The organism is Bradyrhizobium sp. 26S5 (assembly GCF_036923295.1).
Lineage (GTDB): Bacteria > Pseudomonadota > Alphaproteobacteria > Rhizobiales > Xanthobacteraceae > Bradyrhizobium > Bradyrhizobium septentrionale.
Window position 1 is genome coordinate 7,012,199 of record NZ_CP145948.1, and the last position, 56,513, is coordinate 7,068,711.

Sequence of the window (56,513 nt, forward strand, 5' to 3'; positions counted from 1 at the left end):
GACCAATAGTCCAAGCCCGACGAGAATGCCGAGAAGGCCCATCGCCTCAGCACTCCGTCAGCAGAATATCGAGATCGGCGGTCGAACGCTCACCGAGATCGGCGCCATGCGCGTCGAGGAATTCGCCGGCGGCTCGCCGCCCTTCCTCGTGCAGCTTGGCCACGAACGCCCATTCGGCATTAAGCTTGGATGACGAACCGAACGTCGCAAGCATGTCGCTCTTGATCCGGTGCGTCTTCATCTGCGCCCAGCGGGCACCTTCTCCGGTGCCGGGGTCGGCAACTTGACGAAGCAACGCGATCATCCGCAGCTCCTTTGCCAGCGGCGAATTGAACGAGATCTCGTTGAGTCGGTTGAGAATGTCGGCGGCCGTGCGCGGCTGCTCCAGCCGCTCGGTCGGGTTGATCTGGACGAGGACGGTGTCGCGCGCGTCGGTCTCGCGAACGAGCGGCGTAATCGTGGGATTACCCGCATAGCCCCCGTCCCAATAGGGCTCGCCATCGATCTCGATCGCAGGAAACATCGTTGGCAGGCAGGCCGACGCGAGCAGGACATCCGCGGTAATCTCCGCGTTGCGAAAAATCCGTCCGCGCCCCGTACGCACGCGTGTGGCGGTTATGAAGAGCTTGATCGGCGCGCGCGCAAGACGCTCGAAATCGATGCTGTCGTTCAATATGTCGCGCAGCGGATTGAAGCCGAGCGGATTGAGATCGTAGGGTGAAAGCATCCGCGACATCAAATCGGTGAAGAGATAGGCCGGAGAGCTATCGAGCGACCAGCGTCCCATCAGGCGGTCGAGCGGCGACCGTTGCAACGGACTGAATGCGGCGGCGCGCGAGACGCTTTGCCAGTATTTTTCAAGCGCTTCGCGTGCGCCCGCAGCGCCGCCCGCGGTCCACCCGTCCGCCAGTACGGCGGCGTTCATCGCTCCGGCCGATGTCCCGGATATGCCCGCAATCTGAAACCATGGCTCTTCGAGAAGCCGATCCAGGACGCCCCATGTGAACGCACCATGCGATCCTCCACCCTGGAGCGCCAAGTCTACGAGCACGGGGCTACGGTTCATGAGACCACGTTCACCAGCACGCGAGACGCTCATTATGTCGCGGTTTGGCCGAACATGCGAGCCAAAGTTGCGGTCACCGCCTGGTTCCGATGGCGAACTTCGAACGACGTCGCCTCATCCCGCAGCGAAGCGACCCAATCGCTTCAGCGTCGCCATAGGCCCACGTTTCTTAAAAGGCGACATACATGGGGCGGCGGGCGTAGAGTGCGCCCTTCGCGGAGGATCGCAGATGGACCTTCAGAAGATCATTCAGGCGGCACGCAAGATCAGTCGCCGCTCAGGCTTCATCACTTTTGATCAACTGAATGAATTGTGCCCGAAAGAGCTTAGCGCCGACGACGTCGAAGCGCTCCTCGGCGCGCTCAAGAGTGAAGGAATCCGCCTCGCGGACCATGAGGAGGAGGCATCGACGGGGCCATCATGCTCGTTCTGCGGAAAGGCCGCGCCGCAGGTCCTGCAACTGGTGGCAGGACCCAGGGCATTCATCTGCAACGAATGCGTCCAATTGTGCGTGCAGGTCTTTGCCGCCGACCATCCGGAGTGGCTGGCGGAGCATCGAAAGTTTGTCGAGGGGTTGCCGAGCAAGCCCTGATCGGGTCCGGAATCTCACGTAAACAATCTCCTGCGGACTCTGAACGCCGAGTTGCAGGCCCGAGCGCGATCGCATGCGCTGCTCGTGAAGCTCGGAAACAACGCCATCAGCCAGTTAGGACGATAGCGGCAGCGTCAACAGAATGCCCGGCAAATAGAGCTTCGAATGCGGTGGCAAATTAGCCATCCAGCGGCGTTAGAGTTATGATCAGCTGGAGCTGGACGTCTCCTTCTGCCCGGGATTCAGAAAATCAAACGGAGGAATGGTAATGTCGGTCGCCTGCAAGTTCGAGCGCAGCATTCTCAGCCACGAAGAATATGAGGCAATCCGCCTGACGCATCATCCCGCCATCTACAACGTCGAGGTGGCTGAGCTTGAGGCTATGCGACCCCGCTTGCGCAAGATGCGCGACAAGGAGCGAACGGTCAGCCGACAAAAGCAGCGAGAGAGCCGCGGAAAAGCCGAGGCTCGCGGGACAAGCTTTCCAGGAACCGACAAGCATGCTTCAGAACGAAAGCAAGTCTTCGCGGCGGCGGTGAAGCGGGTGAACACGGAGCTCAGGCGTCTGCATAACCTCGCAGCTCGGACCGCGCATGTCGAAGCAGCCCGAAAGGCCCTCGCACTGCACCGAGCCGCGAACTTCATGACTCGTCCCTCGGCCGGCGCTACCGCGGGCGACGGCATGGTGCCGAAGCCAAGCGAACGCCGAAGAAAGATCATTGCAGGCGCGAAAATCGGACGAGTATCGCAGGCGACGAAAGTCGCTCAGGCCGTGCGCGACGCGCGTGGTGCATGACCCTGGCCAAACAAACGCACCTGATCGATTCCGGCGCGAAGCTTCGCATCGCCCCGGAACGACGGCTCGTCAGGAAACGATCTCCTGCAACAGCGCCATCAGCGCCTCCGGCGCTGTGACGTTCGGCGAGTGGCTGGCGTCGATCTCGAAATAGCGCCAGCCGGCTTCGTTCCTGGTGCGCCGGGCGAACTGGCCGAACGTGTCGACCTGGGTGGTGCGGGTGGCGTAGATGTAGCTGCGCGGCAAATTCGTCTCGCCGTGCTGCAGCTTCAATTTCTGCTCGAAGCATTTGATCGGCATGTCGACCCGGCGCGCGGTCAGCCATTCGACGTCTGCGGGAGATGTGTCCGGCGGCGTCGGCATCGGCGGGATACGCCAGCCGTCGCCATCGTGCGCAAGCTCACGCATGGTCTCGATGACCGGCTCATTGAGGTCGAACAGCGACTGGCCGTCGCGCGGCACGAAGGCATCGAGATAGATCAGCTGCGCGATGCGCTCGCGCACCCGGTCGGCGACGCCGGTCGCGACCATGCCGCCATAGGAATGGCCGATCAGCACGACGTCACGCAGGTCTTCGTATGAGATGACGTTGAGCATGTCGCCGATATGCGCTTCCAGATCGAGCCCCCGATGGGCGAGGTGCGCGCGCTCGCCGAGCCCGGTGTAGGTCGGCGTGATCAGCCGGTGCCCGGCAGCCTGCATCAACGGATGCATCTTCTTCCAGACCCATCCTGCCGACCAGGCGCCGTGACAGACCAGAAAGGTTTTCGACGAACTCGAAGTCATTGGGATGCTTCCATTCCGATTATGGTTGATGAGCCGCGATTTCGAAGTGTACCCGCCACGCGCGTCGTGTAAACGTCGCTGCAAATGATCAGAAGAACGAGACGAGGATGACCCCGGCTGGTTACGCGATCCTGTTCTTCGGCGCGCTGGCCGGCGGTTTCGTCTCCGGCCTTGCCGGCTTCGGCACCGCGCTGATGGCGCTCGGCATCTGGCTCTATGTGCTGCCGCCGACACTTGCGGTGCCGCTGGTGCTGGTCTGCTCTGTGATCGCGCAGGTTTCGACGCTGCCGTCGATCTGGAAGAGCATCGATTTCCGCCTGGTCTGGCCGTTCGTCATTTGCGGCCTCGCCGGCGTGCCGATCGGCATTCTGCTGATCGCGCGGGCCGACCCCGGCGTGTTCAAGCTGACGATCGGCATCTTCCTGCTGGTGTTCCCGACCCTGCTGTTCCTGCAGCGCAAGCCGATGTCGATCTCGTTCGGCGGCAAATGGGCCGATGGCGCGATCGGATTTGCCGGCGGCATCCTCGGCGGCCTCGCCGGACTGTCCGGTCCGCTGCCGATCCTGTGGGCGAGCCTGCGCGGCTGGGGCAAGCAGCAGCGGCGCGGCGTGTTCCAGATCTTCAACTTCACAATTTTGGCGGCCGCGCTTCTCATCCAGATCGCCAGCGGCCTGGTGAAACCGGAGTTGATCTGGCTGGTGGCCTGCGCGTTTCCCGGCACGCTGCTCGGCGCCTGGCTCGGCGCGCGGCTCTATCACGCGCTCAGCGACCGCAATTTCTCCGACGTGGTGCTGGTGCTGCTGTTCCTGTCCGGCGTCGCGCTGGTCTGGAACGGGCTGGCGCCGCGATGATCAACCGCCATCGCAAATTGGCTGAGCCGGTCATCCCACCGGCTCAAGACCAACGCGTTCCGGAGCAACGTCGCGCGGCGGCGGCACGAGACGTTTGCTGAATTCGCGACGGAGCAACGACAAGCTCAAACCGGCCTGTAGCGTCGTCGTCACGATCGACAGGTACCACACATGCTCGATCCGGAAGCCGGGCCGCGTCGAGAGCCAGATCACCGGCACCGCATAGGTGACGAGGCGCACGACCGAACTCAGCAACACCGGTCTGGTGTTGCCGAGACCCTGGAACACGCTGTTGCAGGTAAAGATCAGTCCCTGCGCGACGAGATTCATGGAGACGAAGTGCAGAAACTGGGCGGCGACCGCCATAGTCTCCCGATCGTTCGAGAAGCCCTCGAGCAACAGCCCTGGCTTCCACTGCGCGAGAACAGTGAAGACTATCATAACGACCGTGCCGATCAGCACCGCCTTGACGAAGGTCTCCTGCACGCGCTTGCCATTGCCGGCGCCGAAATTCTGTCCGGCGATCGGGCCGGCGGCAAGCGCCACCGCCAATGCCGGCATCTGGATCAGGCCGAGCACGCGCGTCCCGATGCCGAACCCGGCTTGGGCCGCCGGGCCGAAATCGCGCAGCACATAATAGATCACACCCATCCAGGCGAAGATGAGCGCGAACTCGCCGCCGGCAGGCAGGCCGACATTGAGGATCCGCTTCCACTGCCGGAGTTGTGGACGCCATTGCGCGGGATCGAATCCGACATAGCGTTCCAGTTTGCGGAAATACACGAACAGCATCAGCACGCCGATGAGCACGGCGATCGAACTTGCCAGACCTGCCCCGGCGACGCCGAACGCGTGACCGGTGCCCCAGCCTGCGATCAGGACCGGCGCCAGCGCGATGTTGATGATGACCGCGACCGCCTGCACCAGCATGCTGGGCCGCACGATGCCGGTAGCCCGCAGCGCTGACGCCATCACCTGGGTGATGAATTGCAGCGCCAATGCCGGCATGAACCACAGGAGATAGGTGGTGCCGGCTTCGATGGTGGCCTGGTCGGCAGCGACCGAGCGCATATAGAGGCGCGACAGCAATGCCCCCGCGCACAGCGTCAACAGCCCTGATAGCACCGACAACACGATCGACTGATTGAACACGAGGTTGGCATCGCTGCGGTCCTTGCGTCCCACGGCATGCGCGATCAGCGAGACGGTGCCGACGCCCAGCACCTGCATCAGCGCGTTGACGAGGAAACCGGCATTGCCGGCTGCAGATACCCCCGCCACGGCGGCCTCGCCGAGACCGGCGACAAAATACAAATCGACCAGTTGGCAGATCATGATCGTGATCATGCCGACCACGATCGGGGGAGCCATGACCAAGATGTGGCTCACGATGGAGCCGCGCGTAAGGTCTTTCATTTCAATTCCATTCTCAAATCGATTCTGAGGTCAATTTGGGCCGCGTGGCTGCCGGAGATGAATCCGTCAGCCACGCGCCATCGCTCACTCCGCCGCCGCGGCCTGGCCGAACTCGGTCGCCTGCCGCTCGAACAGGCCGCGGTAGATGCCGCCGGGACGTGCGGCGAGCGCCTCATGGGTGCCCTGCTCGACGATCTCGCCGCGATCGAATACCAGGATGCGATCCATGCCGCGCACGGTCGACAGCCGGTGCGCGATCACGATCGAGGTCCGGCCCTTCATCAGCCGCTCCATCGCTTGCTGGATCAGCGCCTCGGACTCTGAGTCGAGGCTCGAGGTCGCTTCGTCCAGGATCAGGACCGGCGCATCCGCCAGGAAGGCGCGCGCCAGCGCCACGCGCTGCCGCTCGCCGCCCGACAGCTTGACGCCGCGCTCACCCACCAGCGTGCCGTAGCCCTTCGGCAGCCGCATGATGAAGTCGTGCGCATTGGCAAGCCGCGCCGCCTGCTCGATCGCCTCCATGCCGGCGCCCGGCCGGCCATAGGCGATGTTCTCCGCCAGCGTACGGTGGAACAGGATCGGCTCCTGCTGCACGATCGCGATCTGGCTGCGCAGCGATTGCTGCGTCGCCTGCGCGATATCCTGACCGTCGATCAGGATTTTTCCACTGGTGACGTCGTAGAGCCGCTGCACCAGCTTGACGAAGGTCGTCTTGCCGGAGCCGGAGCGCCCGACGAGACCGACGCGCTCGCCCGCATCGATGTCGACCGACAATCCGTCATAGAGCGGCCGGCGATGGCCGCCATAGTGGAACGTGACGTCGTCGAACACGATGCGGCCGCCCTGGATGTCGATCGTTCCAGCGTCGACCGCGTCGACAATGCCGAGCGGCTCACCGTGGATCTGCACCAGCTCCTCCATGTCGTTCACCGAACGCTGCAGGTTGTTGATGTGCATGCCGACATCGCGCAAGTACGCGTGGATGATGTAGTAGCTGGTCAGGACATAGGTGACGTCGCCCGGCGTGGCGCGGCCGGCCGCCCACAGCAGGATCGCACCGCCGATCACCGAGGCACGGAAGCACAGCAGCACGAGCAGCTGCGCCGTCGAAGTGTGGTTGTAGCGGAGCCAGGTCCGCCGCACCCGGCGGCGCCAGCGGCTGATGACGCCGTCGAGCCTGATATCCTCGCGGGTCTCGGCGCCGAACGACTTCACCACCGCGTTGCAGGTCAAGGCGTCGGCCAGCGTGCCGCCGACCTTGGTGTCCCATGCATTGGAGACGCGCGCGGCAGGCGCGACGTAGCTCACCTGGAACGCCATGGTCATCGTGACATAGATCACCGAACCTATGGCGATCACCGCGCCGAGCTGCGGCCAGTGCAGCCCGAGCAGGATCATCGAGCCGAGCAGCACCACGAGCGACGGCAGCAGCGCCATCAGGATGGTGTCGTTCAACAGGTCGAGCGCCCACATGCCGCGCGTGACCTTGCGCACGGTGGAGCCGGCGAACGAATTGGCGTGCCAGTCGGTCGAGAAGCGTTGCACCCGCATGAAGGCCCGCTGCCCGACATCGGACATCGTCTTCAGCGTGAACGGCACGATGGTCGTAATGCCGACCAGCCGCAGCATCAGCGACAGTGCACCGAGGCCTACGATGGCGCCGAATGCCAGCATCGCGGCATGGCGCGCGGCGGCATCCGTCGAACCCGCGGTCAATGCGTCGACCAGATGACCGGAGAATACCGGCATGAACAGGTCGGCGGCGGTCGCACCGAGGAAGCCCGCGGTCACGGCGGAGGCGCGGAGCGGCTGCTCCAGCCAATGGCGGAACACGAATGGCAAGACGATCCGGATCGCGGCCGGTCGCTTGGATGTCAGAGAGGTCATGGCACATTCCGGCCACGCCTTTGCAGCGCAAGCCGGCTCCACTTAAGGCGACTGGCGGACGGAATCCGGCCGCAGGAGTCGCTGAAAACAATCGGTAATTTGTTGGGAAGCTTTGATGATCGGGGATCAGGCCCGATCAGCGCCGGGAGCTAACGCGTAAGTGCGTCCAGCACCATCGAACGCGGGCGCACGATCTGCGAAATAAACGACTTCATGCGCATCTCCCGGGTTCGAGTAAGGAATGCGCTGCTTATAAATGCATCAGGCGCGATTGGCAAGATGACAAGCGCGTGAGTGCGTCCAAGTGCGCCACTGTGTCGGCGATGCAACGCTCCGCACGCCAACGGGTGCACACGACGCGCGATGCCGATGCTCTCAATGCGCGTCGCCGCCGGCGTCGGTCATCGGCGGCGGCTTGTTGACGAACAGCACCAGCAGGCTGAGGCCGACATAGAACAGCGACAGCATGAAGAAGGCGTCGCCGTAGCTCATCACCTGGGCCTGGCGGTGCACGATCTGCGAGAGCTGCTTCATCGCCATCAAGGTGGAATCGCCCATGCCCTGCAAACGCTGGGTGAAATTGTTGAGGGTCTCGACCGCGGTCGTGTTGCCCCAGGTCACGCGGTCCTGCAGCCGCGAGATGTGCAGATCGGTGCGGTGGTTGAGCGCTTCGTTGATCAAGGCGAGCCCGACCGCGCCGCCGAGATTGCGCATCAGGTTGAACAGGCCGGAGGCATTCTTGACGCGGTCCTGTGGCAGTGTGGCGAGCGCAATATTGTTGGTCGGCACCATCGCGCACATCATGCCGATGCCGCGCAGAATCTGCGGCACCAGCAGCTCGTAGAAATCGTACTCGCGCGTGATCCAGGTCATCTGCCAGGAGCCGAGCGCGAAGGTGACGAGGCCGAAGGCGATGATGTAGCGCAAATCGACCTTCTGCATCAGACGGCCGACCACCGGCGCCATGAAGAACATGGTGATGCCGGAGACGAACATGGTCTCGCCGATCATCAGCGCGCTGTAGCCGCGGACCTCCGCGAGATAGCGCGGATAGACGTAGGTCAGACCGTAGAGCCCGATGCCGATGCAGAACTGCAGCACGCAGCCGACCGCGAAGTTGCGGTTGGAGAAGGCATAGAGATCGACGATCGGCTCCTCCACGGTCAACACCCGCCAAAAGAAGGCGATCGCCGAGACGAAGCAGATCGCGGCGCAGATCGCCACTGAGGTGTCCTGCAGCCATTCATATTGCGGGCCTTCCTCCAGCACATATTCCAGCGAGCCGAGGAAGCCGCCCATGAAGATCAGGCCCCACCAGTCGAAGCGCTCGAGCAGCGCGAAGTTCGGCTGGTCGAAATCGACCAGCGCCAGCACGCCGATCGTGATGATGATGCCGGGCACGATGTTGATGAAGAACAGCCAGTGCCACGACATCAGATCGGTGATGAAGCCCCCGACCGTCGGCCCGACCGTCGGCGCGAGCGTCGCGACCAGCCCGATGATCGGCGCCACGATGTAGAACTTGGAGCGCGGGAAGATGGTGTAGGCCGAGGCGAACACCGTCGGGATCATGCCGGCGCCGAGAAAGCCCTGCAGCGCGCGCCACAGGATCATCTGCTCGATCGTGGAGGCGAAGCCGCACAGCAGGCTGGACACCGTGAAGCCGAACGCCGAGATCGCGAACAGCAGCCGGGTGCCGAGCGCGCGCGACAGGAAGCCGGACAGCGGGATCGCGATCACCTCGGCGATCAGATAGGCGGTCTGCACCCACGACACTTCGGTCGAGGACGCCGACAGGCCGGCCTGGATCTCGGTGAGCGACGCCGAAACGATCTGGATGTCCAGGATCGACATGAACATGCCGAACACCATGATGATGAACGCAACCACCCGTTTCGGCTGGAGGCGCTCGGACTCCGAGGCGCCGGCCATCATCGAAGGGGAAGCAGTGGTCGCGTCGGCCATGGGCTTATCAGGCTCCGCGCTTCGAACCCTCAGGTTCGAAGCTTCAAGGCATCACTGCGGATGGATCATCATCGGCGCGTCGAGATCGGTATCGGCGTCGGCGTCGGCCGCGCCCTCCCTGGTGTCGACGGTGGTGTAGACCGACATGCCGGCGCGCAGCATGCCCTGCTTGGCGACGCTGTTCGGCACGCGGATGCGGACCGGCAGGCGCTGCACGATCTTGGTGAAATTGCCGGTGGCGTTGTCGGGCGGCAGCAGCGTGAACACCGAGCCCGCGGCCGGCGAGATGCTGTCGACGATGCCGGTGAACTTGCGGAAGCCGTATGCGTCGACCTTGATCGTCACCCGCTGGCCGGGACGGATGCGCTTGAGCTGGGTCTCTTTGTAGTTGGCGTCGATGAAGACGCCGTCGAGCGGCACCACATTGCCGAGCCGCTGGCCGACATTGATGTAGTCGCCGGTATTGACCAGGCGGTTGGAAAAGGTGCCGTCGACCGGGGCGCGGACCTGGGTGAAATCGAGGTCGCGCTCGGCCTTGGCGAGCTGGGTCTGCAATTCGGCAAGCTGGGCACGGGACTCGGCCTGCTGCGCCTTGGTTACCTCGACATTGCTCTTCGCGGTGTCGTAGGCGGCCTGCGCCGAGCGGACGGCGGCGGCGCCCTGATCGCGGCCGGCTTCGGAGACTTCGAACGTGGCGCGCGAGGCAAAGCCCTTGGTGCTGAGCTCCTGCTGGCGATCGAAATCCAGACCGGCGCGCTTCAGGCCGGCTTCGGCGGACACCAGCTGGGCCTGCGCCTGCTCGACCGTGCTCTCGGCTGCCGCAACCTGGCGGCCGAAGCGCTCGATCGTCGCCTGCTGGGTCGCGATCCGGGTGCGCGCGGCATCGGCTGCGATGCGATAGTCGCCGTCGTCGATCCGGAAGATCACATCGCCGGCGCGCACCAGCGCATTGTCGCCGGGCAGGATCGCAGCGATATGGCCCGCGACGCGCGCGCCGAGCATGGTGTTGTTGGCGCGGACATAGGCATCGTCGGTCGAGACATAGAAGCGTCCGACCATCAGGTAATAGGCGGCATAGCTTGCGGCCGCGATCGCGAGCAGGCCGACCACGCCCATCATGACGAATTTGCGCTTGCCGGATTTCGGCGGCGCAGAAGCAGCGGGCGAAGCCGCCGGCTGCTCGGGCGCAGAAGCGGGCGGCGCCTCGGCGGGACGCTTGAATTCGTCGGCCCTTTTAGTTTCGTCAGTTCTGGCCTGCTCGCCGAGATCGGCGGATGCATCGCGCGCCTTCGCGTCCTCGGCCATCTCAGGCCCGGAACGAACAATGCGTGCAGCCTGATCTCGTGCTGCGGCCATAGCCGAGGCTCCCCAAAATAGTCTCGATGCCCGCAATGGCGGAATAAGGGCCGTGCGGCTCATCGTCACTCCCACCAATAGCATTGACCGAACGGTTCGGTCAATCTATATTCCCTCGGCAGGGATTATAACGCTTCGATTCTTAACCTTGCGCATTCCGGGTTGAGTTCTTTGGCGAGAAGCTAAATCAATGGTTGCAGCCCCCCGAGCCTCCCTCCAGCCCGTCGGCGAGGAAGAACCGTCAAAACGACGCCAGATCCTGGACGGCGCCCGCAAGGTGTTCCTGGAGCTCGGTTTCGACGGCGCCAGCATGGGCGAGATCGCCCGCGCCGCTGCCGTCTCCAAGGGCACGCTCTATGTCTATTTCCCCGACAAGGCCGGGCTGTTCGCGGCGATCGTCGAGGAGGAGAAGCTCGAGCAGGGCAAGGTCGCCTTCAATTTCGATCCGACGCGCGACGTCGACACCACCCTCCCCGAATTCGGCCGCGCCTATGTCGCGGTGCTGTGCCGGCCCGGCGGCGGTTCGGCGATCCGCACCGTGATGGCGATCGCCGAGCGGATGCCCGAACTCGGCAGCCGGTTCTACACCCATGTGATCGCCCACACCGTCGACCGCTTCGCCGCCTATCTCGAGGCGCGCGCCGCGCTCGGCGAGCTCGTGATCGATGATTATCAGCTCGCGGCATGGCAGTTCATGCAGATGTGCCAGGCGACGCTGTTCCAGGCGTTCATCTTCCAGGCCAATCCGTCGCCCTCGCCGCAGCGGATCGCTGTTGTCGTCGACAGCGCAACGCGGGTGTTCTTCGCCGCGTACCGGCCGAAGCAGGCGAACTGATCTCGCACCGTCATTGCGAGGAGCGTCAGGGACGAAGCAATCCACTCTTCATCCTCGCGGCGCGATGGATTGCTTCGCTTCGCTCGCAATGACGGGGAGAGATTAGCGCGCTACCATGGCCGTTGCGGCGCCAATTCGAGGATGGCCATCCATGAACGACCTCAGCATTCGGCATATGCGGCCAGACGAGATCGCGCTCGCGGTGGACTGGGCCGCGGCAGAGGGATGGAATCCCGGTCTCGCCGATGCCGCGTGCTTTGCCGCCGAGGACCCGCACGGATTTTTCATCGGCGAGCTCGACGGGCGGCCGGCCGCGGTGGTCTCCTGCGTCAATTACGGCGCGCAGTTTGCGTTCCTCGGCTTCTACATCGTGCGTCCGGATCTGCGCGGCCGCGGCCATGGCCTGAAGATATGGAATGCGGCCATCGCGCATGCGCATCCACGCGTGATCGGGCTCGACGGCGTGGTGGCGCAGCAGGCGAACTATCAAAAATCCGGCTTCGCGCTCGCTTACGCCAATGTGCGCTATGGCGGCACGGTTGCCGCGCCGCCGGCGCCGAACGCTGACATCGTCGCGCTGGCCGATGTGCCGGCGGCGCGGATCGAGGCCGATGACGCCACGGTGTTTCCGGCGCCGCGTCCGGCCTTCCTGCACGCCTGGATCAATACACCAGGACATCTCGGGCGCGCGCTGTTGCGCGACGGCGCTCTCGCCGGCTGGGGCGTGATCCGCCCGTGCCGCACCGGCCGCAAGATCGGTCCTCTTGTGGCCGATGACCGCGCCGGCGCCGAGACCATCCTGTCGGCATTGCTTGCAAGCGCCGGCAGTGGCGAGATCTTCCTCGATGTCCCCGCGGTCAACCGCGACGCCGTCGCATTGGCGGCAGGCCTCGGGCTCTCGCCGGTGTTCGAGACCGCGCGGATGTATACCGGCGCGATCCCGCCCTTGCGGATCGATCGCGTGTTCGGCGTCACGACGTTCGAGCTCGGTTAGCGCTTCGGTCCTGGTTGAGAACCGAAGCGCCGCAAGACTCCCAGTCTAGTTCGCCGCCGCGTTGATCTGCGGCGGTGCACTGCCCTGCTCCAGCCCTTCGGGCAGTCCGGCGAAGCGGCGCAGGGCCTGCGCCATCTTCACGCGACCGCTGACGCCCGTGATGATGACATCGACCATCACGAAGGACGAGTGGAAGTGGCCGTGCCCCTTGAGCTGCTCGACCTTGACGCCGGCCTTGGCGAGCGCGTCGCCATAGGCGATGCCCTCGTCGCGCAGCGGATCAAACTCGGCGGTCGCGATGAACGCCGGCGGCAGGCCGTCGAGCTTGCCGCGCAACGGCGCGACGCGCGGATCGGTGCGGTCGGCGGGCGAGCAGTACAGGTCCCAGAACCAGTACATCAGCCCGCGGGTCAGGAAGTAGCCGGCCGCGTTGTCGACATAGGACTGCCGGTCGAAGGAGGAGTCGGTGACCGGGCAGATCAGGAGCTGGCCCGCGATCTCGGGCCCGCCGCGATCGCGCGCGAGCTGGCAGGTGACAGCCGCGATATTGCCGCCGGCGCTCCAGCCCGCGACCAGCACCGGCCCTGCCCTGCCGCCAAGTTCGGCGGTGTGGGCGGCGATCCAGCGCGTCGCCGCATAGCCGTCCTCGGCCGCCGCCGGGAAGCGATGCTCGGGCGCGTGGCGATAACCGACGCTGACGATGATCATGCCGGTGCGCCGGCACAGATCGCGGCAGAACGGATCGTCCGACAGCTCGTCGCCGAGCACCCAGCCGCCACCGTGGAAATAGACCACGATCGGATGCGGCCCCGGCGTCGCCGGCCGATACAGCTTGTAGGGCAGCGGGCCGTCGGCACCCTGCAACATGCCGGTGCCGACTTCGCCGACGGGACGGCCGGCAGGACGGCCCTTGTTGAACTCGGTCAGGAAGTCGCGCGCGCCCTGCGCACCCATGGTCTCGATCGGCGGCAGGTTCATCTCGGCCAGCATGCCGAGCACCAGCCGCACGTCCGGCTGCAGCCGCACGACCTCGCCGTCATTGCACTGTTCGGCGACGCCGGGACCCGACAGCTTGAAGCCGAGCATGCCGCGGCCGACCACCTCATTGCAGATGCTGCGATACGGGCCGACGCCGCCGGTATAGGGCATCACGCCCTGCGGCTTGCCGGGCACGTTGGCGCCCGTGTACCAGGTGTTGGCGAGCCGATGCAGCGTCAGGGTCGCGCAGTCGGCCATGTGCCGCTCCCAGCCGGCCTGCGCGTTCTCGGTCGCCTCCATCGTGGTGAAGCCGGCGTCGCGCAGCGCGGCGATCCGCTCCACCACCCAGTCGACATGCTGCTCGATCGACACCGCCATGTTCGACAGCACCGACGGGCTGCCGGGGCCGGTGATCATGAACAGATTGGGGAAGCCCGCGACGGTGACGCCGAGATAGGTCTGCGGTCCGTGCGCCCAGACATCCGACAGCGACTTGCCGCCGCGGCCGGAGATCGGATGCACCGCCATGATCGCGCCGGTCATCGCGTCGAAGCCGGTGGCGAACACGATGACGTCGACATCGAAGCTGCGCCTGCCGGTCGCGATGCCGTTCGCCGTGATCGCCTTGATCGGCTCCTGCCGCAGATTGACCAGCGTCACGTTCGGACGGTTGTAGGTCGCGTAGTAGTTGGTATCGAGGCAGGGACGCTTGGCGCCGAACGGATGATCGTGCGGAGCGAGCGCCGCGGCGATCTCGGGATCCTTGACCACGGCGCCGATCTTCTCGCGGATCAGATCGGCGACCAGCCGGTTGCCGTCGACATCGACCGCCTGGTCGGCCCACAGCTGGGTCAGGATATGGACGAGGTCGCCCGCCGCCCACGCCTTCTCGAAGCGCTCGCGGCGTTCGGCATCGCTCAACTGCCAACTCACCACGGTCTGCTGCGGATACGGCACGCCGGCCATCGACCAGCGCGCCTGCTCGCGATAGGCCGCGCGGTCGGTCTCGAAGAAGGTCTTCCGATCCTCCGGCGCCGGGCCGTTGCCGGCAGGCAATGCGAAATTCGGCGTACGCTGGAACACGGTGAGTTGCGCGGCCTGCTCGGCGATCAGCGGAATCGATTGGATGCCCGACGATCCGGTGCCGATCACGGCGACCCGCTTGCCTTTGAGATCGACGCCCTGATGCGGCCAGCGGCCGGTGAAATAGATCTGGCCCTTGAAATCCTTGACGCCGTCGATCTCCGGCGGCTTCGGCGCCGACAGGCAGCCGGTCGCCATGATGTAATAGCGGCACGAGACATTGGCGCCGTTGTTGGTCGAGATCTGCCAGCGCGCGGTCGCATCATTCCAGGTCGCCTGCGTCACCTTGGTGCCGAAGCGGATGTCGCGGCGCAGATCGTAGCGGTCGGCGACGAAGCCGAGATAGCGCAGGATTTCCGGCTGGGTCGCGTATTTCTCCGACCAGGTCCAGGCCTGATCGAGTTCGGGATCGAAGGTGTAGCTGTAGTCGATGGTCTGGATATCGCAGCGCGCGCCGGGATACCGGTTCCAATACCAGGTGCCGCCGACGTCGGCGCCCTCTTCGAGCGCGACCGCCGAGAAGCCCGCCTTGCGCAGCCGATGCAGCAAATAAAGACCGGCGAAACCGGCGCCGACGACCGCGACGTCGACCTGCTGCGTGGTTCCGCTGTGCGTGGAGTCCGAAGCGCGTGCTGCAACTGCTGCGTCTGGCATGCCATTCCTCCCATATGTTTTGATTTGACGGAAGGCTAGCCCTGCGCTTTCAGTTTGTCATCACGACAAACGCAATCAGAGGTCGCCGCAATTGTGGCGCGCGCGCCTTGGAACGAAACGCGCAGCGCGTAGACGCAAGTGGTGTTGTTGCGGGCCCCGAGCACATGAGGAAGGTCGAGCCGCATCCCATCATTGCGAGCGAACCGAAGCAATCCACCGCACCGCATATGCGGACGCATGGATTGCCTCGTCAACGACGCGGGTTGAGCGGCCGGCACACCCGTTCACAACTCTGTTATTGCGACCGATCGCGCCCTCCGCCTCCCCCAACTGGGCACCTCGCGCTTGTTGTTGTAGCCTGGGCGGAGCAACTGCACGATCGCCAGGAGGAATTTACATGACCACCGTCGTGTTCAACCGTCGCAACCTCCTCGCCGCTGGCGGCTCCGTCCTGGCAACCGGAGTTGCCGGGCTCCTGTTGCCCGCCCGCGCGGAAGGCCTCGCACCGACCGATTCGATGTTGGGCGGGGCGAACAACTACCGCAAGGGCGCGCCGATCGTGGACCGGATCGGCAAGGGCGGCTTCTGGATGAGCGGCACCGTACGCCGCGCAGGCGACGGGACTCCACTTGCCGGGCAGCGCATCCAAATATGGGCGCACACGACCGAGGGGCAGGAGCACGAGCCGCAGAGTCATGGAGCCACGCTCACCGACAAGAATGGGGCGTTCCGTCTCGAGATGCCGCAGATCATTCCCGTCTTTGGCCAACCGCATGGTCACCTCGCCTATGACAGCGGTGAATTCAAAACCGTCTTCCTGCGTCCCATCATGCGAAGCGCAAAAGATACCAGCCTGGAGGCGCACTTCGTGCTTCAGCCGGCCTGACCGGGTTGGGATCAAAAAGGATGAGATTGGCCCGGGTAACCCTGATCTGGGCCGCTCTTGTAGCCGCCGTTTGCGTGCCGATCGCCGCTGCAGCGGCGAGCCCGCTGCTCGCATGGCGCGGTCCGGTCTACATCCTGGCCGGATTCGCAGGAATTATCGCACTGGGTCTTGTGCTCGTTCAGCCTTTACTGATTGGCGGCTACTTGCCGGGACTGGCGGCCTATCGCGGACGGCGCGCACATCACTGGATCGGAGGCACGCTGGTCGTGGCGGTGCTGGTCCACGTCGGGGGCCTTTGGATCACCAGTCCGCCGGACATGATTGACGCCCTTCTCTTCTCATCGCCGACGCCGTTTTCGCCGTGGGGTGTGATCGCCATGTGGGCAATCTTCGCCGTTGCGCTTTTGGCGGCACTGCGTCGGCGATTGGGACTCCGACCGCGAACGTGGCGCATTGCTCACATGTCCCTTGCGGTGGTTATCGTCGCGGGGAGTGTGGTCCATGGCATGCTGGTCGAGGGGACGATGGAGATGGTGTCGAAGGCGGCCCTTTGCGCACTGGTCCTCGGCGCGACCATCAAAGTCATGGCTGACTTGCGGGTGTGGCGAAAGCGAGCGACGTCGCGCGCAGAGAGCATTGCGCGACAGTAAACCAGGCGGAATTGATAGCGATACGGATCATCGGAACGTATTCCGAGTTGGGTCACTTGAGCCTCAAATCGACCGCATCAGGCCGCCATCGACGCGGATGTTCTGGCCGGTGATGTAGGCCGCGCCGTCGGAGACGAGGAACGCGATGGTTGCGGCAATTTCCTCCGCCTTGCCGTAGCGCTTCATCGGCACGCTGTCGCGGCGCTCGTCGGTTGCCGGCAAGCTGTCGATCCAGCCCGGCAACACATTGTTCATGCGGACATTGTCGGCTGCGTAGCTGTCGGTGAACAGTTTTGTGAACGCGGCGAGCCCGGCGCGGAACACCGCCGAGGTCGGAAACATCGCGCTCGGCTCGAATGCCCAGGCGGTGGAGATGTTGACGATTGTGCCGGATTTTTGCGCCTGCATGACCGGTGCGACGAGACGCGTCGGGCGGATCACGTTCATCAGATAGACGTCGAGGCCGGTGTGCCACTGCTCATCAGTCAGTTCCAGCACACCCGCGCGCGGGCCGTGGCCGGCACTGTTGACCAGGGCATCGATGCGGCCCCAGCGCGCCATCACGCCGTCGACGGCGCGCTTCAGATCCTCGTTCGAACGGTTGGAGCCGGTGAAGCCGATGCCGCCGAGTTCGCCGGCCAGCGCCTCGCCCTTGCCCGATGACGACAGGATCGCGACGCGAAAGCCATCGGCGGCAAGCCGCCGCGCCGCCGCAGCGCCCATGCCGCTGCCACCTGCGGTAACGAGTGCGACCTTCTCCAAAGCCATGACCTGATATCCCTGTGATGACGAACCTGGCGCAAGGTCTATCATCAGGGATCGCGGGACGCGACACCCGGTCTGCCGCGCAGTGTCGCACTACTTGCGGAATACCTGCTTTGAGCAGGCTTCGAACCGGGCGACGGGCCGGTCCATCTGCCACAGCTCGACATCATGGTGATCGACAAGACGGCTGGCCGATGTGATGGCCTGGTCGTCGTCGCTGCAATCCATATTGACCACGCCGATGGATCGGCTGTGCGGTCCGACGATATAGGCGCGATAGGTCGTCATCTTTGCCTCCAGGGACTGCGCTCTGCTAGTGAGCTCGCCCGAATGTGGACAGGAGGACGTATGAATTCGAGGTGGGATACCCCGCTATGGTGTAAAGACGGAATAAGCGCCGCCAAATCACAGGGGATCACGCGGCGTCTCCGGCCCGCGTTGCGTCACCGGATCAATTGACGCATGGTGACCGTCGGCCCTCCATCCTATCCTGACCGCATGACATCCCTCCTCCGATACCTAGTTATCGCTGCCGTGCTGCTGGTCGCCGGTCCCACGCTGGCGCAGACGCCCTCCATCGTCGTTGCCTCTACGACATCGACCGAGCAGTCCGGCCTGTTCGGCTATCTCTTGCCGCGCTTCACGCAGGCGTCGGGCATTGCCGTGAAGGTGGTCGCTGTCGGCACCGGTCAGGCGCTCGACATCGGACGGCGCGGCGATGCCGATGTCGTGTTCGTGCACGATCGCGTGGCCGAGGACAAATTCCTGGCCGAGGGCTTTGCGACCAAACGGTATGACGTGATGTACAACGATTTCGTCATCGTCGGTCCGAAGGCCGATCCGGCGCACATTGCCGGCGACAAGGACGTCGCGGACGCCTTGCGCAAGATCGCCGCGACGAAATCCGCCTTCATCTCGCGCGGCGACCACTCCGGGACGCATGAGGCCGAGTTGCGGCTCTGGAAGGATGCCGGTGTCGATCTCGGTTCCGCGAAGGGCCAGTGGTATCGCGAGATCGGCCAGGGCATGGGTCCGGCGCTCAACATGGCGTCGGCGTCGAATGCCTATGTGCTATCAGACCGCGGCACGTGGCTGTCATTCAAGAATCGCGGCGAGCTCGCCGTGCTGACCGAAGGCGATAAGCGACTGTTCAATCAGTACGGCGTGATGCTGGTCAATCCGGCAAAGCATCCGACGGTGAAGGCCGCCGACGGACAGGCCTTCATCGACTGGCTGGTCTCGCAGGCCGGGCAGTCGGCCATCGCCGGCTACAAGGTCGGCGGCGAGCAGCTATTTTTCCCCAACGCCGCGCACTAGCAGAAACGCGATCGTGCTGACGCTGACGCTCAGCGCAAGCAGGATCACACCGAGGCCGAGACCGAGCGCCAGTTCGCCCTTGCTGGTTTCCAGCGCGATCGCGGTCGTCATCGTGCGCGTATAGCCGCTGATATTGCCGCCCACGATGATGATGGCGCCGACCTCCGCGATGGCGCGGCCGAAGGCGGCGAGGAATGCGGTGAGAAGCGAGGCGCTGCCGAGCGAGAACAGCAGCACAAGGCTGCGCAGGCGGGACAGGCCGTCGGTGCGTATCAGGTCGGCGTATTCCGCCCACAGCAGCGCGACCGGACGATGCACCAGCGCGACCACGATCGGCGTGGCCAGGATGACCTGCGCCACCACCATCGCCGTCGGCGTGAACAACAGACCGGCGAAGCCCAGCGGTCCCGAACGCGACAGCAGGAGATATAGCCCGAGCCCGACCACCACCGGCGGCAGGCCGAGACAGGCATTGGCGAGCACGATCACCACCTGCCGTCCGCGAAACCTGGATATCGCAAGCCAGCCGCCGATCGGCGCGCCGATCAGAAGCGCGAGCAGGCTCGCCAGCAGGCTGACGCGCAACGACAATGCGACGATCCCGAGCAGCACCGGATCGCGACTGGCGATCAGTGACGCTGCCGCCGTGATGGACTGTGCGAAGTCATTCATGTTGCGGAGCGATCAATCGCTCAGGCCGGCGCGCCGTTCTTGAGCAGCTTGGTCACGGCCGCGACCAGCTCGTCGGGCGAGAACGGCTTGTTCAGCAGCACGCTGTCCGCCACGCCCCGGGTCGGCCACTCGTCGCCGCCGCCGCCGGTGATGTAGAGCACCGGGAATGACGGATCGATCTCGCGGGCGCCGCGCGCCACGCGCCAGCCGTCGAGCCGGCCAAGCAGGCGGATGTCGGTGACCAGGGCACTGTATTTGGTTCGGAACGCCTTCAGCAGCGTCAGAGCTTCCTCGCCCGAGCCTGCGATCGCCGGCTCATAGCCGCCGTCCCTCAGGGCGTCCTCTACCATCATCTGAAGATCACGATCGTCTTCGATGACGAGAATGATCGGCACGTCTTGCAAAACCTATCCCCCAGTAACCAGCCGGGTGCGCCCGGCGCGCGAGCATACGCAGAAAATAGTGGCTACCGTTTGCACGGCATCCCCAGTAAAAATACGGGTATCAGACGCGTCCCTATTCGTCGGCGAATTCGTCTTCTTCGTTGACCCCCGCTTTACCCCGCGGGGCCGGCTTTCTGCCGCCGAGCGATCCTGTGACATAAGGTTCGCGCGTTGCATAGGGGTTACGTCCGCCGGCGCGTGCCGCGACCTCCTCGCCGGAGACGGCGGCCGGCTGGCAGATCAGGCGCCGGCTCGCCCGGCGCATCAGATCCACATGGATGTGGTCGTAGTGATAGACGTTGGAGCCTGGCGCCAGCACGGTGGTGAATTGCTGGCACGCGGCGGCCTGGATGTCGCGCAGGAAGCCCTGCTCTTCCGGCAAGCCCTTCCAGCCATCCTTGACCGAGATGCGGCGGCCGTCGGCGAGCGTGAAGGCTGCGATATCGAGCGCATTGCCGAACGCGTGCTCGGAAATATGCGCGTGCGAATTGCCGTTCATGCCGCGGCAGGAATAGGCCGAGATCTGCTTGATCTCGACGACCCGCGCGCCGAACCAGCGCTGCGCCGCCGGCTGCACGGAATCGGCGAGCCAGCGCTCGAGCACCGAGACGATCGGGCACGCCAGCGTCGCCGCCGGCTTCACTGCGACCGGGCCGACCGTCATCACCGGGTTGCCGCCTGACGGACCGAGCCGTGGCGGCGGCGCGCCTGATGGCTGCTGGGAATAAGGCGCCGGCGAGTAAGGCGCGGCCCCACTGTCGCGCCGTTGATTGGACGGCAGGCCCGGATAATAAGGTCGCTCACCGCTTGAGTCGGGCGAGCCGTCAGGCGGCAGGTCGATCTCGTCCTGTTGCGGTGGAACGCCAGGCGCCGACAGCGAGACCGGCCCGTTCGGCTGGCTGCCATAGTTCGGCTGGCCGACCGCCTGATCGGAGTATGGCGCCTGCGCGGGCGGCGGGGGTTGCCGGTTGATCGGCCAACGCGGCTGGTTGCCGACCGCGGCTGGCGGACGCAGGCTGTCGTCGGCAAATCCGTAGGCCGGGCTGGCTTCGCCGAGAGCGGCGACCTTGAGCGGGAACTCGGCGCCGCAGACACCGGGCCCGGAGATCGGATCGATTCGGACGAGGTCGGCGCTTTCCTTGACCGCGCCGGATTTCAGGCAAGCGGCCTCAGCCTCGGCCCGCCACGGCTCGCGCTCGGCGGTCTGAAACAGACCGCGCCCGCAACCAGCAAGCGACACAAGGACAAGGGAGCCGACGAGATACAAACGAACTCCACGCGTCATGGCGCGGAGGTTCTGCGAATTTGATTAAAGACTCTTCAACGCAATTCGACGCGTTGATTTCAACGCCCCTTAACCATGCGCCGGAACCCGACCGAGCAAGTCGCGCGCTGCCGGGATCTATCTCCATCACTAGGTGTAACGAACGACGCCCTTGCCGCCATAGGACGACGTGACGTCGGAGAACTCGCCTTCGAAGGTCAGCAACCGCCCGGAAGGACCCACAAGCACTGTCAGGTTCACAGGTCCCCGGAATATATTTGGGGACGCTTCAAGGCCTTGATTCGACGCTGTTTTGATCCGGGCGCCGCAATGCGGCATTGCTAGGGAACAGCGGGCCGGACAGCCACGCTGACTTTTTCGACCAGGAACCGATTGCTAGCTTCAGCGTTAATGCGGGCAGCGTTGTGAACCAAGGGAGCACCCCCAATGGATTTCGCGAGTCCTCTGCTGAGCAAGCTGAGCATTGTGGCCGCGTACATCGCGTTCGCCTTCGTCGGCGCCATCATTCTCGGCGTGTTCTAGGACATTCGGCTCCTGGGACATTCGACTTGGCATTGAGTTCAGCGCCCGGCGGTCGCCCCGCCGGGCGCTTTGCTGTTTTTGTGGACGCCAACTGACTCCGTCATCCTGAGGTGCGAGCTCTTGCGAGCCTCGAAGGATGCACGGCCACAGTCGGGCCGTCGATCCTTCGAGACGGCCGCTGCGCGGCCTCCTCAGGATGACGGGACGACGGATCAGGATGACAGGTCAAAGAGCCACGTCGCGCCATCATCTCAAAAATTGGAGCAGCTCGATCCGGTGATGCCGCCGATCGTGAAATCGTGGCAGACGAGGCCAGGATTGTCGGGATCGGGATAGAAGTCGTCGCGACGGCGCGGCTCGCGGATGGTTCGGCTGAAGCGCCAGCCGCGGGCGCGCATGCAGCTCTTGTATTGCCGCGACGTCGGCGTGCCGTTCTGCGGCGCGCCGAACTGAGCATCGCAGAATGCGGTGTCGACATGCAGCGCGTCGTCGCCGCGCCGCTGCTTCAGCATGTTGGTGTAGATGTCGTTGTCGGCATGGGCGGCGACGGCGCTGCCGGCGACGAGCAGCAGCGCGACCAGGCTCAAGCGTTTCATGTTTGCCTCCATCGCTTGCGGAAGAGCGTTGACCTCCGTCGGTCGCGCGCGACGAAGCCTCAGGTTCGAAGGCGTTCAATTACAAACTGGACAGCTGCGTAGTCAGGAGCGCGGCTCGCCCTACGTGACATCGATCACGGAAGCCGGCGCCGACGGCGTGTAGCGTCCGGATCAATCGAACCCCGCCGCCCAACGCCCACGGAGACTGTCATGAAGACGTTCGTTGCGATCGCCGCGCTGCTGATGGCCACCACATCAGCCCATGCCGGCGGCTCCGGCATCACCTTCCAGATCGACGGCCAGCGCATCCATGTCGAGGCGCCGCGCAATTGCAGCGCGCTGTCCTGCATCCGCATCTTGGCGCCGGGCTATAGCGGCACGATTGGCAACATCAACCTCAAGGGCCTTGGCTCGAAGTCCAACGATGATGACGATGTGGCGTCGTCGGACGCCCCGCCTGCAGCGCCACCACCTGCGCCTGCGCCGGTGCAGGCGCAGGTGGTGCCGGCCGCGCCGGTTGCAACGGTGGTCGCGCCTTCAGCGCCTCCTCCGGCCCCGGTCGCGGCACAGCCCTCACCGCAGCCCGCTCCCATTGCCGCCGCCCCGGCACCGACCGGACCGGTCGGCGTCTGGGTCACCGAAGAGAACAAGGGCAATGTCCGCGTCGAAGCCTGCGGCGCCAATCTGTGCGGCTATTCGGTGAAGACCAACGAACGCATCCTGATCAACATGAAGCCCGACGGCAGCAAATGGAGCGGCCGCATCCACGATCCCGACTCCGGCCGCGACTACGACTCGACGGTCGCGATGAAGGGCTCGAATGCGATGCGCGTGCAGGGCTGCGCCTTCGGCGGCATGTTCTGCGGCGGCCAGACCTGGAAGCGGGTCAGCTAGGCCGTCGCAATTCGAGATCCCTCCGGTGTCCGCTGCCGCGCAACCGGCTGGCGGACATCGGATTTTGAACATCCGCCCTGACGCTTTATCGCGGCTCGTACCCATCCCTTCATGCGGATCGCCTGAAGCGCTATAAGAACAGCATTGTCGAGGGTGAATTTGAACCTGCGGGCGGCTTACGATGGCGTTGACGGCTCTTGAGCTCGGTCTCCGGGGAGCAGTGGTCGCACTGTTCCTGGTGGTTTGCGCGGTGCTGCTGCTGCGCTACGCGGCGGTCAATCGCGCCGCAAGCCTCGGCGCCGCGATGGGCGCGGCCGGCGCGGCCTATGCGATTTCGACCGCACCATTCTTTCCCGCAGCGTCATTCGGCTGGAGCTCGCCGTTCATCGCCTTGGCCATGGGCTCTCCGGTGATCTTCTGGCTGTGGGCTCGCGCGATATTCGACGAGCAGTTCGTCTTGCGGCCCTGGCACGCTGCCATATGGACGCTCCTCGCCGGCCTAGGCGTTGTCAGCCACAATTGCTGGACGATCTGGCCCGATGTCGCCAAGACGTGCGGCCGCATGCTCGCGCTGGCGACGATCGCCTTCGCCGTGCTCGGGGTCACGCAAATTCCGAAGGGCTGGCGCACCGCCGTGACGACGGCGCGCGGCCGGCTGTTGATCGCGCTGGTGATCGGCGTCGGCCTGCAGATGGTGCTCGCCGCCGCGGCAGGGCTGGCGGCAATTCCGACGCGGTCGATCAGCCTGAGCGCCGCGCTCGGCCTGGCTACATTCGCGCTGATGTCGATCTGGATGATGCTGTTCGATCCGCCCGTCGGCGAGCCGGCCGCGGCCGGCACCGGCGGCCAGGCTGGCCGGCCGTCCGGATCGTTCGAGCCCGATGGCCCGTCACCCCAGGACCGCGCGTCGCTCAATCGCCTCAACCACCTGATGACCACCGAGCGCGCCTATCGGCAGGAGGGACTGACCATCGGCCTGTTGGCGGCGCGGCTCGGGATGCCGGAATACCGGCTGCGCACGCTGATCAATGAGGGACTCGGCCACCGCAATTTCAACGCCTTCCTCAACCGCTATCGGCTCGACGAGGCCAAGGCGGCGCTCGCCGATACCAGCCAGGCCGAGGTGCCGGTGCTGACGATTGCGCTCGATGCCGGGTTCCAGTCGCTGGCGCCGTTCAACCGCGCCTTCAAGGCGGACACCGGGCTGACGCCATCAGAGTTTCGCCGGCAGGCGGCGGCCGCGCAAACCGCTGATACGGCGGAAATTGCCCGCTCGGAGTGAGAATTCTCTCCTCGATTTCAGAAATCGATAGGCCTGCAGCACCACAATCTGCCTCACTGTTGTCGACGCATGCACCGCTTGTGCGGCGCCGCGACACGGCAAGCGGAGTTTCAACGCCCGATGAAGCACTTCCTCAACGCGGCCAGGCTATTGGCCCTCGACCTGGCGTCGACCCTGGTCTTTCTTGTTCTGTTCCTGCTGACCCACAACACCGCGCTCGCGGTCGGCCTCGGCATCGCGTTCGGCGTTGCACAGATCGGCATCCAGCTCATGCGCGGGAAGCGGATCGACACCATGGAGTGGCTGAGCCTGTTCCTGGTCGTCGCCGCCGGCTCCGCGACCCTGCTCACCCATGACCCGCGCTTCGTGCTGTTCAAGCCGAGCATCATCTACGCGATCGTCGGCGTCGTGATGCTGAAGCCGGGCTGGCTCAATCGCTATCTGCCCAAGATCGCGCAGACCGTCGTGCCCGATGTCGCCGTCATGGTCGGCTATGCCTGGGCGGGCCTGATGTTCGTCTCCGCCGCCGTGAACGCCTTCGTCGCGCTGACCTGCGAGATCACGACATGGGCGATCGTGATGCCAATCTATGGCATCGTGAGCAAGATCGTGGTGTTCCTCGGCGGCTTTGCCGCGATGCGCTTCACCGCCAGGCGCCGCATCCGCGCCATGCCGGAGGCCCAGCGCGAGGCCGTGCTCGCGCTCGAGGGAGCTCCGGCGACGGCGACGCCGTAGCCGCCGACGTACCCCGTCCGGGGCGTGGTGGACGAAACAATCGGGCGCGCGACGAAACGATTTTGCGGTGCTGACGAAGAATTGCTGAAACCGGGCCTCCGTAGTCATGCACCCGGCAACGCGCTGCTTCGGCGCGATCACCACAAGGGGGACATCATGGCTTTCACCGCTTCCGCGCTCCGTCATGGCAAATTGCTGGCGGCGTTCACGCTCGGTCTGTTGACCTCGGCGTCCTATGCCTACACCGACGAGCAGCAGCAGATGTGCACCGGCGACGCGATGCGGCTGTGCAGCTCCGAGATCCCCGACGTCGATCGCGTCACCGCCTGCATGGTCCGCCAGCGTGCGCTGCTCAGCGACGGCTGCAAGGCGGTTTTCCACTATGTGCCGCCGGCAGCGGCCCCGCAGCCCGCGAGCTATACGCCTGCGGCCAAGCCAGCGAAACCACTCAACATCACCCCTCACAAGCGCGGCTAACCAAACCCCGACTGCGACCAAGCACCGTGCTTCCCGCGAGGGAGCGCGGTGCTTGATCGTTGCGGCCTGCCATGACAACAAGGCGGGACCGTTCATTCGGCATTCAGCCGGACGCGGCTCAATTGCGAGCCCCAAGTGCCTCCCGGGAATCGATGGTGATGCGCCGCACCTTCCTCTTCGCGCTTCTGCTTGGCATCGGCGCCACGATTGGTTGGCATACAACAGCCGATGCCGCGCCCGACCTGATGCAGCTTGCGCAAGCGCAGCCGGCGCCTTCGCCTGCCCCGGCGCCGAGCGCGACACCGGCCGCACCTGCAACACCTGCTCCAGCCGCGACGCCGCAGGCCGCAGCGCCCGAGCCGATCGGCAACGTCGCGACGTTGACCGGCACCGCCACGGTCATCCGCAACAACGCGACGACGCCGCTGCAGATCCGCGACGACATCTTTGCCAATGACGAGGTCGCGACATCAGCGACCTCCTCGCTCGGCATCACCTTCAACGACGGCACCACGTTCAACCTGCGCGCCAACGCCAGGATCACGATCGACAATTACGTCTATGAGGACGGCGGCCAGCAGAACAGCGCGCTGTTCAACGTCGGCAAGGGAACGGCGGCCTTCGTCGCCGCCGCGGTCGCCAGGACCGGCGACATGAAGATCTCGACGCCGACCGCGACACTCGGCATCCGCGGCACCACCGGCCTTGTCGAGGTGCCCGAAGGCGCGACCGCGACCAGCAACAATGTCGGCATCAAGCTCTATCCCGACGCCGACGGGCATGTCGGCCGCATCGAGGTCAACGACCACAGCGGCGCCTCGCTCGGCGTGCTGACGCGCGGCGCGAGCGGCTTTGCGATTCGTCCAGGCAGCGGCGGCGCCCGCTTCGCCGCGGTGCCGCTGACGATCTCGCCGCAGCAGATGACGCGCGACCAGGGTTTTGTGCGCCAGGTCCACAGCGCGCAGACGCTGGGCCGCCAGGTGGTGTCCGAGCAGCGCGACTTCCGCCGCGCCAATCCCGACTTCCGCAGAGCCAATCCGGCCGCGCCCTATCCGAACCGCGGCCAGCCGGTGCAGCCGAACCCGCAGCGCCAGAACGGCCTGCCGGGCCAGAACCGCAATGCTCCGCAACAACCGGGTCAGCAGAATCGCCCAGGCCAGCCGCAGCAGCCCGGTCAGCCGAACCGTCCCGGCCAGCCGCAGCCACCGGGCACGCCCGGCCGGCAGGGCTCGCAGCAACAGCCGGGCACGCAGCAGCAAGGCGGCGCGCAGCACGCGCTGCCCGGCCAACCCGGCGGCGCGACGCTGCCGCACGCGCCCGGTGTCCAGACGCCGGCCGGACAACAGCCTGCGGGTCAACAGCCTGCGCGCCAAGGCGGCGCGACGCAGCCCGGCGGACAACAGTCGCCTGCACGTCAGGGCGGCCTGCAGCCCGGCCGCACAGCGGCGCCGGGCGGCGTGCGCCAGCCCGGACAACCGGCGGCTCAGCCGGGTCAGCCAGGCATGCCGCGACAAGGCACGGCGCAGCCGGTGCCGCAGGCACCCGGCCAGATCCGACCCGGAATCCAGCAGGCCGCACCGGGCATCCGCCCCGGCATGCAACGGCCCGCACTGCAGCCACGCCCCGGCTTCGTGCAACGGCGCGCACCGCCGCCGCGCGCGGCAAGGCCGCCGCCCAAGGACAAGCGCCAGTAGCTGAACGAATGTGGCGCCGGCGAAAAACGCCGGCGCCACGCTCCGATCGAAAAAGCAGCAAGCAGCAGATCAGCCCCGCCTGGTGATCACGGCCTCCAGATATTCACTGGGGATGACCAGCGTCCCGTCCTTCGCGACATTGAACTGGTCCATCAGGCGGAACATGTCGGCGGCGAGCAATTGCTGCTTGACGGCATCGATCGCTCCGAATGCTTTCAGTACCGGACCGTAATAGGTGCGGAAGATCTCGAGGAAATGCTCGCGCGACCTGTAACGGAAATTGAAGTGCCTGCGCGTGGCCTCAACCGTCGCCTGGGGACCGAACAAGGCGACGAGATGGGCTTCGGTGCCCCATAGCGCGGGAGATTTCACGCCCGGGGCCGGCGGCACATATTTGCCGATGGTCTTGAACACCTGGCCGATGAAACCTTCCGGCGTCCAGCTCGCAAGGCCGATCTTGCCGCCGATGCGGCAGACACGGCGCAGCTCATTCGCGGCCTGCTGCTGGTCGGCGGTGAACATGACGCCGAATGTCGACAGCACGACGTCGAAGCTCGCATCGGCGAACGGCAGCTTCTCCGCGTCCGCTTCCTGGAACGTGACAGGCAGCCGTTCTGCGGCCGCGCGCTCGCGGCCGCGCTCGAGCAACGCTCCGACGTAATCGGTCGAGACCACGTCGGCAAAGCGCCGCGCCGCTGCCAGCGTCGCATTGCCGTTGCCGGCGGCGACGTCGAGGACAATTTGATTGCTGCGCAGGTCGACTGCCTCGCAGAGCGTTTCACCGACGATCTGAAGCGTGGTGCCGACGATGGCGTAGTCACCCGAGCTCCAGGTGGCTTGCTGGCGTGCCTTGACGGCGGCGAGATCGACGGCGGGCATTTCGGTCTGAACGTTCATGTGAATCTCCTTTGAGTATGCGGTGCGGCTTTCGGCGAGGCCGCAGCCTCGCCGAAAGTCCGTAAGTGGCGTTGAAATGCGTCGTGCAGTGCAATTGGCCCTGCGATGCGGCGGACTACGTGCGACGGTCGAGAAAGACCGGGATGGTCGACGCGGCAACAATGCTCCAATCAGAGCGATGGTTGCAGCCGTGCTTGCTACGCTGAGGCCAGACGACGGCCTGCTGCACTGGAGCTGCACGATGCTCCCGAACGACAGGCTCCTCCGCTCTGGTGAACACGGGTGAAGACAAACCCGCTATCACCAGCCCGAGAAGCCCGCTTCGAATGATCGGCCGAGAGCAGCGGTCGCCGGGCTCACGCGGCATCAGGCCGCTGACTTGCCGCTCGCGGTTTGCAAGCATGCCTGCGACCAATTGATTGACGATCCGGCGGATGCGCAAAAGCAGGATGGAAATATGCCTACGTACCGGACTTGACACGGACTCCATGAATGAAATCGACATAATCGTTTCCTTGATCAAATAGTGATGGCGTCCCGGATAATCGATTGGCCGGGATACGCCATGCGACGCCCCCCAGGCGTCACTCGGCTGCAATGGGCGGTTGGACCGGATCACCACGCACCACCACGGTTGTCGCGACCTTGTAGAATTCTTCGCCCGGCATGCCGACGCAGCGCGCATGCTCCCGGATCGAGTCGCCGTCGCGCGCCTCGTAGATGCAGAATGTGCCAATGCGACCATCTGCCTCATGCACCACGTAGCTACGGATCCAACGAACGCGGTCCGGCATCTGCTGATCGCCGATCCTGGCGGAGGTTGCGCCGGCAAGCTCCAGCTCGCTCATGTTTGCCCAGGCGCTCGGACGGCGAATGACATAGAGTTCCATCGAAATCTCCTCAGTTGCGAGTGTTGAACAGCAGGCCTGGCTCCGATGATCGCGAGCCGTGAGGGATGTATAGGCGCCGTCGACGCTGACTGTCCTTACCGCGGCCTGATCATTGTCTGATCATTGCCTGATCTTTGCCTGAACCTTTTCCGCCGAGCCCGCACACATAGACATGGCCTTCGGATTTGGACTGTTCGAGCTTGATGAAGCTGGCCGCGTCCTGCTGTGCGCGCGGCAAGAGGTCCCATTGCAGCCGCGCGTGTTCGATTTGCTGGTCTACCTTGTTCGGCACCGCGACCGGGTCATCTCCAAGGAAGAACTGCTTGAAGCCATCTGGCCGGATGTGACGGTCACGGACAACTCGCTGCAGCGCGCGGTGAGTTCGTTGCGCGCCGCGCTTCGCAAGGGTGGCATGGACGGAGCGATCCGAAATCTCCCAGGCAAGGGATATCGGTTCTTTCACGATTCCGAGATCAAGCAGCCGGAACCTGCTGCGCACAATCCAAACGGCACAATCGGTGCAATCGGAGCAATCGGTCTCGCCCGACGCGCAGCGGCCGGACAATTATGGCTGCAGGCGGCAACCCTGTTTGAGAGCGCGGATGAAGAAGGCGCGCTCAGCGCCGAAGATCTGCACGATTGGGCGCTCGCCCTGCAATGCCTCGGCAGAGCCGCGGCAGCCATTCCGATTCTGATCCGCGCGGTCGGCGCAAAGAGCAAGGCGGGCGACGCTGCCGGGGCAGCGGTCGACGCGATCGCGCTCGCGGGTTTGCATTTCGAGAGCGGTCAGGCCGCGATCGGAAAAGGCTGGCTCGCGCGCGCGGAAGACTGGACCGCAACGCTCGACGATCCTCCGACGACGGCCCTGCTGTTATGGATGAAGTCGAAACTTGCCGCCTTCGATGGCGAGCCGGAACAGGCACTCGCGTTGGCCGACGCCGCCTACACTGCCGTCAGATACAAGGATGCACTCAACATCGAAGCTCTGAGCCTGGCCTATCGCGGCTTCTATCGGCTATGCCTCGGCGACACCCATGGCGGACTGGCCGATCAGGACCATGCCGCCGCGGTCGCACTGTCCAGCAACAATCTGGACCCGATCATGGGCGGCAACCTCTACTGCAACATTCTCTGGGCGGCCCGGATGTTCGGAGATTGGGCACGGGCCGACCAGTGGACACGGAGCTACCAGAATTTCTGTTCGAGCAGCGGCATGGAACTGACGGGTTCATGCCAGCTGCATCGTTCCGAGGTGCTCGGCGTCAGGGGCTCGCTCGACGAGGCGCTGGCTCGGATTCAGGACGCGCTCGCGCGCCTGACCAGCGATGCGCCATGGTCGATGGGCGATGCCAACCGGGTGCTGGGCGATATTCTGTCTGCGATCGGCAATGAGGACGCAGCGCTTGAGGCCTATGACAGGGCCTACACGCTGGGCTGGTGCCCGGAGCCGGGCCGCGCGATGTTGCTGCTCGCGAGAGGCGAAGCGGAAGCCGCCCATGCGAGCCTGGAACGGAGCCTGATCGGCAAGAGCTGGTGGACCCTGCAGCGGCGGGGAATCCTGCTCGCGCATCTGGCGCTGGTTGCGGCACACACGAATCGGGCCGGTCAGGCCAAGGCATTGATCTGCGAACTTTCGGGAAGTCCGGATCGCTGGCCGATGCCCTCGATCCGCGCGCTCACCAACGAAGCGCAGGCGATCCTCGCGCTGTCGCGGCAGGATCACGAAAAAGCCATGCGGCATCTCCATCTCGCCCGCCAGCTCTGGTCGAGCATCGACGGGCGGGTCCAGATCGTGCGGTTGAGGCTGCAGATCTGCAGGCTCCAGCTGGAGCACGGCGACATTCGCGGCGCCATGGCCGAGGTTCATGCCGCTCAGCTCGTGGCACGTGAATTGGGTTCGCCCAAGCTCAGCGGCGACTGCATGGCCTTGCAGCGTGAGATTAACGGCTGGCAGCCAGCCACGGCTCCGGCTGTACGACGTCAGGGCATCGGCCGCTGATCAGGCCGCTCGGCGCAACCAGTCGCGCACGCGCTCGATCAGGTTTTTGCGCGGCCTGGGCTGAACGATCGTCGCACCCGGCGCGATGTCGCGCAAGGATGACGACGGCGCTTCGGATAGGGCCGCCTCCGCGACATGCTCCGCCTCGACCACGTCGCCAGCCTCCGTGGCGCTGCGGTCCGGCGCCATGGCCGGCGTATCGCCTTCGCTCTGCGCCAACGCCGTCGGTTCGATGGCCGGCGTCTCCGCCAGCACGGGGGCATCAGCGACGTCAGGCGGGTTGACGGCGTCCTGCTCCTCGATGACCGGCGCCCCCATCGCCGCGCGGCTGCGCCGCCGCTCCGCGGCCGCAGCGCGTGCCAGCGCCCGCCGCTCACGCTCGGCGTCCGCTGCGGCCTGCAGCGCGATCGGTCCGACATTTTCCAGGAACGCACGCTCATAGCCGCGCGACAGACGCTCGAGCGCCGCATCGAGCGGCAGCCAGTCGACCTCCCTGATGTCGCTCATCAGCGCGCGCACCGGCTTGCCGCCGGCTTCCATGCGCCAGTAATGCACCACCTTGGAACGGCCGCCGGAATCATAGACCAGCGTGCCGAGGAATTCGTGCACGTCGACGTCGTGGCCGGTTTCCTCCAGCACCTCGCGTTCGGCGGCATCGCGCGGCGTCTCGCCGTCGTCGAGCTTGCCCTTCGGCAGCACCCACTCATTGCGCTTGCGCAGGCGCACGACGGCGAAGCGCGGCGGAGTCTCCCGCCGCAGCACAATGCCTCCCGCCGCCAGCACCGGCGTCCGCGCCATCTCGTGTCCCAAAGTTTGCGATTTGAGATCGTCGCACGACGATCCCGGCTATTCTAAAGCATGATCCGGAAAAGTGGAAACCGGTTTTCATGCTCAAAAAATGACGCGTCGGGCAAAAAAGCGATCACATCGCAGGCTTCCGCAGCAGCGGCTCGCCGCATTTGATCCGCGCTCCCTCCGCGACATTGTCGCAGAATTCGAAATTGCCGGGCGCGAGCACGATGATGGTCGAGCCGTGCTCGAACCAGCCGAGCTCATCGCCCTTCTTGACATGTGCGTCGCAGGGGAAATCGACCGGCCCCCGCGACTGCGCGTTCAGCGTGATGTCGAGGAAATGCAGGCGAAGGCTCGCCACCAGGATGGCGGCGACCGGAACCAGCGTCAGCGCCTCGCCGGTCGCGAGCTTTCCGCGCAGCACCGCGCGTTCGTTCTTGCAGAACAGACGCTCGATCCGCTTCAGCGCGATCGGATTGACGTTCCAGACGTCGCCATGAATGAACGTTACCTTGTCGATCGCAAGGTCATAGGGCGCGTGGAAGCGGTGATACATGCTCGAGGTCAGCCGCAGCGTGACGAAGCGGCCGTTCCGGTGCTGCTCGACCAGCGCGGGATCGCCGAGGAGATCGAGCAGCGAATAGGGCGCGCCCTTGACCTGGAACAATTGGGTGTCCTCGATCCGCCCATGCGCCCCAATGATCGCATCCGACGGGCTCGCGATGATCACGGGATCGGCCACTGCCGGTCGCAGGCCGGGCTTCAGCTCGCGGGTGAAGCAGTCGTGCAGGCTGGTGAACTCGGTCTTCTTCGCCTCCGACAGATCGAGGTCGGAAAACAGCTTCCAGCAGGCGATCGAGGCGTCGCGCACCAAGGGGTTCTCGACCTTGGAGAACCAGCCCATGAAGCGGGTCAGCGCCGCCCGCGGAATCCGGTTGGTGAGCAGGAAATTGAGGTCCTCCTGCTGGGTGAAAGCCGAGATCAGGCCCTTGACTGTCATGAATTTGTTAGGTGCTGACGCTAGCGCTTCTGTCATGGAAACATCCCTTCCGATTCTCTCGCTGTCCGCCGCCGCGCTTGCCGGCGCCGCCGCAGCGTTCCCCAAAGTCAAAGCCCGGCTTGCCCTGTCGCGCGCCAAGCACCGCTCGCTGACTGGGCATTCCAAGATGTCCAAGATGGTGGCGCGACTGGTGCCGCACTACGAATTCGACATCGACGAGTTCTTCCGCTCCGACGGCGCGCCCGCCGAGGTCGCGATGCAGCGCCAGGACGGCTTCTTCCGGCTCGCCGGAGTGTACCAGGACCGCTACCCCAAGGGCCGCGCGCTCACCGCCGAGGTGACGGAGCGCATCTCCGATCTGCAGTTCACCGAAACCTACCGCGTGCCGTTCCAGTACAGCCGCCTGGTGCGCGAGCATCTCGGCACCTCGGCCTTCGTGCAGGCCTCCAGCGGCGTCACCGTGACCGACGTCGACGGCAATCAGTTCTACGACCTGACCGGCTCCTATGGCGTCAACATCTTCGGCAACGACTTCTACAAGGAGTGCATCACCGAGGGTGAGAAGCGCGCGCATGCGCTCGGTCCCGTGCTCGGCCCCTACCACCCTGTCATTGCCGACAACGTCAAGCGGCTCTGCGAGATCTCCGGCCTCGACGAGGTCTCGTTTCACATGTCCGGCACCGAGGCCGTGATGCAGGCGGTGCGGCTCGCGCGCTACCACACCAAGCGGACGGATCTGGTCCGTTTCGCCGGCGCCTATCACGGCTGGTGGGGCGAGGTGCAGCCCGGCGTCGGCAATCCGGTGTCGCCGCACGAGACCTTCACGCTCGCCGACATGTCGGAGAAGACGCTGCACGTGCTGCGCACGCGCAAGGACATCGCCTGCGTGCTGGTCAATCCGCTCCAGGCGCTGCATCCGAATGCCAACGCGCCCGGCGATTCCGCGCTGGTCGACTCTTCGCGCTCCTCCCGATACGACCGCGCCGCCTATACCGAATGGCTGAAACAGCTGCGCGAGGTCTGCACCGAACGCGGCATCGTGCTGATCTTCGACGAGGTGTTCGTCGGCTTCCGGCTCGCCGCCGGCGGCGCCCAGGAATATTTCGGCGTCAAGGCCGACATGGCGACCTACGGCAAGAGCCTCGCCGGCGGCCTCCCCGTCGGCGTGGTGTGCGGCCGCAAGGATCTGATGCGGCGCTTCCGCGACGACCGTCCGGCCGACATCTGCTTCGCCCGCGGCACCTTCAACTCGCATCCCTATGTGATGACGGCGATGGACGAGTTCTTGAGCCGGCTCGCCAGCCCGAACTTCCGCTCGATCTACAACGGGCTGGACGAGACCTGGGACGGCCGCGCGACGGCGCTCAACGACCGCCTTGCCGCTCAGGGCCGGCCGGTTCGCGTCGGCAACATCTCGTCGATCTGGACCGTCTATTACACCGAGCCGTCCCGCTACAACTGGATGCTGCAATACTATCTGCGGGCCGAGGGGCTGGCGCTGAGCTGGGTCGGCACCGGCCGCCTGATCTTCAGCCTGAACTACACCGACGCCGATTTCTCCGAGGTTGCCGACCGCTTCGTCGCGGCAGCCGAGAAGATGAAGCGTGACGGCTGGTGGTGGCACAAGGAAGGCCTCACCAACAAGAACATCAAGCGGCAGATCCTGAAAGAGATGGTCGCCGTGAAGTTCGGCCGCTGAGGCCTTATCGGCCCTGACGTATCCACAGCCTTCCTTCACCTCTCCCGCTTGCGGGGGAGGTCGGATCGCATCGAACGATGCGATCCGGGTGGGGGCTCTCTCCCCACAAAGATTATCGCAAGCGGTGACACCCCCACCCCAACCCTCCCCCGCAAGCGGGAGAGGGAGCGCAGCGCCGTCGCGACGAGCAGTTCGGCCTAGTCTCTTCACAGGTGTCCCAAGACGTAGATGCCCGGGACAAGCCCGGGCATGACGCATTTCGGAAAGATGAGGGATCAACGATCAGGCGTGCTTGACGTGCTTCTCGAGGCCCGGATCGATCAGCTCGCCCTTCATCAGGAACAGCGGCGCCTTGTGATAGAGCTTCAGGTCGTTGAACGGGTCGGTGACGATCTTGGTCATCCAGACGAGGCCGGTCTCGATATCGCGGATGAAGAACAGATGGACAGTGCGGAACAGGAGGCCGCCGATGCCGACGAAGAGCCAGACCTTGGCCACCTGACGGGTGAAGTCGCCCATGGTGACCCAGGGCTTGAACAGCCCGAACAAGGTCGGATCGAAGTACAGCACCATCGGCGACAGCGCCCAGATCGCCATCAGCACGACCTTGCGCTGCAGGTTGTAGCCGACCTTGATGTCTTCCTTGTGCTCGTGGGTGGCCTGGTTGACGTGGTCATAGCCCTTCGGCTCGAAGAAGAAGTGACCGGCCTGGCGCGAGGTCATCGAGACCAGCCAGCCGACCAGCGCCGACACCACCGGATCGAAGAACAGCATCACATAGGCGAACAGGAAGCTCAGCGCGCTGACGAAGTGCAGGCTCTGGTTGATCCGGCTGTGATGGTAGAAGCGGTGGTCATCCCAGCGCTGGGTACGGAGCTCTTGCAGGAAGTTCTTGATCATTGGTTCCCCCAACATCTTTCGGGACTGGATTTACAGGGATTCGATGTAGCGCGTGTGACATCATCATAATGACATATGACAATGCGGAGCGACGCCTTGACGCAACCGGAGAAGGGTCTCGCCTCATCCCGAACAGGCTCACAGGGATGAGGCGAAAGATATTGGTGCCTCCCGGTTCGGGCCGCGCGGTGCGCTCCCTCACCCGGCAGGATCGAGGCTTGGCCCGCCTGGGCTGCCTCAGGCCGCCTTGGCCACATCCGCCTTGCGGAAGCGGACCAGCGAGAAGTGGCCGAGCGGCGGGATCAGGCGGCGTTCCGCGAGCTCCATGCCGCGCGCGCCGGCGAGCCACTTGGTGTAGCGCGACCAGGCGAATTCGGCGGTCCGGAACCCGAGCGGACGCACCACCGGCTGCAGCTTCTGCTCGATGAAGCGGCGGACGCCGGCATCGGCGCTGACCCGGGTCAGGATGATCAGCTCGCCGCCCGGGCGCACCACGCGGGCGAACTCGTCGAGCGCGGCCTCCGGGTTCGGCACCGCCGACAGCACGTACTGCGCCATCACCACGTCGAACGAATTGTCGGGGAATTCGAGCTTCTCGGCGTCCATCACCGCGAGGCCCTCGACATTCTTCAGGCCCTGCTCGGCAACCCGCTTCCTGGCCTTCTCCAGCATCGCTTCCGAGATGTCGGTGCCGAAGATGCGGACGTTCTGGCTATAGAGCGGCAGCGAGATGCCGGTGCCGACGCCGACCTCGAGCACGCGGCCACCGATCTTGTTGGTGGCCTGGATCGCAGCCTGCCGGCCCTTGCTGAACACGCCGCCAAACACGAGGTCGTAGATCGGTGCCCAGCGGTCATAGGCCTGCTCGACCGTCTCGCGGTCGAAGTCCATGGAACGGTCGGCACCCAGCTTGATGATTTCAGCCATAGATCGTTTCTCGTCTCTCGTTCGATTGAACTGTTAATTCGGAACCGCACTGCGGCCGGCAACGCGGCGGGCGGGCCGCGGCGCGCGGCTCGGCTGCAACGTGGCCAGATTGCCGATGAACTGACGCGCACTGTTTTCCCAGGAACGCTCCAACGCAAAATTGCGGCAGTCGGCGCGCGACATCGTCAGCGCGCGCAGGCAGGCAGCGCGCAGGTCGTTGTCGATCGCGCCGATCGGATGGTCGGCGATCACGTCCTTCGGGCCGGTCACCGGGAACGCCGCGACCGGCGTGCCGCAGGCCAGCGCCTCGAGTTGCACGACGCCGAAGGTGTCGGTCAGGCTCGGGAACACGAAGACGTCGGCGGCGGCCAGGTGCGAGGTCAGATCCTGGCCCTTCTTCTCGCCGAGGAAAATCGCGTCGGGATATTTCTGCTGCAATGCTGCGCGTTGCGGGCCGTCGCCGACCACGACCTTGGAGCCCGGCAGGTCGAGCGACAGGAAGGCGTCGAGATTCTTCTCCACCGCGACGCGACCCATGGTCATGAAGATCGGCCGCGGCAGATCGAGGATGGCCGGCTGGTCCGGATTGAATATCCCTGTGTCGACGCCGCGGGTCCAGAAGCCGAGCCTGCGGAAGCCGCGCTCGGCAAGCTCTGACCGCAGCGAGTCGGTCGCGACCATCGTCATCGAACCGGCAGCATGGAAATGCCGCAGCACCGCGTAGCCGACGCTGTCCGGAATGCCGGTGCGCACCGAGACATATTCCGGAAAGCGCGTGGTGTAGGACGTGGTGAAGGCGAGCTTGTTGCGCTGGCAATAGCCACGCACCGCCCAGCCGATCGGCCCTTCGGTCGCGATATGGATCGCCTCGGGTGCCGCCTCCTCGATCCGGCGCGCGATCTCGCGGCGGTTCGGCAGCGCCATCCGCAGGCCCGGATAGGTCGGCACGCCGACCGAGCGGAAACCGTCGGGAGTGAGGAATTCGATGTCGGCGCCGAGCCCGGCTGCGCTGCGCGCAAGCGACGTCAGCGTCCGGACCACGCCGTTAACTTGTGGATGCCAGGCATCGGTCGCAACGAGAATGCGCATCGCGGGAGATCCAAATCGTTAATCTTGATTCTGCTCGCACGACGTTCTGACATGGATGTTTCAAACGTATGACGTCATCGAAATGTTAGGTTGTTTTTCACGGCAAACCGCCGGTTTTTCGTGTATCGTGACAGTGAGATGTCAGAGCAGAGTGAAAATCCAGGCACCACGCGCCGCAGGCTCCGGCGACGAAACTCGTCGCTGCTGATCCTTGCGACCGGCATGCTTGTGTTCGGCCTCGCCGCCGGCGCGCTGTTCTACGGGCTGCGTCCGGTGACGCTCTCGATCGCGGTCGGCCCGACCGGCAGCGAAGACGTCAAGCTGATCCAGGGCTTCGCACAGGCCTTCACGCATGACGGCAGTGCGGTGCGGCTGAAGCCGGTCACGACGCAGGGCTCCGCCGAAAGCATCGCGCTGTTCACCGCCAACAAGGTCGACCTCGCGGTGGTACGCGGCGATCTCGATTTGCCTGCGAGTGCGGAGTCGGTTGCGATCCTGCGCAAGAACGTCGTCGTGCTGTGGGCGCCCTCGGGCGGCAAGGGCAAGCGGCGATCCGCGAAGATCAAGAGCATCGACGATCTCGCCGGACACAAGGTCGGCGTGGTCGGCAGCACCCCGGCCAATGTCACGCTGCTGCGCGTGATCCTGACCGAGTCCGGCGTCAACCCCGACAAGGTCGCGGTCAGCCAGTTCAAAGCCAACCAGATCGCCGACCTCGCGCGCGATCCCTCGCTCGACGCCTACATGACGGTCGGCCCGCTCGACAGCAGGATCACGTCGGATGCGATCACGGCGACGGCGGCCGCGCGCGGCGAGCCGGTATTCCTCCCGATCGATGTCTCGGAAGCCATTGCACAGAAGCATCCGCGCTACGAATCCGAAGAGATCGCCGGCAGCATCTTCTCGTCGTCGCCGGCGCGACCGGAAGACAAGGTCGAGACCGTCAGCGTCAATCACCTCATCATCGCGCAGCATCGGCTGGACGACGCCACGGTCGGCGCGCTCGACCGGCAATTGTTCACGCTGCGGCTTCAGGTCGCGCGCGATCTGCCGGCGGCGTCCAAGATCGAGAAGCCCGACACCGACAAAGATGCTGCGCTGCCGGCTCATCAAGGCGCGGCGGCCTATATCGACGGCACCGAGCGCACCTTCCTCGAAAAATACTCCGACTACATCTGGGGCGGCATCCTGCTGATCTCCGGCCTCGGCTCGGCCGGCGCCTGGCTGCGCCACTACATGAAGCGCGAGGAGCGCGAGCACTACATCACCCATCGCGACAATCTGCTGACGCTGATCTCGCGGGTGCGCGGCGCCGAGACGACGGAGGAACTCGCGGCGATGCAGAGCGATGCGGACGCGCTGTTGCGCGAGGCGCTCGATTGCTATGACGACGGCGCGATCGAGGAAGGCGATCTCTCGGTGATCGGACTGACGCTCGAGCAGTTCCACCACGCCGTCACCGATCGCCGCGCCGCGATCAACGGTGACCGGCCGGGCCTGCCGAGGATGCGCGCCGGCTAGGCGCGCGCACGCCGATTGCACCGAGAGCAATGTGCACCGAGAGCAATGTTTGGATTGCGCGTGCATGCGCGCGTGGCCATGTTGAGTGCGACCACAACGCTCCGCACGACACCATGATGATCGCCTCCGCCATGACAGACATGCCCGCGCCGTTCGTGCTCACCGTTGCCGTCGCCGGCGTGTTCCTGATCGCCTTCATGAAGGGCGCGTTCGGCGGCGGCTTTGCCATCGTCGGCATCCCGCTGCTCTCGCTGGCGATGGATCCGATCGCGGCGGGCGCGCTGCTGGCGCCACTGTTCGTCGTCATGGACATCACGGCGCTGCGGTTCTGGCGCCCCAGCACCTGGTCGCGCACGGACCTCGCGATGCTGCTGCCGGCGCTCGTGATCGGCATCGGCCTCGGCTATTTCGTGTTGCGCGATCTCGACCGGCATGCCGTCGAGATTGTGATGGGACTGGTGACGCTGGTGTTCGCCGCGCTGTGGTTTCTCGGCGGCGGCGAGATCAAGCCGCGCCCGCGCTCGACGATCAAGGCGACCTTCGCCGGCCTGTCCTCCGGCGTCACCACGATGGTGGCGCATTCGGGCGGACCGCCGCTGGCGATCTATCTGCTGCCGCTCGGCATGTCGAAGACGCTTTACGCCGGCACCACCAGTCTGTTCTTCACGGTCGGCAACCTGCTGAAGGCCGGTCCGTGGCTCGTGCTCGCCACGCCCTCGCGCGGCCTGTGGATGCTGATGGTGCTTTGCGTGCCGGCCGTGCCGGTCGGCGTCTGGGCCGGTTGGCGGCTGCACGAACGCCTCGACCAGCGCGCGCTCTACCGCGCCTGCTACGCCATTCTGGTCATCACCGCAGCCAAGCTGCTGTGGGACGGATTGGCCGGCTGCATCCACCCCTGAGGTCTTGCCGTCGCTCCCGGCAACCCGCCCTTAACCGTTCGACGAAACACGGACGAAACAAATCCCTAACGGCACGAAACCATTTTGGCGATTTCGTGCAAACGTCCTGAAACGCCTGATCTGTACTTGTTTGACCCAACGACGCGCCGGAACTGGCGCGCAGGGCGCAAACAACAGGGGTCGACAATGTTCAATTCCATCAAGCTGAACGCACGTCTCGCTGCCGCCGCCTTCGGTGCGCTGGCGATCGGTACCGTCGCTTTCTCGAATTCCGCCGCGGCCGCGCCGCTGCCGATCTTCCCGTTCATCCTGACGCCGCCGACCCAGGCGGTGCAGCCGCCGGTGCAGTCGATGCCGCAGGCGCAGGAGGAAGACCGTTCGGTTGAATTGCCCGCCCGGCTGCGCCGCCAGGTCGTCACCTATCCGACCCGTGAGGCGCCGGGCACCATCATCATCGATACCCCGAACACCTATCTCTACCTCGTGCTCGGCAATGGCCAGGCCATGCGCTACGGCATCGGTATCGGCCGCGACGGTTTCACCTGGTCGGGTACCCAGACCATCACCAAGAAGTCGGAATGGCCGGATTGGACCCCGCCCCCGGAAATGATCGCCCGCCAGCCCTATCTGCCGCGCCACATGGCCGGCGGCCCCGGCAACCCGCTCGGCGCCCGCGCCATGTATCTCGGCGGCACCATCTATCGCATCCACGGCACCAACGCGCCAGAGACGATCGGCACCCGCGTCTCCTCGGGCTGCCTGCGCCTGACCAATGCAGATGTCTCCGACCTCTATTCGCGGGTCAGCGTCGGCACCAAGGTGATCGTGCTGCCGATGACCGACCGCCGCGCCGACCTCGGCTCGGCCACCCGCTAAGCCGGACATATCGAGACATCGACAACGGCCCCGGTGCCACGCCGGGGCCGTTGTCGCGTTCATAATCGTTAACCTCCGTGGCGATCGCTTGGCGATCTCTGGCCGCGACCTGCTTCCGCCCCCGAACCAGCTTGATCCGGCCACACTGGTGCCCTGCTCGGGGGGCCTGTACAACCCCGGTCAAGTTCATTTCTACCGGGGGGATGATGCGTCTACCGATGCATCCAAGGACGATAGCGCTCGGGATCACGGTGGTGCTGATCTCGTTCGTGATCAGCCTCAAGGCGATGGATTGGCTGGCGCCGAGCGCCACCGTGCCGTCGCCGCAGCTCACGCAACTGCCGCCGCTGCCGCAGGCGCCGCGCTCCTCGACGGTCGTGGCGCAAGTCTCGGTCGCGCTGTCGGCGATCCGCGACGCCGCCGAACGCGGCGCGCCAAAGACCTTTGGCGGCAAGGCCGACAATCCGGTGCAGCAGATCCTGCAAAATGCCGATATCGGCTGGACGGCGTCGCGCGGGCCGATCGCGGCCACCGGCGCGCAGGACGTGCTGACGCTGACGACCCCGATCAGCGGGACGCTCAAGGTTACCGGTTCGCTGTCAGCGCAGGCGACCGGCGCGGTCAGCAACGCACTCGGCAGCCTGCTCGGTGGCAATGTCGCCAAGCAGATCGGCGCGGTGAACATCAAGAACGTCAACGCCAACGCCGAGATCAAGGGCAGCGTCACCCTGACCTCGCGGCCGAAGCTCGGTGCGTCCTGGCGGATCGAGCCGAACCTGCAGGCGCAGGTCAATCTCGGCGACACCAGCCTGTCGGCCGCCGGCGTGCGCATCAGCGTGCCGGCCCAGGTCAAGCCGGTGATCGACAAGGCGGTCGCCGACCAGATTTCCGCGGTCGAGGCGCGGCTGCACAACGACCCGGTGTTCCAGAACAGCGCCCGCGCGCAATGGACCAAGGCCTGCCGCTCGATCCCGCTGCAGGGCACCGGCGGCACCTCGTCGATGCCGCCGATGTGGCTCGAGCTGAAGCCGATCCGCGCCATCGCCGCGCAGCCGAAGGTCGATGCGTCCGCGATGATCCTCACCATGGGGATCGAGGCCGAGACGCGGATCACGGAGACGCAGACCACCCCGAACTGCCCGTTCCCGGACAAACTCTCGATCGTGCCGCCGATGCCGAGCCAGGTCGCAGTCGGCCTGCCGGTCGACATGTCCTTCACCACGCTGACCCAGCTCGTGGAGGCGCAGCTCAAGGGCAAGACCTTCCCCGAGGACGGTTCCGGCGCGGTCGACGTGACCGTCAAGAGCGCGAGCATCGCCGCCTCCGGCGACCGGCTGTTGATCTCGCTCCTGGTGCACGCCAAGGAAAAGACCAGCTGGTTCGGCCTTGGCGCCGAGGCGACCGTGTACATCTGGGGCCGGCCGCGGCTCGACCAGCAGGCGCAGACGCTGCGGCTGGCCGACGTCGAACTGGCGGTCGAATCCGAGGCCGCGTTCGGCCTGCTCGGCGCCGCCGCGCGCGCGGCGATCCCGCACCTGCAGCAGGCGCTCGCCGACCGCCTGGTCGTCGACCAGAAGCCATTCGCGAGCAACGCGCAACGCAAGATCGCCGCCGCGATCGCCGATCTGCAGAAGAACGAGGAAGGCATCCGCGTCGACGCCGAGGTCAACAGCATCCGGCTCGCCGGCATCGAGTTCGATTCGAAGACGATCCGGGTCATCGTGGAAACCGACGGCACCATCAAGGCCGCCGTCACCGCGCTCCCGGCGCAGTAAGGGCGCGGATCCGGCTGTTCCATCCGGCCGCGTATGCCCAAAAAGTCGTCTTTGCGACAGGTTGCCGCACCAGATAGAAGGTGCCCCGTGGAAGCAACCCTCCAAGTAACTCGAACGAAAAATCAGGGAGAAAACACGATGAAATCGCTCTTGGCCGCAGCAGCGGCCGGCCTCGCGTTGGCGGCCTCCGGCACCGCGGCCAACGCCCAGATCTCCGACGACGTTGTCAAGATCGGCGTCCTCACCGACATGTCGAGCCTTTATGCGGACGCCACCGGCAAGGGCTCGGTCGCAGCCGTCGAGATGGCGGTCGCCGATTACGGCGCCAAGGTGAAGGGCAAGCCCGTGCAGGTGGTCGTCGCCGATCACCAGAACAAGCCCGACGTCGGCGTCAACATCGCACGCAACTGGTATGACAATGACAAGGTCGATGCGATATTCGACGTGCCGACCTCCTCGGTCGCGCTGCCGATCTCGGCGCTGACGCGCGAGAAGAACAAGATCCACATCAACTCCGGCGGCGGCTCCTCCGACATCACCGGTACTGCCTGCTCGCCCAACACGGTGCACTGGACCTACGACACCTACGCGCTGTCGAACGTCGCCGGCAAGGCAATGGTCAAGCGCGGCGAGGACACCTGGTTCTTCGTCACCGCCGACTACGCCTTCGGCATGGCGTTGGAGCGCGATGCCGCCAACGTCGTCAAGGAAAGCGGCGGCAAGGTGCTGGGCGACGTGCGGCATCCGCTCAACTCGTCGGACTTCTCGTCGTTCCTGCTGCAAGCGCAGGCCTCGAAGGCAAAGGTCGTGGCGCTGGCGAATGCCGGCGGCGACACCACCAACGCGCTGAAGCAGGCCTCCGAGTTCGGCCTGACCCAGGGCGGCCAGAAGATGATCGCGCTGCTGCAGGAGATCACCGACACGCATTCGCTCGGCATCAAGGCCACCCAAGGCCTGATCGTCACCGACGCCTTCTACTGGGACATGAACGACGAGACCCGCGCCTTCTCGAAGCGCTTCAACGAGAAGGTCGGCCACATGCCGACCATGATCCAGGCCGGCCTCTATTCGGCGACCATGCATTACCTGAAGGCGATCGAGGCAATCGGCACCGACGAGGCGCCGAAGGTGATGGCCCAAATGCGCGCCACGCCGGTCAACGACTTCTTCGCCAAGAACGGCCATATCCGGATCGACGGCCGCATGGTGCACGACATGTACCTGTTCGAGGTCAAGAAGCCCGAGGAATCCAAGGGCGAGTGGGACCTCTACAAGCTGATCGCCACCGTGCCCGGCGACGAAGCCTTCCGCCCGCTCGACAAGGGCGGCTGCCCCCTGGTGAAATCGAACTAGAGCGTTTTCGAGCGAAGTGGACGCCGGTTCACGTGAAGAAAACGCGTCAATACAACAAGCTAGAGCTTCGGTTCTGATTCAAATCAGAACCGAAGCTCTAGACGCCATCGCGAATTCGTGGGGAGCGGCTTTGCGTGCGCCTACGAACCTTCGAACTTGAATGAGACTTTCAACTTGGCACGGTAAGCTTCGACCTTGCCTGCGGCGTCCAGTTGCAGATCGAGCTGGACGACCTCGGCGACGCGCAAATCGCGCAGGGACTCTCCGGCCCTGCTGACCGCCGCTGTGGCGGCCTTTTCCCAGGAGTCCTTGCTGGTACCGATCAGCTCGATAACCTTGTAGACGCTCTCAGCCATGTCGTCCTCCCGTTGCTGTCAGACAGGACGCAAACGCTCCTGCCGCGACCAGCCTAACATCGGGATTTCCGGGCTGATAGGATGCGCCGCACCAATCAGCGTGCAGGGCGGCGCGCCGGCACCGTGCAGAGCTTCGACCACGCGATCACCGGGACCGCGCAATCGATCCGCTTCGTTTTGAAAGCGCTAGCTCTATCGGCCTGCACGATGCGAACCGTGGCGCGGCGCGTGAACGATGCCGATGCCGCTCTCCTGGGCCTGAAGCGCCTGCAGCACTGCGGGCGGCTCCAGTACCAGTTTTGCCGCCGGCGTCGGCGCGCCGTTATTGAGCACGTCGCGATAGGGATAGAGCGCCTGGTAGGCGGCCGGCTCGGAGATTGCAGCCTGGGCCGAGGCCGCCGTCGCCGTGACGGCCGACAGCGCCAGGGCCAGCGCGATGGTTTTGAACGTGATTCCGACGTGGGAAATCCTGGTGGTCATGGTAACGCTCCCGCGATTTGCATCGCATACGATTAGTTCGTTCGCGCTTGATAAAGGCAGCGCGCGAGCTGACTTCAAGTATCCCGATTTAATCGGATACGATTTATTCGGGCCCGGGGCGTCAAATATCCGTGTGATCCGGCAGGCTATGCGCGGCAGGCAAGGCTGCTGTGTTTGCGTGGCGTCGCTGGCGCCGAAGTCGCGTCAGCCGGCATGCGGGTGATCGCATCAGCAGATCCGCGCAAAATCGGATTCAACGCACGGCAGGCTTGCCGGTCGCGTGCACGAGCATTCAAGCTTCGCGCTTGGAGACGTCCGGCCGATGCACGACGCCAATTCCCGCTGCTGCCGGAATTGTGCATGCAACCGCCCGCCGATGAGAACCTTGCAACGAGATGCTTTCGGCAGCACCGATGCACTGCTTTCGAAGCCGGTCAAATTCGAGCCGGATCGGACAAGCGGCCGAGGTTGGCAGGGCTTAACATCCGCGCCATAGTGAATGGCTATCGTGATCGTGAGCCAAGTGGAGTGAGCCATGGACGTGCAAGCCTCTGGTAACGAAAACCAAAGCACGCCCGAGCCGGCACCTGCACCAGGCCAAGAGAATCCGCCTGCGAATCCGCACGCCGCGACGCGCACGCCGGCCATCATCGTCGGTGTCATTGCTGCCATCATCATTGCGCTGTCGATCTATTATCTGCTGCGGCCGGAACCGCTGCTGGTGCAGGGTGAGGTCGATGCCACGCGGCTCGATATCGCCGCGCGCGTCGACGGACGGGTCAAGGAGATCCCGGTCGAGCGCGGCCAGAACGTCACCGCCGGCGCCGTGCTGGTGCGCATCGACAATCCGGAAACCCTTGCAAAACAAGACCAGATGCGCGGGGCCAAGGCGGTCGCCGACGCCCAGCTCGCCAATGTGCTGGTCGGCACGCGGGCCGAGACCATCGCTGCGCGCAAGGCCGAGATGGAGCGCGCGGAGGCAGCCCAGGTGCTGGCGCAGAAGACCTTCGATCGCGCCAAGACGCTGACGGAGCAAGGCAACGCGCCGCAGGCGCGTCTCGACCAGACCACCGATGCGCTGCATGAAGCCGAGCGCGGGCTCGATCAGGCCAAGTCGGCCTATGAGCAGGCGGTCAACGGCTACACCAAGGAAGAGCGCGCGATCGCGAAAGCCAATGTCGAGAAGGCCGAAGCGGACATTCAGAGTGTCAAATCGGTCATTGATCAGCTCGCGGTCTACGCGCCGGTCGCCTCGCAGGTCTATCAGCGCAATGTCGAGCCGGGCGAATATGTCTCACCGGGCGTGCCGCTGGTGACGCTGATCGATCTCGGCGATCTCTGGATCCACTTCGATCTGCGCGAGGATCTGGTCAAGGGCCTCAAGGTCGGCGACAGATTCGACGTCCGCATTCCCGCGCTCGACGACCGTCATGTCACCGTCGAGGTCAAGCTGATCGCAACCAAGGGCGAGTATGCGAGCTGGCGGGCGACGCGCGCCACCGGCGATTTCGATTTGCGGACATTCTCGATCCGCGCCTACCCGGTGCAGCCGGTGCCCGAATTGCGTCCGGGCATGAGCGCCTATCTCGACTGGCGGTCGCGCCAATGAGGCTGGCATCGAAGCCGGGATTCTGGCTGGTCGCGCAACGCGAATGCCTGTGGCTGTTCCGCGATCGCGTCGCGCTGCTGTTGATTTTCGGCGTGCCGCTGTTCGCGTTCGTGGTGCTCACCACCGTGTTCAGCCAGCCGGTGATCCGCGGGCTCGGCGTCACCATCGTCGACGCCGACAAGTCGGATACCTCGCGCGCGCTGATGCAGCATGTCGCCGCGTCGCCAAGCTTGCGCATCGTCGACGATTCCGGATCGCTGTCGACCGCGGTGCAGGACATCCGGTCCGGCAAGGCGATTTCGGCGATCTTCATCCCGCCGAATTTCGAGCGCGACCTGAAGGCCGATCGCCGTCCGCAGTTGGTCGGCTTCTACAACCAGCAGTTCCTGACCGCGGCCGGCATCGCCTCCTCGGGGCTGAGCGATGCGCTGACCGCCGCCGCGAACGCGGCAGCTCCCGCCAGGCGCGCGGCACCGGCGCCGTCCTCGATCGGCACGCTGAGCGCGGAGACCATCGCGCTGGTCAATCCGCAGAAGAACTACGCGCAGTTCCTGCTGCGCGCGCTGCTGCCCACCATCATCCATGTCGTGATCACGCTCGCTGCCGGCTATTCGGTCGGCTCCGAGTTCCGCCGCCGCAATGCGCGAGAGTGGCTCGCAAGCGCCGGCGGCGATCCGGTCGCAGCACTTGCCGGCAAGCTGGCGCCGCTGTTCTTGATCTTCGTCGTGATCATGCTGGCCCAGCCGCTGGTGCTGGAGGGCGTGCTGCAGATCCCCTTCAAGGGCGACGCGCTGCTGATGATCGCCGCCGCCTCAATCCTCATCATCGCCTATCTGTCGGTCGGCGCGCTGCTGCAGCTTCTGGTCGGCGATCTCGCGACCGGATTGGGACTTGCCGGCCTGATCGCCTCGCCTGCGTTCGGCTACGCCGGCGTCGGCTTTCCCACCATCGGCATGAATACGTTTGCGCAGGTCTGGAGTGCGATCCTGCCGCTGCGCTGGTACATGGCGGTGCTGATGGGACAGGCGGCGCGCGGGTTGCCGGCAACGGAATCCGCTGTTCCCTTCGCCGCGCTCGCCGGGCTCGCGCTGCTGTTTGCCGGCCTCGCATGGCTGCGGATGGCGAGCCTGACGCGCAGAGGCTGGTTTGCGACAGAGCGGCCGGCCGAACCGCCGGTCAGCGAACAGGCACCGTCAGGCGTCGGCGGCGCCTTCATCGGGGAGTGGCGGCGCGTGCTCGGAACACGCAGCGCTTTCACTTTGCTGTTCATCGCCCCGCTGATCTACGGCATCTATTATCCGCAGCCCTATCTGAACCAGATCCTGCGCAAGCTGCCGATCGCGGTCGTCGACAATGATCTCAGCGATCTCTCCCGCCAGATCGTCGAGACGCTCGATGCCAGCGGCACGTTGAGCGTGACGGTGCGCGCCCGCACGCTGGCGGAGGCGCGCACCGCGATCGACCGCGGCGATGCGTTTGCCGCGGTGCAGATCCCGCCCGGCACCGAACGCGACGTGCTCAAGGGCATCACCGCCCACATTCCGGTCTACGCCGACGCCACCTATCTGTTCGTCTTCAGATCGACCGCAAGCGGCGTCGCCACCGCGATCGGCACGCTGACATCGGAGCTGGTGTCGCGCGGCGGCCGCGCCGACGGCAGCCTGGTCAAGGCGAAGCTCGCGAGCCTCAGCCCATCTGACGTTCTGCTGCAACCGATCTTCAATCCGGTCGGCGGCTATGCGAGCTACATCGTCCCGGCGGCGTTCATCCTGATCCTGCAGCAGACGCTCCTGATCGGAGCGGCGATGCTGACCGGCACCGCGCTGGCCAGCGGCCGCGGCGCGTTCGCCGGCGTATTCGGGCGCGGCATCGCCCATCTGACGATCTATTTGCCGGCGCTCGCGCTCTATCTGATCGTGCTGCCACGCATCTACGGTTTCTCGACGCTTGGCCATCTGCCGCAGATCTTTGCGCTGGCGACCGTCTTCCTGCTGGCGACGAGTTTTATGGGACAGGCGATCGGCGCCTGGTTCACGCGGCCGGAAAACGCCACCATCCTGCTGCTGGCGACCAGCCTGCCGCAATTCTTCACCGCCGGCTTTGCATGGCCGCGCGAGGCCATCCCCGCTGCGGCCACCGCGCTGGGCCGGCTGTTTCCGGCCGACTCCGCGATCGACGGCCTCGTGCGCATTAACCAGCTCGGCGCCAGCATCTGGGAGGTCTCGCATGACTGGCTCGGACTGTGGTGTTTGGCGCTGGGCTATTTCGCACTCGCCGTGATCTCCGCGCTGGTGTTCAAGAGAGGACAGCAACATGCCCAACGCTAGGCGCATCGCCCTGATCGCGGTCCCGCTTGTGCTCGTCGCGGGCGCGCTGATCTATTCCGAGAAGCGCGCGAGGTCGTCCCCCGCAACCGTCGGTGTCGTCCGCTCGACCGAGGTCAGGGTCGAGCCGGAGGTGAACGGCCAGCTGGTATCGATCGCGGTCGAGAAAGGCGCGCGGGTGCATGCAGGCGACGTTCTGGCGAAGCTCTCCGCGGTCGAGTTGACCGCGCAGGCCGACCAGGCGCGGGCCGCGCTCGCCGCTGCCGTCGCAAGCCGCAACAACGTCTATGCCGGCGTTCGCCGCGAGCAAGTCGATTCCCTGCAGGCGGCCATCTCCAAGGCCAAGTCGCGCCTCGAATATGTCGAGGTCCAGCTCAAGCGGATCACCACGTTAGCGAGCCAGAGTTTTGAAACCCAGCAGGCACTCGACCAGGCGGTAAATGACGTTGCCGCGGCACGCGCCGGCGTGGCGGCAGCCCAGGCCAATTACGACGCCGCGGTGGCCGGGCCGACCAAGGAGGAGCGCGCCATCGCCGACGCGCAGGTGCAGGCGGCCGCGGCCGCCGTCGCGGTGCTCGAGCGCCGGCTCGACAAGATGGTGTTGCGCGCGCCGGCCGACGGCGTGGTCAGTGTCATCGCTGCGGAAGTGGGCGAGAACGTTCGCGCGGGCCAGCCGATCCTGATGGTCGCGGCGGCCGGCAAGCAATGGCTGTCGTTCAACGTGCGCGAGGATCATCTCGACGGCCTTGCGATCGGAAAGACCGTGAACGTGATCCGGAATGCCGCCGCCGGCGCCACCAAGGCCGCCATCACCGAATTGCGGCCGCTCGGCACCTTCGCCACCTGGCAGGCCGAGCGCGTGATCGGCGATCATGACCGCAGCACGCTGCGGCTGCGTCTCGATCTCGCCGGCGCCGCGGAAGGCCTCGAGCCCGGCATGACCGTCCGGATCGAGCGATGAAGCGCGCGACGCTCGGCCCCGAACCGCGGTGACGTGCGCGTCGCCGCGATGCATTTCAAAAGCTTTTGTCGGCCCACCCCGCCCGACAGTCATCCAGCTGTCAGGAGATTGAGACAAGAAGACAGCAGCGTCGAACGGCTCGGCCCTTGTGGCACTCGACCCGACGCTACACCAAAGATGGAGGCGTGGCCGTGAAGCACATTCGTTCAGGACGGAAAGTACATCTTGCAGCGATGCTGTTCGGTGCGGCGGCTTTGGCGATGCTCCCGCCATCGATCGCGTCAGCGCAAACCACGTCAGTGCCGGCCGGCAACAAGCCGTTCCTGACCCTCGATGGAAAGCCGCCGCTCGTCATCGGGCATCGCGGCGTGCCGGGCCTGGTGCCCGAGGAGACCGAGGCATCGTATGAGCTCGCCGCCGATCTCGGAACGGACGCGCTCGAAGAGGACCTGCACCTGACCAAGGATTGCGTGCTGGTGGCGCGTCACAACCCGTGGCTCGGCGACAACACCAACGTTGCCGAGGTGGCGAAGACCAATGCCGCGGTTGCGGCCCGCAAGCGCACGGCGCCGGGCGTCCGTCTCAAGCCGAACTGGACCCAGCTTCCCACCGGCGGACCTGCCGAATTCCCCACCGACCTGATCGATCCGGCCGATCCCAAATCGGTGCTGAAAGCGCTGATCGTCGACGGCGATGACCATACCAATGACTGGTCGATCACCGACTTCACAATGGCCGAGCTGAAGGACTGGATCGCCGGCACCACCTATGATGCGGCCAACGAAAGGCCGAAGCTGTTCAACGGCAAATTCCCGATCATCAGTTTCCAGGACGTCATCGACATCGCCAAGGCCAAGAGCAAGGCTGTGGGGCGTCCCATCATGGTCTATCCGGAGACCAAGAATCCGACCTGGAACAATGCCCAGGCCATCGCCAATGGCTGCGGCGCGCCCGGCAGCCGCCCGCTCGAGGATGCCCTGATCAAGATCATCAGGGATAACGGCCTCAACGCGAAGGACGCTCCGATCATCGTTCAGAGCTTTGAGCCCGGCAGCCTGAAATACATGCGCAGTCACGGGCTTCAGACGCGGCAGGTTCAGCTGATGGACGGCAACGGTGTCGACTTCAAGACCGGCAAGGTCCTGCTGAACAACATCGCCACGTCGCGTCCGTACGACTGGACGGTTGCGGGCGACTCGCGCGGCTTCGATGCGATGCTGACCCCTGAGGGCCTCGCGGAGATCAAGACCTATGCCGACGGCATCGGTCCGTGGAAGGCCTATATCGTTCCGTTGAAGATCTCACCCTGGAAGGACAGCAACGCCGACGGCAAGCCCTACAAGGGATCGACGCCGGAGGCCTCGACGCAGGACGCAACCAGCGTCATTGCCGATGCGCACAAGCTCGGCCTGTTCGTGCATGTCTTCACCTTCCGAAACGAGAAGAAATATCTGGCGGCCGACTATCGCGGCGATCCGGGCCTGGAATATCTGAAGTTCTTCCGTCTCGGCGTGGACGGGGTCTTCACGGATTTCACCCACACCGGAGTCGCCGCCCGGGCGGCCTATCTGCGTGAACTCGGCTGGTGATGCCGGCCATGCGAAGGCCGCGGATGCATGTCGTGCAGCACCGCGGTCACACCTTCATCTGAAAGCGACACTGTCCGGCCTGTGGCCGATGGCAAGGCGCGAACGGAAGCGCCTCGCGCTGCGGCTCCTGAGCGCGGCCGGACGGGTATACAACCTCCGCCTCAGTTCCCCTTGAGCGCCAGCGCGCTGGTCAGGTCGCCGAGCGGCTTCTGACCATGCGCGGCGATCGCAGCGTCGCGCACGGTGATGCCGTGCAGCGTCGGCAGTTCGAAGCGGCGCGTGATGAAGCGCAGGATCGATGTCGTGTCCATCGGCGTATGATCGACAAAGCCGCGGCGCGCATAGGGAGAGACGATGATGGCCGGGATGCGTGAGCCAGGGCCCCACCGATCGCCCTTGGGGGGTGCCACGTGATCCCACAGGCCGCCATTCTCGTCATGGGTGATGACGACCAGCATATGCGGCCATTGCGGGCTCTTCTCGAGATGCGCGACGACATCGGCGATATGGCTGTCGCCGGCCTGGATATCGGCATAGCCCGAATGCTCGTTGAGGTCGCCCTGCGGCTTGTAGAAGGAAACCTGCGGCAGCTTACCGTCGTCGATCGCCTTGATGAACTCCTTGCCCGCCAAGCCGCCGTCAAGCAGATGCTCGGCACGGGAAGCGGTGCCCGGGGCGAAGCTCGCATAGTAATTGAGAGGCTGGTGGTGATACTGGAAGTTCGGCACCGGCGACTTGTTGCCATGGTCGAGCACATCCTGCCAGGCCCCGCCATACCAGGCCCACGTCACGTGCTTGAGGCTGAGCAAGTCTCCGATGGTCGGCTCGATCTGCGGCACAAGCGTCGTCGCATTCTTCGGATCCGCATAGGCCTTGTCGCCGTCCTTCGCGGGGTCGTTGCCGCTCGGCTGATAGGGCGGCTGCATGGTGTTCACGGCGTAGAAATCAGGGGTGAGATTGCCGTCGCCGGCATATTTCGGAATGCCGTCCATCGCCGATTTCGGCGAGTTGGCGGCCTGCGTCAACGTCACGCCGTCGCGCTCGACAACGGAGATCGACGGCTTGGCGGGGTTGGTATCGGCACGGGGATAGTAAGGTACGCAGGCGCAGACCAGCCATTGATGGTTGAGGAAGGAGCCGCCGAAGGCCCCCATGAAGAAATTGTCGGCCAGCACATATTTCTCGGCCAGCTTCCACATCGCCAATTTCGATCCGTCCCACAGGCTCATCACCAGGGCGCCCGAGTCGGCATGGGCAACGAATTTGTCGTTACGCCCGCCATTGATCTGCATCTGGTTCTGATAAAAGCGGTGCCAGAGGTCGCGCGTGATGGTGCCGTAGCTCAGCCTGAAGCCCTTCGGATCGTCAGCATAGAAGGGGCGATTGGGCAGATGCTCGGTCTCGGCCTGGGTGATCGGCGGCGTGACACCCTTGGCGGTCAGGCCTTCCCAGATCGGCGGCAACTCACGGAACGGCTTGCCGTCGCGATCGCGCTGGATCCGAGTCGAGGCGGACGCCCTGGCCACGCCATTCGCGCCCGGAAAACTGCCGTAGAGATTGTCGAAGCTGCGGTTCTCCGCATAGATCACGACGACCGTGTCGATCAGCGCCAGATCGACGGCGGCATCCTTCTTGGCGCCCGGACTGTCCCCGGCTGCCAGCGCCGGACCGCACGCACCGATCAAGAAACTCGATGCAAAAACGACAACCGCCGATTTCGTTCGCATTCCAGCCCCCTGCACTCACCGGATTGTTGCTATCGTTCCGTTCGGTCTTCGTCATAGCCCAGACGCTCGGCAAAGGCACCTTCGGATCGCCATGACGATGTCCAGCCAAAGGCGCGGTTTGCAACATGCGGATTAAGTATCGGGCTTTCGCGTCCGCGATCGTGCTGCTGGCTTTGGCCATCGGTCCCGGCCAGGCCAGGCAGGAAATGTCGCGTGCCGAGGCGCGCCGGTTGGCCGAGCGGCTCAGCGCACTCGGTCAGGCCCTGTTCTTCGATCCATCTCTCTCGCCGTCCGGCAAGCTCGCCTGTTCATCCTGCCACGATCCCGCCCACGGTTTCGGCCCGGCCAATGCCATGGCGGTGCAACTGGGAGGTGGCGACCTGCGTCAGCCAGGGGTGCGCGCAGTCCCCTCCCTGAAATATCTGCAGGTGGTGCCGTCCTTCACCGAGCATTTCCATGATTCCGAGGACGAGGCCGACGAAAGCGTCGACAATGGCCCGACGGGTGGCCTCACCTGGGATGGGCGGGTCGACCGTGGTGCCGACCAGGCCAGGATTCCGCTGCTCTCGGATTTCGAAATGGGCAATCGGAACGAGGCCGACGTGGCCCGCCGGGTGCTCGCCGCAGGCCACGGCAAGGCGATCGCGGCCATTGCCGGGCCCAAGAAGGCCGCCAATCCCGCCACCGTGTACAAGACGGCCCTCAAGGCACTCGAAGTGTACCAGCAGGACTATCGGACTTTTTATCCCTATTCGAGCAAATATGACGCGGTGCTGGCGGGCAAGGCCGAACTCACGCCCGCGGAAGCGCGGGGGCTCGACCTGTTCAATGCAGCGAACAAAGGCAATTGCGCCTCCTGCCATATCAGCCGGCGGGGCAATGACGGCACCCCGCCCCAGTTCACCGATTACGGACTGATTGCACTCGGCGTGCCGCGCAATCCCGACATTCCCGCCAACAAGGACCCGGCCTATTTCGACCTCGGCCTCTGTGGACCCCTGCGCACGGATTTCCTGAAGCGCGAGGACTATTGCGGCCTCTTCCGTACCCCGACACTCCGCAATGTCGCGCTACGCCAGACCTTCTTTCACAACGGCGCGGTCCATTCCCTGCGCGACGCCGTGCGGTTCTATGTCGAGCGGGAAACCCGGCCCGAGCGTTGGTACCCGCGCAACGCCGAAGGCAGCATCGACAAATATGACGATCTGCCCGACAGGCCAAAGGCCAACGTCTGCATGGATCCGCCGTTTGACCGCAAGGCTGGAGATGAGCCAGCCTTGACGTCGGCCGAGATCGACGATGTCGTTGCCTTTCTCGGGACGCTGACCGACGGATATCAGCCGGCGAAGTGAAGGCTCACACCGAGCCCGGCGCCCGCCACCCGGTCGTGGCCTCAGCCTCAGCCAGATTTTTTGGGCAACCCGAGAAGGCCTGCTACCGCCTCGGCCCCTTTGCCGGAAGCGGAGACGTCCCCATTGTCCCTGACCTCCACGACAGCGCCATTGGAGAAACTGAGGGACCAGCCATCATCCGTGCCGTTCCGGCGCCGATCGGTCAGCTCAATACCAGCTGCGGAAATCACTGCGGTGGCCTTGTCGACGTCCATGGTCGTCACCTCTTGCAGGCGTCGGAATATTCTTCCTCGGCCAATGGATCGTGAAGTCGAGGCACTCTAGAGCGTTTTCGAGCGAAGTGGATACCGGTTCGCGTGAAGAAAACGCGTCAAAACAAGAATCTAGAGCTCCGTTCCGATTCCATCGGAACGGAAATAGCTCTGGAGGAAGGGATTGGCGGCAGTATGAACCAGGCGGAGGTTTCCGCAACATCAAGTATGAGTCCGCGGCGTCTCGTGCGACAGCAGACGAGCCGACTTTCGTGCAAGGCACAACAAGACGCGCCCGGTAGCACCGGGCGCGTTTGGCTTTCACAGCATGCGATGCGCGTTACTCGGTCGCGTATTTGAACTCCGGCATCGCCTTCAGCTCATCCTTGGTCGCATTGAACACCGCGTGGTCCGGATACCGGGGATTCGGCTTCGCCGTCGCGGCAGCAGGTGCCGCGCCCGTGGTGGTCGTCGACTTGGTCGTGCTGCCGGTGTTCGACGCAGCGGCGCCGGTATAGGCGATCGGCTCGCTTGCGAACTTCACCTTGTCGAGCGGCACGGCGACCAGATGCTCGCCGACGCCAAGGAAACCGCCGACGCCGATCACGACCACCTTGATGGCACCGTCCTTGTCCATCAGCAGATCATTGATCGAGCCGACGCTCTCGTTCTTGTCGTTGTACACGCTGAGCCCGACGACCTTCGAGGCGCGCCAGTTGCCCTGATACGAGGCCGGTGACGTGGTCGATGTCGTCGATGCCGCCGGAGACATCTTGTCGCCCTTGTCGGTCGGCGTCTGCGCAAAGGCTGCGGTTGCGAGCAGCGCGGTGCCGGCAACGCCGGCGATGATGGATTTCATCAACATGTGGCTCTCCTCATTTCGAAAATCGATGCAGGGAAAACCCATCATCTCGGCAACCGTTCCTACCGGGCCTGCGATCAAAAGCCGCCCCACTGCGGAGGAACGCCGTGGAAGCGATGCAGCAAACCGGAGCGTGTGGACGTCAAGCGCATGGAACGCTGCGGTGCTTGACGAGAGCGATCTTGATCTCTCAAGTAAGCTGCGGTTGAGCCTCACGACTGCGCCGGACGCGCAGTCCCTGATGTGACGATGTTTGGCTCACTAAGTCGTCCCGGCGAACCGCGCTGCGCAGGCTGGCGCTCGCCGCAATGTTTGCGCGAAGTGCCGCGCGCTCAGAAGCCGCCCCAGTAAGGCGGCACGCCGTAGAAGCGATGCAGCTCGACTTCCTGCGAGCGGTCGCCCCAGTCGAAGTCCCTGTCGGCGCGGAACGACGGTGCGCGCTTCAGCTCGTCATCCTCGATGTCGAGCTCGTAGGCCTCGAACTTCGGATTGTAGTGCAGCCGGCCCCAGGGCAGCGGAAGCAAATTGGTTCCGATGCCGAGGAAACCGCCGAAGCTCAGCACCGCGTACGACACCTTGCCGGAGATCTTGTCGATCATCAGCCGCTCGATGTGGCCGACCATGTCCCCGTTGGCCCGGCGCACCGCGGTACCTTCGACCCGATCGCTTGCAATGAGCTGATGCGGTCTGATGCTGGTGTCGGTCTCCGTCTCGGTCCTGACCTCGACAGCCATCTCACCCTCCTGGCCTGAAAGTAGAAACAACGCGTCGCCGGGGGTTCGGGTTCCGGCCCCGGATATGACAGCCAACCTTCCCTTTCGGGCCGCGGCGATCACGGACCCCGGGGCTCCGGCCGGCAACAGATCGGCCCGAATTTCAACGCATTGGCTTGATGACAGAACGATAAC

54 protein-coding genes (1 of these 54 cut by a window edge) are annotated in these 56,513 nt (G+C 64.9%); 26 read left to right on the forward strand and 28 right to left on the reverse strand.

Going from position 1 to position 56,513, the window contains the following annotated elements; genetic code table 11:
* Together V5279_RS33100 and V5279_RS33105 are read right to left on the reverse strand one after the other, a co-directional pair.
* Positions 1–42, reverse strand: partial view of a GntP family permease gene (locus V5279_RS33100; RefSeq protein ID WP_338691304.1) — the beginning only. The gene continues 1,410 nt to the left of window position 1, outside the view; 42 of the gene's 1,452 nt are visible here — the first part of the coding sequence; its start codon is at positions 40–42; the stop codon falls past the left edge of the window.
* Positions 43–46: 4 nt separating this feature from the next.
* The gene (locus tag V5279_RS33105) at positions 47–1,066 is read right to left on the reverse strand and encodes a patatin-like phospholipase family protein (RefSeq protein ID WP_166304606.1); all 1,020 of its coding nucleotides are present in this window, start codon (positions 1,064–1,066) and stop codon (positions 47–49) included.
* A 229-nt stretch (positions 1,067–1,295) separates the two neighbouring features.
* Between V5279_RS33105 and V5279_RS33110 the strand changes: the two genes are divergently transcribed.
* Both V5279_RS33110 and V5279_RS33115 read left to right on the forward strand, forming a co-directional pair.
* Complete coding sequence (locus V5279_RS33110; protein ID WP_338691305.1) at positions 1,296–1,658, forward strand: ClpX C4-type zinc finger protein; 363 nt, start codon at positions 1,296–1,298, stop codon at positions 1,656–1,658.
* 268 nt (positions 1,659–1,926) lie between these two features.
* Positions 1,927–2,454, forward strand: coding sequence for a hypothetical protein (locus V5279_RS33115; protein WP_029078924.1), 528 nt, complete (start codon positions 1,927–1,929; stop codon positions 2,452–2,454).
* 69 nt (positions 2,455–2,523) lie between these two features.
* Here V5279_RS33115 and V5279_RS33120 read toward each other — a convergent pair whose 3' ends face one another.
* Positions 2,524–3,240 (reverse strand): alpha/beta hydrolase, encoded by a 717-nt coding sequence (locus V5279_RS33120; protein ID WP_338691306.1) that lies wholly within the window; start codon positions 3,238–3,240, stop codon positions 2,524–2,526.
* Positions 3,241–3,347: 107 nt separating this feature from the next.
* Between V5279_RS33120 and V5279_RS33125 the strand changes: the two genes are divergently transcribed.
* A complete protein-coding gene (locus V5279_RS33125) occupies positions 3,348–4,091 on the forward strand; it encodes a sulfite exporter TauE/SafE family protein (protein WP_338691307.1) in 744 nt (247 codons plus the stop codon).
* 30 nt (positions 4,092–4,121) lie between these two features.
* Here V5279_RS33125 and V5279_RS33130 read toward each other — a convergent pair whose 3' ends face one another.
* From V5279_RS33130 to V5279_RS33145, 4 genes are all read right to left on the reverse strand, one after another.
* Positions 4,122–5,507, reverse strand: a complete 1,386-nt coding sequence (locus V5279_RS33130; protein WP_338691308.1) for an MATE family efflux transporter — start codon at positions 5,505–5,507, stop codon at positions 4,122–4,124.
* An 84-nt stretch (positions 5,508–5,591) separates the two neighbouring features.
* The gene (locus V5279_RS33135; RefSeq protein ID WP_338691309.1) at positions 5,592–7,394 is read right to left on the reverse strand and encodes an ABC transporter ATP-binding protein; all 1,803 of its coding nucleotides are present in this window, start codon (positions 7,392–7,394) and stop codon (positions 5,592–5,594) included.
* Positions 7,395–7,769: 375 nt separating this feature from the next.
* Positions 7,770–9,359 carry a DHA2 family efflux MFS transporter permease subunit gene (locus V5279_RS33140; protein WP_338691310.1) on the reverse strand — a complete coding sequence of 530 codons (1,590 nt, stop codon included), beginning with the start codon at positions 9,357–9,359 and terminating at the stop codon, positions 7,770–7,772.
* 51 nt (positions 9,360–9,410) lie between these two features.
* Positions 9,411–10,715, reverse strand: a complete 1,305-nt coding sequence (locus V5279_RS33145; RefSeq protein ID WP_338691311.1) for an HlyD family secretion protein — start codon at positions 10,713–10,715, stop codon at positions 9,411–9,413.
* 190 nt (positions 10,716–10,905) lie between these two features.
* Between V5279_RS33145 and V5279_RS33150 the strand changes: the two genes are divergently transcribed.
* Together V5279_RS33150 and V5279_RS33155 are read left to right on the forward strand one after the other, a co-directional pair.
* On the forward strand, positions 10,906–11,550 hold the full coding sequence (locus tag V5279_RS33150) for a TetR/AcrR family transcriptional regulator (protein ID WP_338691312.1): 645 nt from the start codon (positions 10,906–10,908) through the stop codon (positions 11,548–11,550).
* 151 nt (positions 11,551–11,701) lie between these two features.
* Positions 11,702–12,544 carry a GNAT family N-acetyltransferase gene (locus V5279_RS33155; RefSeq protein ID WP_338691313.1) on the forward strand — a complete coding sequence of 281 codons (843 nt, stop codon included), beginning with the start codon at positions 11,702–11,704 and terminating at the stop codon, positions 12,542–12,544.
* Between the two features lie 45 nt (positions 12,545–12,589).
* Here the strand turns inward: V5279_RS33155 and V5279_RS33160 are convergent, their stop codons facing one another.
* Positions 12,590–15,259, reverse strand: a complete 2,670-nt coding sequence (locus V5279_RS33160) for a flavin-containing monooxygenase (protein WP_338691314.1) — start codon at positions 15,257–15,259, stop codon at positions 12,590–12,592.
* 397 nt (positions 15,260–15,656) lie between these two features.
* On the opposite strand from V5279_RS33160, the gene V5279_RS33165 reads away from it, so the two are divergent.
* Both V5279_RS33165 and V5279_RS33170 read left to right on the forward strand, forming a co-directional pair.
* Positions 15,657–16,145, forward strand: coding sequence for a Twin-arginine translocation pathway signal (locus V5279_RS33165; protein ID WP_338691315.1), 489 nt, complete (start codon positions 15,657–15,659; stop codon positions 16,143–16,145).
* 20 nt (positions 16,146–16,165) lie between these two features.
* Entirely contained in the window at positions 16,166–16,795 is a 630-nt protein-coding gene (locus tag V5279_RS33170; RefSeq protein ID WP_166304573.1) for a ferric reductase-like transmembrane domain-containing protein, read from the forward strand.
* Between the two features lie 63 nt (positions 16,796–16,858).
* Here the strand turns inward: V5279_RS33170 and V5279_RS33175 are convergent, their stop codons facing one another.
* Together V5279_RS33175 and V5279_RS33180 are read right to left on the reverse strand one after the other, a co-directional pair.
* On the reverse strand, positions 16,859–17,563 hold the full coding sequence (locus tag V5279_RS33175; RefSeq protein ID WP_338691316.1) for an SDR family oxidoreductase: 705 nt from the start codon (positions 17,561–17,563) through the stop codon (positions 16,859–16,861).
* Positions 17,564–17,653: 90 nt separating this feature from the next.
* Complete coding sequence (locus tag V5279_RS33180) at positions 17,654–17,848, reverse strand: hypothetical protein (RefSeq protein WP_166304567.1); 195 nt, start codon at positions 17,846–17,848, stop codon at positions 17,654–17,656.
* A gap of 210 nt (positions 17,849–18,058) precedes the next feature.
* Between V5279_RS33180 and V5279_RS33185 the strand changes: the two genes are divergently transcribed.
* Entirely contained in the window at positions 18,059–18,877 is an 819-nt protein-coding gene (locus V5279_RS33185; RefSeq protein WP_166304564.1) for a substrate-binding domain-containing protein, read from the forward strand.
* On the opposite strand, the gene V5279_RS33190 is transcribed toward V5279_RS33185, so the two are convergent.
* The 4 genes from V5279_RS33190 to V5279_RS33205 form a co-directional block, all read right to left on the reverse strand.
* Complete coding sequence (locus V5279_RS33190) at positions 18,851–19,549, reverse strand: ABC transporter permease (RefSeq protein WP_338691317.1); 699 nt, start codon at positions 19,547–19,549, stop codon at positions 18,851–18,853. The two genes, V5279_RS33185 and V5279_RS33190, sit on opposite strands and share 27 nt — an antisense overlap.
* A gap of 20 nt (positions 19,550–19,569) precedes the next feature.
* Positions 19,570–19,953: a response regulator gene (locus V5279_RS33195; protein WP_029078940.1), complete on the reverse strand. Its 384-nt coding sequence runs from the start codon at positions 19,951–19,953 to the stop codon at positions 19,570–19,572.
* Between the two features lie 112 nt (positions 19,954–20,065).
* Positions 20,066–21,277, reverse strand: coding sequence for an extensin family protein (locus V5279_RS33200; RefSeq protein ID WP_338691318.1), 1,212 nt, complete (start codon positions 21,275–21,277; stop codon positions 20,066–20,068).
* 773 nt (positions 21,278–22,050) lie between these two features.
* A complete protein-coding gene (locus tag V5279_RS33205) occupies positions 22,051–22,395 on the reverse strand; it encodes a hypothetical protein (RefSeq protein ID WP_166304552.1) in 345 nt (114 codons plus the stop codon).
* 210 nt (positions 22,396–22,605) lie between these two features.
* Here V5279_RS33205 and V5279_RS33210 point away from each other — a divergent pair, with 210 nt between their 5' ends.
* The 5 genes from V5279_RS33210 (at position 22,606) to V5279_RS33230 (ending at position 27,477) form a co-directional block, all read left to right on the forward strand.
* Entirely contained in the window at positions 22,606–23,289 is a 684-nt protein-coding gene (locus V5279_RS33210; protein WP_338691319.1) for a DUF2147 domain-containing protein, read from the forward strand.
* A 181-nt stretch (positions 23,290–23,470) separates the two neighbouring features.
* Positions 23,471–24,571 carry a helix-turn-helix domain-containing protein gene (locus V5279_RS33215; protein ID WP_338691320.1) on the forward strand — a complete coding sequence of 367 codons (1,101 nt, stop codon included), beginning with the start codon at positions 23,471–23,473 and terminating at the stop codon, positions 24,569–24,571.
* A gap of 120 nt (positions 24,572–24,691) precedes the next feature.
* Entirely contained in the window at positions 24,692–25,306 is a 615-nt protein-coding gene (locus V5279_RS33220) for an inner membrane-spanning protein YciB (RefSeq protein WP_338691321.1), read from the forward strand.
* Positions 25,307–25,462: 156 nt separating this feature from the next.
* A complete protein-coding gene (locus V5279_RS33225; protein WP_338691322.1) occupies positions 25,463–25,783 on the forward strand; it encodes a hypothetical protein in 321 nt (106 codons plus the stop codon).
* A gap of 158 nt (positions 25,784–25,941) precedes the next feature.
* Positions 25,942–27,477: a FecR family protein gene (locus V5279_RS33230; RefSeq protein ID WP_414645862.1), complete on the forward strand. Its 1,536-nt coding sequence runs from the start codon at positions 25,942–25,944 to the stop codon at positions 27,475–27,477.
* A gap of 69 nt (positions 27,478–27,546) precedes the next feature.
* Here the strand turns inward: V5279_RS33230 and V5279_RS33235 are convergent, their stop codons facing one another.
* From V5279_RS33235 to V5279_RS33245, 3 genes are all read right to left on the reverse strand, one after another.
* Positions 27,547–28,374 carry a class I SAM-dependent methyltransferase gene (locus V5279_RS33235; RefSeq protein WP_338691324.1) on the reverse strand — a complete coding sequence of 276 codons (828 nt, stop codon included), beginning with the start codon at positions 28,372–28,374 and terminating at the stop codon, positions 27,547–27,549.
* Between the two features lie 115 nt (positions 28,375–28,489).
* A complete protein-coding gene (locus V5279_RS33240) occupies positions 28,490–28,879 on the reverse strand; it encodes a hypothetical protein (RefSeq protein WP_338691325.1) in 390 nt (129 codons plus the stop codon).
* A 79-nt stretch (positions 28,880–28,958) separates the two neighbouring features.
* Positions 28,959–29,264, reverse strand: coding sequence for a nickel-binding protein (locus V5279_RS33245; RefSeq protein ID WP_029078950.1), 306 nt, complete (start codon positions 29,262–29,264; stop codon positions 28,959–28,961).
* A 247-nt stretch (positions 29,265–29,511) separates the two neighbouring features.
* Between V5279_RS33245 and V5279_RS33250 the strand changes: the two genes are divergently transcribed.
* Positions 29,512–31,263 carry a winged helix-turn-helix domain-containing protein gene (locus tag V5279_RS33250; protein WP_338691326.1) on the forward strand — a complete coding sequence of 584 codons (1,752 nt, stop codon included), beginning with the start codon at positions 29,512–29,514 and terminating at the stop codon, positions 31,261–31,263.
* Here the strand turns inward: V5279_RS33250 and V5279_RS33255 are convergent, their stop codons facing one another.
* Positions 31,264–32,061 carry an NUDIX hydrolase gene (locus V5279_RS33255; protein WP_338691327.1) on the reverse strand — a complete coding sequence of 266 codons (798 nt, stop codon included), beginning with the start codon at positions 32,059–32,061 and terminating at the stop codon, positions 31,264–31,266. It abuts the gene before it with no gap.
* A 124-nt stretch (positions 32,062–32,185) separates the two neighbouring features.
* Positions 32,186–33,055, reverse strand: coding sequence for an archaetidylserine decarboxylase (gene asd / locus V5279_RS33260; protein WP_338701512.1), 870 nt, complete (start codon positions 33,053–33,055; stop codon positions 32,186–32,188).
* A 34-nt stretch (positions 33,056–33,089) separates the two neighbouring features.
* On the opposite strand from asd, the gene V5279_RS33265 reads away from it, so the two are divergent.
* Positions 33,090–34,754, forward strand: coding sequence for an aminotransferase class III-fold pyridoxal phosphate-dependent enzyme (locus V5279_RS33265; protein WP_338691328.1), 1,665 nt, complete (start codon positions 33,090–33,092; stop codon positions 34,752–34,754).
* Positions 34,755–35,036: 282 nt separating this feature from the next.
* On the opposite strand, the gene V5279_RS33270 is transcribed toward V5279_RS33265, so the two are convergent.
* From V5279_RS33270 to V5279_RS33280, 3 genes are all read right to left on the reverse strand, one after another.
* A complete protein-coding gene (locus V5279_RS33270; protein WP_029078954.1) occupies positions 35,037–35,654 on the reverse strand; it encodes a hypothetical protein in 618 nt (205 codons plus the stop codon).
* A 237-nt stretch (positions 35,655–35,891) separates the two neighbouring features.
* Positions 35,892–36,581, reverse strand: a complete 690-nt coding sequence (locus V5279_RS33275) for a class I SAM-dependent methyltransferase (RefSeq protein WP_106320433.1) — start codon at positions 36,579–36,581, stop codon at positions 35,892–35,894.
* Between the two features lie 33 nt (positions 36,582–36,614).
* Positions 36,615–37,670: a glycosyltransferase family 1 protein gene (locus tag V5279_RS33280; RefSeq protein ID WP_338691329.1), complete on the reverse strand. Its 1,056-nt coding sequence runs from the start codon at positions 37,668–37,670 to the stop codon at positions 36,615–36,617.
* 138 nt (positions 37,671–37,808) lie between these two features.
* Here V5279_RS33280 and V5279_RS33285 point away from each other — a divergent pair, with 138 nt between their 5' ends.
* From V5279_RS33285 to V5279_RS33305, 5 genes are all read left to right on the forward strand, one after another.
* Positions 37,809–39,191 carry a TAXI family TRAP transporter solute-binding subunit gene (locus tag V5279_RS33285; protein WP_338691330.1) on the forward strand — a complete coding sequence of 461 codons (1,383 nt, stop codon included), beginning with the start codon at positions 37,809–37,811 and terminating at the stop codon, positions 39,189–39,191.
* A 116-nt stretch (positions 39,192–39,307) separates the two neighbouring features.
* Positions 39,308–40,090, forward strand: coding sequence for a sulfite exporter TauE/SafE family protein (locus tag V5279_RS33290; protein ID WP_414645964.1), 783 nt, complete (start codon positions 39,308–39,310; stop codon positions 40,088–40,090).
* Positions 40,091–40,276: 186 nt separating this feature from the next.
* On the forward strand, positions 40,277–40,966 hold the full coding sequence (locus V5279_RS33295; RefSeq protein ID WP_338691332.1) for a L,D-transpeptidase: 690 nt from the start codon (positions 40,277–40,279) through the stop codon (positions 40,964–40,966).
* 206 nt (positions 40,967–41,172) lie between these two features.
* A complete protein-coding gene (locus tag V5279_RS33300) occupies positions 41,173–42,741 on the forward strand; it encodes a DUF4403 family protein (RefSeq protein WP_338701514.1) in 1,569 nt (522 codons plus the stop codon).
* Positions 42,742–42,879: 138 nt separating this feature from the next.
* Positions 42,880–44,094, forward strand: coding sequence for an ABC transporter substrate-binding protein (locus V5279_RS33305; protein WP_166214828.1), 1,215 nt, complete (start codon positions 42,880–42,882; stop codon positions 44,092–44,094).
* 140 nt (positions 44,095–44,234) lie between these two features.
* Here V5279_RS33305 and V5279_RS33310 read toward each other — a convergent pair whose 3' ends face one another.
* Together V5279_RS33310 and V5279_RS33315 are read right to left on the reverse strand one after the other, a co-directional pair.
* Positions 44,235–44,450: a dodecin family protein gene (locus V5279_RS33310; protein WP_029078962.1), complete on the reverse strand. Its 216-nt coding sequence runs from the start codon at positions 44,448–44,450 to the stop codon at positions 44,235–44,237.
* Between the two features lie 192 nt (positions 44,451–44,642).
* Complete coding sequence (locus tag V5279_RS33315; protein ID WP_165122994.1) at positions 44,643–44,930, reverse strand: hypothetical protein; 288 nt, start codon at positions 44,928–44,930, stop codon at positions 44,643–44,645.
* Between the two features lie 535 nt (positions 44,931–45,465).
* On the opposite strand from V5279_RS33315, the gene V5279_RS33320 reads away from it, so the two are divergent.
* The 4 genes from V5279_RS33320 (at position 45,466) to V5279_RS33335 (ending at position 51,413) form a co-directional block, all read left to right on the forward strand.
* Positions 45,466–46,539, forward strand: a complete 1,074-nt coding sequence (locus V5279_RS33320) for an HlyD family secretion protein (RefSeq protein ID WP_338691333.1) — start codon at positions 45,466–45,468, stop codon at positions 46,537–46,539.
* The gene (locus tag V5279_RS33325) at positions 46,536–48,866 is read left to right on the forward strand and encodes an ABC transporter permease (protein ID WP_338691334.1); all 2,331 of its coding nucleotides are present in this window, start codon (positions 46,536–46,538) and stop codon (positions 48,864–48,866) included. The genes V5279_RS33320 and V5279_RS33325 overlap by 4 nt, the downstream gene beginning before the upstream one ends.
* Entirely contained in the window at positions 48,853–49,824 is a 972-nt protein-coding gene (locus V5279_RS33330) for an HlyD family secretion protein (protein ID WP_338691335.1), read from the forward strand. Before V5279_RS33325 ends, V5279_RS33330 begins: the two co-directional genes overlap by 14 nt.
* Before the next feature lie 191 nt (positions 49,825–50,015).
* Positions 50,016–51,413: a glycerophosphodiester phosphodiesterase family protein gene (locus V5279_RS33335; protein ID WP_338691336.1), complete on the forward strand. Its 1,398-nt coding sequence runs from the start codon at positions 50,016–50,018 to the stop codon at positions 51,411–51,413.
* A gap of 161 nt (positions 51,414–51,574) precedes the next feature.
* Here the strand turns inward: V5279_RS33335 and V5279_RS33340 are convergent, their stop codons facing one another.
* Positions 51,575–53,140 carry an acid phosphatase gene (locus tag V5279_RS33340; RefSeq protein WP_338691337.1) on the reverse strand — a complete coding sequence of 522 codons (1,566 nt, stop codon included), beginning with the start codon at positions 53,138–53,140 and terminating at the stop codon, positions 51,575–51,577.
* Between the two features lie 125 nt (positions 53,141–53,265).
* Here V5279_RS33340 and V5279_RS33345 point away from each other — a divergent pair, with 125 nt between their 5' ends.
* Positions 53,266–54,492 (forward strand): cytochrome-c peroxidase, encoded by a 1,227-nt coding sequence (locus V5279_RS33345; RefSeq protein ID WP_414645863.1) that lies wholly within the window; start codon positions 53,266–53,268, stop codon positions 54,490–54,492.
* Positions 54,493–54,539: 47 nt separating this feature from the next.
* Here V5279_RS33345 and V5279_RS33350 read toward each other — a convergent pair whose 3' ends face one another.
* The gene (locus V5279_RS33350) at positions 54,540–54,746 is read right to left on the reverse strand and encodes a hypothetical protein (RefSeq protein WP_166304485.1); all 207 of its coding nucleotides are present in this window, start codon (positions 54,744–54,746) and stop codon (positions 54,540–54,542) included.
* Positions 54,747–55,083: 337 nt separating this feature from the next.
* The gene (locus V5279_RS33355; RefSeq protein ID WP_338691338.1) at positions 55,084–55,608 is read right to left on the reverse strand and encodes a PRC-barrel domain-containing protein; all 525 of its coding nucleotides are present in this window, start codon (positions 55,606–55,608) and stop codon (positions 55,084–55,086) included.
* Between V5279_RS33355 and V5279_RS33360 the strand changes: the two genes are divergently transcribed.
* On the forward strand, positions 55,589–55,852 hold the full coding sequence (locus tag V5279_RS33360; protein ID WP_338691339.1) for a hypothetical protein: 264 nt from the start codon (positions 55,589–55,591) through the stop codon (positions 55,850–55,852). The genes V5279_RS33355 and V5279_RS33360 overlap by 20 nt on opposite strands.
* A gap of 85 nt (positions 55,853–55,937) precedes the next feature.
* Here the strand turns inward: V5279_RS33360 and V5279_RS33365 are convergent, their stop codons facing one another.
* Positions 55,938–56,339 (reverse strand): PRC-barrel domain-containing protein, encoded by a 402-nt coding sequence (locus tag V5279_RS33365; protein ID WP_166304476.1) that lies wholly within the window; start codon positions 56,337–56,339, stop codon positions 55,938–55,940.
* Positions 56,340–56,513 lie beyond the last annotated feature (174 nt).

Coding starts and splice junctions, on each gene's coding strand:
- asd (WP_338701512.1), bottom strand. CDS start 33,055: ATGACAGTCAAGGGCCTGATCTCGGCTTTCACCCAGCAGGAGGACCTC.
- V5279_RS33160 (WP_338691314.1), bottom strand. CDS start 15,259: ATGCCAGACGCAGCAGTTGCAGCACGCGCTTCGGACTCCACGCACAGC.
- V5279_RS33345 (WP_414645863.1), top strand. CDS start 53,266: ATGCGGATTAAGTATCGGGCTTTCGCGTCCGCGATCGTGCTGCTGGCT.
- V5279_RS33155 (WP_338691313.1), top strand. CDS start 11,702: ATGAACGACCTCAGCATTCGGCATATGCGGCCAGACGAGATCGCGCTC.
- V5279_RS33315 (WP_165122994.1), bottom strand. CDS start 44,930: ATGACCACCAGGATTTCCCACGTCGGAATCACGTTCAAAACCATCGCG.
- V5279_RS33170 (WP_166304573.1), top strand. CDS start 16,166: ATGAGATTGGCCCGGGTAACCCTGATCTGGGCCGCTCTTGTAGCCGCC.
- V5279_RS33190 (WP_338691317.1), bottom strand. CDS start 19,549: ATGAATGACTTCGCACAGTCCATCACGGCGGCAGCGTCACTGATCGCC.
- V5279_RS33175 (WP_338691316.1), bottom strand. CDS start 17,563: ATGGCTTTGGAGAAGGTCGCACTCGTTACCGCAGGTGGCAGCGGCATG.
- V5279_RS33300 (WP_338701514.1), top strand. CDS start 41,173: ATGCGTCTACCGATGCATCCAAGGACGATAGCGCTCGGGATCACGGTG.
- V5279_RS33205 (WP_166304552.1), bottom strand. CDS start 22,395: ATGAAACGCTTGAGCCTGGTCGCGCTGCTGCTCGTCGCCGGCAGCGCC.
- V5279_RS33230 (WP_414645862.1), top strand. CDS start 25,942: ATGCGCCGCACCTTCCTCTTCGCGCTTCTGCTTGGCATCGGCGCCACG.
- V5279_RS33120 (WP_338691306.1), bottom strand. CDS start 3,240: ATGACTTCGAGTTCGTCGAAAACCTTTCTGGTCTGTCACGGCGCCTGG.
- V5279_RS33185 (WP_166304564.1), top strand. CDS start 18,059: ATGACATCCCTCCTCCGATACCTAGTTATCGCTGCCGTGCTGCTGGTC.
- V5279_RS33310 (WP_029078962.1), bottom strand. CDS start 44,450: ATGGCTGAGAGCGTCTACAAGGTTATCGAGCTGATCGGTACCAGCAAG.
- V5279_RS33140 (WP_338691310.1), bottom strand. CDS start 9,359: ATGGCCGACGCGACCACTGCTTCCCCTTCGATGATGGCCGGCGCCTCG.
- V5279_RS33305 (WP_166214828.1), top strand. CDS start 42,880: ATGAAATCGCTCTTGGCCGCAGCAGCGGCCGGCCTCGCGTTGGCGGCC.
- V5279_RS33115 (WP_029078924.1), top strand. CDS start 1,927: ATGTCGGTCGCCTGCAAGTTCGAGCGCAGCATTCTCAGCCACGAAGAA.
- V5279_RS33125 (WP_338691307.1), top strand. CDS start 3,348: ATGACCCCGGCTGGTTACGCGATCCTGTTCTTCGGCGCGCTGGCCGGC.
- V5279_RS33165 (WP_338691315.1), top strand. CDS start 15,657: ATGACCACCGTCGTGTTCAACCGTCGCAACCTCCTCGCCGCTGGCGGC.
- V5279_RS33255 (WP_338691327.1), bottom strand. CDS start 32,061: ATGGCGCGGACGCCGGTGCTGGCGGCGGGAGGCATTGTGCTGCGGCGG.
- V5279_RS33150 (WP_338691312.1), top strand. CDS start 10,906: ATGGTTGCAGCCCCCCGAGCCTCCCTCCAGCCCGTCGGCGAGGAAGAA.
- V5279_RS33180 (WP_166304567.1), bottom strand. CDS start 17,848: ATGACGACCTATCGCGCCTATATCGTCGGACCGCACAGCCGATCCATC.
- V5279_RS33110 (WP_338691305.1), top strand. CDS start 1,296: ATGGACCTTCAGAAGATCATTCAGGCGGCACGCAAGATCAGTCGCCGC.
- V5279_RS33130 (WP_338691308.1), bottom strand. CDS start 5,507: ATGAAAGACCTTACGCGCGGCTCCATCGTGAGCCACATCTTGGTCATG.
- V5279_RS33320 (WP_338691333.1), top strand. CDS start 45,466: ATGGACGTGCAAGCCTCTGGTAACGAAAACCAAAGCACGCCCGAGCCG.
- V5279_RS33240 (WP_338691325.1), bottom strand. CDS start 28,879: ATGTCGATTTCATTCATGGAGTCCGTGTCAAGTCCGGTACGTAGGCAT.
- V5279_RS33145 (WP_338691311.1), bottom strand. CDS start 10,715: ATGGCCGCAGCACGAGATCAGGCTGCACGCATTGTTCGTTCCGGGCCT.
- V5279_RS33200 (WP_338691318.1), bottom strand. CDS start 21,277: ATGACGCGTGGAGTTCGTTTGTATCTCGTCGGCTCCCTTGTCCTTGTG.
- V5279_RS33365 (WP_166304476.1), bottom strand. CDS start 56,339: ATGGCTGTCGAGGTCAGGACCGAGACGGAGACCGACACCAGCATCAGA.
- V5279_RS33325 (WP_338691334.1), top strand. CDS start 46,536: ATGAGGCTGGCATCGAAGCCGGGATTCTGGCTGGTCGCGCAACGCGAA.
- V5279_RS33135 (WP_338691309.1), bottom strand. CDS start 7,394: ATGACCTCTCTGACATCCAAGCGACCGGCCGCGATCCGGATCGTCTTG.
- V5279_RS33350 (WP_166304485.1), bottom strand. CDS start 54,746: ATGGACGTCGACAAGGCCACCGCAGTGATTTCCGCAGCTGGTATTGAG.
- V5279_RS33270 (WP_029078954.1), bottom strand. CDS start 35,654: ATGATCAAGAACTTCCTGCAAGAGCTCCGTACCCAGCGCTGGGATGAC.
- V5279_RS33265 (WP_338691328.1), top strand. CDS start 33,090: ATGGAAACATCCCTTCCGATTCTCTCGCTGTCCGCCGCCGCGCTTGCC.
- V5279_RS33275 (WP_106320433.1), bottom strand. CDS start 36,581: ATGGCTGAAATCATCAAGCTGGGTGCCGACCGTTCCATGGACTTCGAC.
- V5279_RS33225 (WP_338691322.1), top strand. CDS start 25,463: ATGGCTTTCACCGCTTCCGCGCTCCGTCATGGCAAATTGCTGGCGGCG.
- V5279_RS33285 (WP_338691330.1), top strand. CDS start 37,809: ATGTCAGAGCAGAGTGAAAATCCAGGCACCACGCGCCGCAGGCTCCGG.
- V5279_RS33235 (WP_338691324.1), bottom strand. CDS start 28,374: ATGAACGTTCAGACCGAAATGCCCGCCGTCGATCTCGCCGCCGTCAAG.
- V5279_RS33105 (WP_166304606.1), bottom strand. CDS start 1,066: ATGAACCGTAGCCCCGTGCTCGTAGACTTGGCGCTCCAGGGTGGAGGA.
- V5279_RS33210 (WP_338691319.1), top strand. CDS start 22,606: ATGAAGACGTTCGTTGCGATCGCCGCGCTGCTGATGGCCACCACATCA.
- V5279_RS33280 (WP_338691329.1), bottom strand. CDS start 37,670: ATGCGCATTCTCGTTGCGACCGATGCCTGGCATCCACAAGTTAACGGC.
- V5279_RS33355 (WP_338691338.1), bottom strand. CDS start 55,608: ATGTTGATGAAATCCATCATCGCCGGCGTTGCCGGCACCGCGCTGCTC.
- V5279_RS33330 (WP_338691335.1), top strand. CDS start 48,853: ATGCCCAACGCTAGGCGCATCGCCCTGATCGCGGTCCCGCTTGTGCTC.
- V5279_RS33220 (WP_338691321.1), top strand. CDS start 24,692: ATGAAGCACTTCCTCAACGCGGCCAGGCTATTGGCCCTCGACCTGGCG.
- V5279_RS33340 (WP_338691337.1), bottom strand. CDS start 53,140: ATGCGAACGAAATCGGCGGTTGTCGTTTTTGCATCGAGTTTCTTGATC.
- V5279_RS33295 (WP_338691332.1), top strand. CDS start 40,277: ATGTTCAATTCCATCAAGCTGAACGCACGTCTCGCTGCCGCCGCCTTC.
- V5279_RS33215 (WP_338691320.1), top strand. CDS start 23,471: ATGGCGTTGACGGCTCTTGAGCTCGGTCTCCGGGGAGCAGTGGTCGCA.
- V5279_RS33290 (WP_414645964.1), top strand. CDS start 39,308: ATGATCGCCTCCGCCATGACAGACATGCCCGCGCCGTTCGTGCTCACC.
- V5279_RS33245 (WP_029078950.1), bottom strand. CDS start 29,264: ATGGAACTCTATGTCATTCGCCGTCCGAGCGCCTGGGCAAACATGAGC.
- V5279_RS33360 (WP_338691339.1), top strand. CDS start 55,589: ATGATGGATTTCATCAACATGTGGCTCTCCTCATTTCGAAAATCGATG.